General features: G+C 54.1%; 44 protein-coding genes (1 of these 44 cut by a window edge). 15 read left to right on the top strand and 29 right to left on the bottom strand.

All coding sequences use genetic code 11. The features are described 5' to 3' along the window. Window positions 1-203: 203 nt before the first annotated feature. The 5 genes from VGM48_RS05655 to VGM48_RS05635 form a co-directional block, all read right to left on the bottom strand. Entirely contained in the window at window positions 204-833 is a 630-nt protein-coding gene (locus VGM48_RS05655; RefSeq protein WP_331576916.1) for a polysaccharide deacetylase family protein, read from the bottom strand. A gap of 43 nt (window positions 834-876) precedes the next feature. Next, window positions 877-1,821 (bottom strand): ARPP-1 family domain-containing protein, encoded by a 945-nt coding sequence (locus VGM48_RS05650; protein ID WP_331576914.1) that lies wholly within the window; start codon window positions 1,819-1,821, stop codon window positions 877-879. 48 nt (window positions 1,822-1,869) lie between these two features. Beyond that, complete coding sequence (locus tag VGM48_RS05645; RefSeq protein WP_331576912.1) at window positions 1,870-2,784, bottom strand: hypothetical protein; 915 nt, start codon at window positions 2,782-2,784, stop codon at window positions 1,870-1,872. Continuing rightward, the gene (locus VGM48_RS05640) at window positions 2,744-3,496 is read right to left on the bottom strand and encodes a hypothetical protein (protein ID WP_331576910.1); all 753 of its coding nucleotides are present in this window, start codon (window positions 3,494-3,496) and stop codon (window positions 2,744-2,746) included. The genes VGM48_RS05645 and VGM48_RS05640 overlap by 41 nt, the downstream gene beginning before the upstream one ends. A 71-nt stretch (window positions 3,497-3,567) precedes the next feature. Beyond that, complete coding sequence (locus VGM48_RS05635) at window positions 3,568-4,821, bottom strand: hypothetical protein (RefSeq protein ID WP_331576908.1); 1,254 nt, start codon at window positions 4,819-4,821, stop codon at window positions 3,568-3,570. Between the two features lie 116 nt (window positions 4,822-4,937). On the opposite strand from VGM48_RS05635, the gene gltX reads away from it, so the two are divergent. From gltX to VGM48_RS05620, 3 genes are read left to right on the top strand one after another with little or no spacing between them, the layout of a single operon-like run. Then, window positions 4,938-6,476, top strand: a complete 1,539-nt coding sequence (gltX, locus tag VGM48_RS05630; RefSeq protein WP_331576906.1) for a glutamate--tRNA ligase — start codon at window positions 4,938-4,940, stop codon at window positions 6,474-6,476. Window positions 6,477-6,512: 36 nt separating this feature from the next. After that, window positions 6,513-6,932, top strand: coding sequence for a cobalamin B12-binding domain-containing protein (locus VGM48_RS05625; protein WP_331576904.1), 420 nt, complete (start codon window positions 6,513-6,515; stop codon window positions 6,930-6,932). Window positions 6,933-6,951: 19 nt separating this feature from the next. Next, window positions 6,952-7,755 carry an enoyl-CoA hydratase/isomerase family protein gene (locus VGM48_RS05620; protein ID WP_331576902.1) on the top strand — a complete coding sequence of 268 codons (804 nt, stop codon included), beginning with the start codon at window positions 6,952-6,954 and terminating at the stop codon, window positions 7,753-7,755. Window positions 7,756-7,761: 6 nt separating this feature from the next. Here VGM48_RS05620 and VGM48_RS05615 read toward each other — a convergent pair whose 3' ends face one another. From VGM48_RS05615 to VGM48_RS05605, 3 genes are all read right to left on the bottom strand, one after another. After that, window positions 7,762-8,406 carry a hypothetical protein gene (locus tag VGM48_RS05615; RefSeq protein ID WP_331576900.1) on the bottom strand — a complete coding sequence of 215 codons (645 nt, stop codon included), beginning with the start codon at window positions 8,404-8,406 and terminating at the stop codon, window positions 7,762-7,764. A 5-nt stretch (window positions 8,407-8,411) separates the two neighbouring features. Beyond that, complete coding sequence (locus VGM48_RS05610) at window positions 8,412-8,921, bottom strand: sigma-70 family RNA polymerase sigma factor (protein ID WP_331576898.1); 510 nt, start codon at window positions 8,919-8,921, stop codon at window positions 8,412-8,414. A 125-nt stretch (window positions 8,922-9,046) separates the two neighbouring features. Beyond that, window positions 9,047-11,998, bottom strand: coding sequence for a M16 family metallopeptidase (locus VGM48_RS05605; protein ID WP_331576896.1), 2,952 nt, complete (start codon window positions 11,996-11,998; stop codon window positions 9,047-9,049). Between the two features lie 110 nt (window positions 11,999-12,108). Between VGM48_RS05605 and fumC the strand changes: the two genes are divergently transcribed. After that, on the top strand, window positions 12,109-13,509 hold the full coding sequence (gene fumC / locus VGM48_RS05600; protein ID WP_331576894.1) for a class II fumarate hydratase: 1,401 nt from the start codon (window positions 12,109-12,111) through the stop codon (window positions 13,507-13,509). A gap of 126 nt (window positions 13,510-13,635) precedes the next feature. Here the strand turns inward: fumC and VGM48_RS05595 are convergent, their stop codons facing one another. After that, a complete protein-coding gene (locus VGM48_RS05595) occupies window positions 13,636-14,016 on the bottom strand; it encodes a nuclear transport factor 2 family protein (protein WP_331576892.1) in 381 nt (126 codons plus the stop codon). A gap of 107 nt (window positions 14,017-14,123) precedes the next feature. Here VGM48_RS05595 and VGM48_RS05590 point away from each other — a divergent pair, with 107 nt between their 5' ends. The 5 genes from VGM48_RS05590 (at window position 14,124) to VGM48_RS05570 (ending at window position 24,515) form a co-directional block, all read left to right on the top strand. Next, complete coding sequence (locus VGM48_RS05590; RefSeq protein WP_331576890.1) at window positions 14,124-16,535, top strand: ABC transporter permease; 2,412 nt, start codon at window positions 14,124-14,126, stop codon at window positions 16,533-16,535. 31 nt (window positions 16,536-16,566) lie between these two features. Next, the gene (locus VGM48_RS05585; protein WP_331576888.1) at window positions 16,567-18,957 is read left to right on the top strand and encodes an ABC transporter permease; all 2,391 of its coding nucleotides are present in this window, start codon (window positions 16,567-16,569) and stop codon (window positions 18,955-18,957) included. Window positions 18,958-19,001: 44 nt separating this feature from the next. Beyond that, on the top strand, window positions 19,002-19,661 hold the full coding sequence (locus tag VGM48_RS05580) for a DUF1906 domain-containing protein (RefSeq protein ID WP_331576886.1): 660 nt from the start codon (window positions 19,002-19,004) through the stop codon (window positions 19,659-19,661). Window positions 19,662-19,822: 161 nt separating this feature from the next. Further along, window positions 19,823-23,065, top strand: coding sequence for a SusC/RagA family TonB-linked outer membrane protein (locus VGM48_RS05575; RefSeq protein WP_331576884.1), 3,243 nt, complete (start codon window positions 19,823-19,825; stop codon window positions 23,063-23,065). Between the two features lie 10 nt (window positions 23,066-23,075). Then, window positions 23,076-24,515 carry a SusD/RagB family nutrient-binding outer membrane lipoprotein gene (locus tag VGM48_RS05570; RefSeq protein ID WP_331576882.1) on the top strand — a complete coding sequence of 480 codons (1,440 nt, stop codon included), beginning with the start codon at window positions 23,076-23,078 and terminating at the stop codon, window positions 24,513-24,515. A 48-nt stretch (window positions 24,516-24,563) separates the two neighbouring features. Here the strand turns inward: VGM48_RS05570 and VGM48_RS05565 are convergent, their stop codons facing one another. After that, the gene (locus tag VGM48_RS05565) at window positions 24,564-26,096 is read right to left on the bottom strand and encodes a S26 family signal peptidase (RefSeq protein ID WP_331576880.1); all 1,533 of its coding nucleotides are present in this window, start codon (window positions 26,094-26,096) and stop codon (window positions 24,564-24,566) included. Window positions 26,097-26,218: 122 nt separating this feature from the next. Beyond that, window positions 26,219-26,479, bottom strand: coding sequence for a hypothetical protein (locus VGM48_RS05560; RefSeq protein ID WP_331576878.1), 261 nt, complete (start codon window positions 26,477-26,479; stop codon window positions 26,219-26,221). A gap of 438 nt (window positions 26,480-26,917) precedes the next feature. On the opposite strand from VGM48_RS05560, the gene VGM48_RS05555 reads away from it, so the two are divergent. After that, window positions 26,918-29,281 carry a T9SS type A sorting domain-containing protein gene (locus VGM48_RS05555; RefSeq protein ID WP_331576876.1) on the top strand — a complete coding sequence of 788 codons (2,364 nt, stop codon included), beginning with the start codon at window positions 26,918-26,920 and terminating at the stop codon, window positions 29,279-29,281. Between the two features lie 64 nt (window positions 29,282-29,345). Here VGM48_RS05555 and VGM48_RS05550 read toward each other — a convergent pair whose 3' ends face one another. The 6 genes from VGM48_RS05550 to VGM48_RS05525 all read right to left on the bottom strand — a co-directional run bounded on the left by VGM48_RS05550 (window position 29,346) and on the right by VGM48_RS05525 (window position 38,241). Then, entirely contained in the window at window positions 29,346-30,047 is a 702-nt protein-coding gene (locus VGM48_RS05550; protein WP_331576874.1) for a lipoprotein signal peptidase, read from the bottom strand. Window positions 30,048-30,126: 79 nt separating this feature from the next. Next, complete coding sequence (locus VGM48_RS05545) at window positions 30,127-32,610, bottom strand: bifunctional UDP-N-acetylmuramoyl-tripeptide:D-alanyl-D-alanine ligase/alanine racemase (RefSeq protein WP_331576873.1); 2,484 nt, start codon at window positions 32,608-32,610, stop codon at window positions 30,127-30,129. Then, window positions 32,600-33,538 (bottom strand): TerC/Alx family metal homeostasis membrane protein, encoded by a 939-nt coding sequence (locus VGM48_RS05540; RefSeq protein WP_331576872.1) that lies wholly within the window; start codon window positions 33,536-33,538, stop codon window positions 32,600-32,602. The genes VGM48_RS05545 and VGM48_RS05540 overlap by 11 nt, the downstream gene beginning before the upstream one ends. A gap of 60 nt (window positions 33,539-33,598) precedes the next feature. After that, a complete protein-coding gene (locus VGM48_RS05535; RefSeq protein ID WP_331576870.1) occupies window positions 33,599-34,069 on the bottom strand; it encodes a hypothetical protein in 471 nt (156 codons plus the stop codon). A gap of 111 nt (window positions 34,070-34,180) precedes the next feature. Further along, a complete protein-coding gene (gldG, locus tag VGM48_RS05530) occupies window positions 34,181-36,622 on the bottom strand; it encodes a gliding motility-associated ABC transporter substrate-binding protein GldG (protein WP_331576869.1) in 2,442 nt (813 codons plus the stop codon). A gap of 458 nt (window positions 36,623-37,080) precedes the next feature. Then, the gene (locus tag VGM48_RS05525) at window positions 37,081-38,241 is read right to left on the bottom strand and encodes an IscS subfamily cysteine desulfurase (protein WP_331576867.1); all 1,161 of its coding nucleotides are present in this window, start codon (window positions 38,239-38,241) and stop codon (window positions 37,081-37,083) included. 48 nt (window positions 38,242-38,289) lie between these two features. Here VGM48_RS05525 and mce point away from each other — a divergent pair, with 48 nt between their 5' ends. Beyond that, entirely contained in the window at window positions 38,290-38,691 is a 402-nt protein-coding gene (gene mce / locus VGM48_RS05520) for a methylmalonyl-CoA epimerase (RefSeq protein WP_331576865.1), read from the top strand. A 74-nt stretch (window positions 38,692-38,765) separates the two neighbouring features. Here the strand turns inward: mce and VGM48_RS05515 are convergent, their stop codons facing one another. The 5 genes from VGM48_RS05515 to VGM48_RS05495 all read right to left on the bottom strand — a co-directional run bounded on the left by VGM48_RS05515 (window position 38,766) and on the right by VGM48_RS05495 (window position 44,008). Further along, window positions 38,766-39,932: a T9SS type A sorting domain-containing protein gene (locus VGM48_RS05515; RefSeq protein ID WP_331576863.1), complete on the bottom strand. Its 1,167-nt coding sequence runs from the start codon at window positions 39,930-39,932 to the stop codon at window positions 38,766-38,768. A 110-nt stretch (window positions 39,933-40,042) separates the two neighbouring features. Beyond that, window positions 40,043-41,200, bottom strand: a complete 1,158-nt coding sequence (locus VGM48_RS05510) for a T9SS type A sorting domain-containing protein (protein WP_331576861.1) — start codon at window positions 41,198-41,200, stop codon at window positions 40,043-40,045. Window positions 41,201-41,529: 329 nt separating this feature from the next. Beyond that, a complete protein-coding gene (gene rnc / locus VGM48_RS05505; protein ID WP_331576859.1) occupies window positions 41,530-42,270 on the bottom strand; it encodes a ribonuclease III in 741 nt (246 codons plus the stop codon). A gap of 119 nt (window positions 42,271-42,389) precedes the next feature. After that, window positions 42,390-43,643: a beta-ketoacyl-ACP synthase II gene (gene fabF, locus VGM48_RS05500; RefSeq protein ID WP_331576858.1), complete on the bottom strand. Its 1,254-nt coding sequence runs from the start codon at window positions 43,641-43,643 to the stop codon at window positions 42,390-42,392. Between the two features lie 128 nt (window positions 43,644-43,771). Next, window positions 43,772-44,008: an acyl carrier protein gene (locus VGM48_RS05495; RefSeq protein ID WP_331576857.1), complete on the bottom strand. Its 237-nt coding sequence runs from the start codon at window positions 44,006-44,008 to the stop codon at window positions 43,772-43,774. Between the two features lie 265 nt (window positions 44,009-44,273). On the opposite strand from VGM48_RS05495, the gene VGM48_RS05490 reads away from it, so the two are divergent. Next, window positions 44,274-44,702, top strand: a complete 429-nt coding sequence (locus tag VGM48_RS05490) for a GNAT family N-acetyltransferase (protein WP_331576855.1) — start codon at window positions 44,274-44,276, stop codon at window positions 44,700-44,702. A 4-nt stretch (window positions 44,703-44,706) separates the two neighbouring features. Here VGM48_RS05490 and VGM48_RS05485 read toward each other — a convergent pair whose 3' ends face one another. The 3 genes from VGM48_RS05485 to VGM48_RS05475 form a co-directional block, all read right to left on the bottom strand. Beyond that, window positions 44,707-45,060, bottom strand: a complete 354-nt coding sequence (locus VGM48_RS05485) for a DUF4870 domain-containing protein (protein ID WP_331576853.1) — start codon at window positions 45,058-45,060, stop codon at window positions 44,707-44,709. 70 nt (window positions 45,061-45,130) lie between these two features. Continuing rightward, a complete protein-coding gene (mfd, locus tag VGM48_RS05480) occupies window positions 45,131-48,565 on the bottom strand; it encodes a transcription-repair coupling factor (RefSeq protein ID WP_331576850.1) in 3,435 nt (1,144 codons plus the stop codon). 59 nt (window positions 48,566-48,624) lie between these two features. Beyond that, on the bottom strand, window positions 48,625-49,059 hold the full coding sequence (locus tag VGM48_RS05475; RefSeq protein WP_331576848.1) for a hypothetical protein: 435 nt from the start codon (window positions 49,057-49,059) through the stop codon (window positions 48,625-48,627). A 36-nt stretch (window positions 49,060-49,095) separates the two neighbouring features. On the opposite strand from VGM48_RS05475, the gene VGM48_RS05470 reads away from it, so the two are divergent. Both VGM48_RS05470 and VGM48_RS05465 read left to right on the top strand, forming a co-directional pair. Continuing rightward, window positions 49,096-52,959, top strand: a complete 3,864-nt coding sequence (locus VGM48_RS05470) for a S8 family serine peptidase (RefSeq protein ID WP_331576846.1) — start codon at window positions 49,096-49,098, stop codon at window positions 52,957-52,959. A 37-nt stretch (window positions 52,960-52,996) separates the two neighbouring features. Next, window positions 52,997-53,737, top strand: coding sequence for an FAD-dependent oxidoreductase (locus VGM48_RS05465; RefSeq protein ID WP_331576844.1), 741 nt, complete (start codon window positions 52,997-52,999; stop codon window positions 53,735-53,737). A gap of 6 nt (window positions 53,738-53,743) precedes the next feature. On the opposite strand, the gene VGM48_RS05460 is transcribed toward VGM48_RS05465, so the two are convergent. The 3 genes from VGM48_RS05460 to VGM48_RS05450 all read right to left on the bottom strand — a co-directional run bounded on the left by VGM48_RS05460 (window position 53,744) and on the right by VGM48_RS05450 (window position 56,824). Beyond that, a complete protein-coding gene (locus VGM48_RS05460; protein ID WP_331576842.1) occupies window positions 53,744-54,028 on the bottom strand; it encodes a hypothetical protein in 285 nt (94 codons plus the stop codon). A 173-nt stretch (window positions 54,029-54,201) separates the two neighbouring features. After that, window positions 54,202-55,641 (bottom strand): glycine--tRNA ligase, encoded by a 1,440-nt coding sequence (locus VGM48_RS05455; RefSeq protein ID WP_331576840.1) that lies wholly within the window; start codon window positions 55,639-55,641, stop codon window positions 54,202-54,204. 19 nt (window positions 55,642-55,660) lie between these two features. Next, window positions 55,661-56,824 carry a PhzF family phenazine biosynthesis isomerase gene (locus tag VGM48_RS05450; protein WP_331576838.1) on the bottom strand — a complete coding sequence of 388 codons (1,164 nt, stop codon included), beginning with the start codon at window positions 56,822-56,824 and terminating at the stop codon, window positions 55,661-55,663. 92 nt (window positions 56,825-56,916) lie between these two features. Here VGM48_RS05450 and VGM48_RS05445 point away from each other — a divergent pair, with 92 nt between their 5' ends. Next, entirely contained in the window at window positions 56,917-57,594 is a 678-nt protein-coding gene (locus VGM48_RS05445) for a response regulator transcription factor (RefSeq protein ID WP_331576836.1), read from the top strand. A gap of 5 nt (window positions 57,595-57,599) precedes the next feature. Here VGM48_RS05445 and dtd read toward each other — a convergent pair whose 3' ends face one another. After that, window positions 57,600-57,671, bottom strand: the 3' portion of a protein-coding gene (gene dtd / locus VGM48_RS05440) for a D-aminoacyl-tRNA deacylase (RefSeq protein WP_331576834.1). Its footprint extends 381 nt past the window's final position; the window shows 72 of its 453 coding nt (coding positions 382-453); its start codon lies beyond the right edge, outside the window; the stop codon is at window positions 57,600-57,602.

The following is a 57,671-nucleotide window of genomic DNA, read 5'->3' as shown; positions in this document are numbered from 1 at the left end:
TTGCACAGTTCAAAAAAAGGTTTACCTTTAAATCAGTTTTCATAGGGTACGGATTAAAAACGGGCCAGGGTGTCTACCCAGGCCCAATTTTATTTTTAGCAAAAACCGTTCCTTAACCACTTTCCCAGTCCGGGAATCAGGCAAAATTCATCCCTGGTTCGCCTAGCCGCAAAACCCTTCTTCGATCCGGAATTTCCGCAGCCTCACGACAGGGTTATCCTTTCGAAACGATACCCTTTTTTGTGAAAATGGCTGAGCACGCCTGGTAATGCCACCCGCAGGCGGTCCCATGCTTTTTCGCTATCGTGAAAAACGATGATGGATCCGGGCCGCGCATGACGGATCACATTCCGCAAACAGCGTTCACCGGAGCGGGCATAATCAAAATCGGCGCTGAGCACATCCCACATGATGATCGAATAGTTGAACGGGGCGCGCCGGAGTAGAGCGGATTGAAACCGGCTGATCCGCCCATACGGCGGGCGAAACAAATTTGAATCGATGAAGCGCGCGGCCTCCCGGATATCTGCGATATACTTCCCGTCATCCGTCTTCCATCCGTTGAGATGGTTCTGTGTATGGTTGCCCACGCGATGTCCTTCCATCAAAACCCGGCGATAGATCTGCGGATGTTCCTGTACATTCTTTCCAATGCAAAAGAAGGTGGCGGCTGCCCCATATTGTTTTAGCTGATCCAGCACGAATGGCGTCACTACCGGATGCGGTCCATCATCAAAGGTCAGATAGAGGACCTGCTCTTTTACCGGGAGATCCCAAACAAGACGCGAATAGAATTTCTTCAGCCACCAGGGCGTCTTTACGAGGTAGAACATACAGCAGCAATATAATGGATTTTGTCCCGCCGTCCCTGTCAATTTATTGCACCGGCGTCTCTTTTGTAAACGTGTTCACGTGCATGACCCGTCCATCCTGGCGGAAGATCTTCCCCTTGTCTTTTACAAACTCCGTCTGACTTCCCTCATCTTTCAAAAGACGGTCCATATATCGCTTTAACGGCGGATCTTTCAGGGTTACCGGCAGTCCCGAGGCCATGACATCGTCGATATAGCCGTGCAGGAGCGGGTCGAGCTGGGGATAGAAAAGATCGGTCCCGTTGAAGATATCCGTGCCGATGACCTTGTTCCCTGTTATGGCAACAAAACCCACCACATTGCTGTCCGTCTTTGCAAACTTGCTCATAAAAAACCGGAAATATTCATCCTCCGCGGCCAGGTATTTCTTATCCTGATAGCGCGAGAGGTAGGAGAGGGTCTTATTTTTAAAAGCGCCGGCCAGCAGCTGCCGGTCGACCTCGCGCCAGATGGATACCTGGTTGCCGGTCGAGTCCAGCACCTTTCGCAGATGGGGATTCGCGAAGCTGCCATAACCGAATTTTTTCTCTTTGTCGCTCCAGCGTTCTTCTTCGACGCACATCACCGGCACATACTGATCTTTTTCCATCGGCTGGAGGATGGTGTCGCGGACGATCATCCGGTCTTGGCGGCCGCCGGCGACGATCTCGCCGCCTGCGATATAGATGGGCGTTTTGCCATGGGTGTTGAAGCGAAGCCAGTGGACGTTTTCGAAGGAGGTTGTGCCGCGTTCGGTAATGGTGACCAGCCCTTTGCTCAGTGCCTGGTTGAGCGGCACCATATCGGGATGCTGCGCCATTCCCGCGCCGGCTTTGCGGCGGATGGGGATGATCTTTAGATCCCTGAATTGCCAGGCGCTGTCATAATCTACCAATAGCGTCTCATAGGTAAGCTGGGCGGAAGCGGCTAACATGAACAATAGCAGGCAGGCGGTTGAGAGGAATTTCACTTTCAGGCGTTTGATTAAGAATTGCGGCTTCGGCCCCGGGGCCACCCCTCAAAGATAGGAAGGGGAAAGATATTCCGCCAATGCCTTGCTGATCGGCTGACCGGCACCCGATTCAAAGTAGCTATACCCCGGACAGGAGTTTACCTCAAAACAAACGACCCGGCCTTCCCTGGTGATCATCAGGTCGATGCCGGAAAAAGGCAGGTTCAGGGAGCGGGAAAGGGTTATACATTGCGTATAGAGGTCCCTGCTCAACATAAATGGCGTCAGCAGGGCCGTCTTCTCACCGGGATGTGCATAACGGTAATCCGTCGCATCGGACTCTATCCCGGTGGCGATTGCGGTGGTACCGATGACGTGCACGCGGACATTGGTCCCCTGAATACACTCCTGAAACTGTACGGGGCAGAACCTGATCCTGTCAATCGCTTTCAGGGATTCCGCGTCGGTCTTTTTGACGATGCTCCGGGTCCCGCTGATCGACTTATAGATCACGGTGTCGTAGGATGAAATAAAGTCCAGGGCTTCCCGGCTGTCGTTGGTGATCAGGGTGTCGGGAATGTCAAGGCCCGATTGCCGGATGATCTGTGCCTGATAGGGTTTTGAATTGTTGGACATCATCGGGGAGGGCCGGTTGGCAATCCTGGGAGCCGTGGCCATATCCAGCAGACCGATCAGCCGCAGGTATTGCTCGTCGATTTGTTGCTTGTTGACCCTGCACTCATATCCGGGAACAAGCCGATGATCCATGGTTCGCAGATAGATGCCTGAAAAGTCTTTAAGCCTGCAGGTCCAGTCACCATCCGAGATCGTACTGTTGTCGGCGTCCCAACGATCGGGAAGGATGGACCAGCGATCCTGTCTCCGCTGGTCAAGCAGGAGATAGGGGATCTGTTCCGCCTTACAGGTATCGCACAAGCGCTCAACCGGCGATTCGCTGGGGATTCCGATGATCAAGATCATGGCTGGCTGACATTTTGATAATCCTTGTTAAAACGGGGGAAGGGTAAAGGGATAGATCGGGAGCCCGGTGGAAATGCACGATCTGGATACCGTTTTTATTTCGAAAAAGAAAAAGCTCGATCAACGGGTAGCCCTCCCTGAGAGAAAAGGGCAGGTTCGCAGGATGGAAGGCTTCGTCTATTTGCTGCGACAGCGGGATAAAGCATTCGCCGGCGAAAAATAAAAGCCGGTAACACCGGGTAATAATATCGGCGGCCTCGCCTTCGATGTCCCATCGTCCTCTGTTCAGGAAGATGCCTTTGGCGGCGAAGGCGGTGGTCAGGCTAGCCGACAGGTTTGTGGAATAGACGCAACCATGCTCGATAGGATTGATGACGGGACAGGAAAAGGCATAGATAAATGCGGCAAAAAAAGCATTCAGTTCACTCGCGACATATTCCTTTTCTTTTTTCACCGCCTGATCCCAGACTACCGGGTCCGACCAGGAAATTCTGTTGATCAGCAGACTGACGGCCGGCGCGGTTATGGGCTCGCCCTGCTCATACGGCGTGATCCTGAAAATAACCGACGGCAGGTTGATTCGCAAACTGACGCCATAGTCTACTCCCAGCGCCTCGGGGAGGAGTAACAGGGCTTTTCTGCCTTCGCCGGCGATGGCCGTGACCAGCCTTTGGGCTTCCCTGTCATGATGATGCGCGATCAGGAGTATCATTTGATCTTTTCAATAAACCCAGCGCACGCCTTTCGGCGCACACTGGGATAGAGGGTTAAGGTTAGGGGCGGTTATTCGTTGGACAATGCGCCCTTGCTGAGGTCGGGACGCAGGGCTTCGCCTATGAAGCTGGTAAGGGTGGCAAGATTGTATTCCAGTCCGGCGATCCGTTGTTCCAGACTGGAGGATTCGCCGTCTCCGAACCCGCCGCCCCCTCCGGTTATGGGAGACCCCGGTGCGGGATTTTCGAACAGTTTGGGAATGGGATTCTCGAACAGCTTTTCAAAGATCTCGAGCTTCTCGAGCTTTTCATGCTTTACCTCTTTGAATATCGCCTTTGTATCGAACCTGGCTTTTGGCACCACCACCTGGAGGTATTTTGCGACTTTGACGTTGAGTTCGGCCTCCACGAATGCGATGGGATTGGCAATGGTGTTAGTGGTGCTACCGGCGAAAAGCAGGGCGATGACGTTGTTGGCGGAGTCGACGATCGCCGAACCGGAGTCGCCATGATCGCTGAACATGGGGTTCCGGGTCGTGTCGGGCCGGATCGTGATCTGGTCTTGCAGGGTGCGGGTACCGATGGCTCCGCCGTAATTGATATTCACGGTACCGCTCAATCCGTCGATAAATCCGTAGGTCAGCAGTGTTGTCCGGCCTCTTTTGCGAACGGCGGCGCCCAGCACGGCTGTGGCGGTCCCGTTTACGTTGCCGATATCGGCGATGGTTGCTGGAGCCGTGATGCCTGCGTTGATGTTGGCGATGGCTCCGTCCACATGGTTGCTCAGGACGGCCCTTGCGAGGGTTCCGACGCCGTCGGCATGAGTGCCCGTGTCGATGAGGGAGGGCTGGTCCAGCTGATCGCCGACATGCCAGGTATTGTCGATGCACATCACGTGGAAATTGCTGAGCATCATGACCTTACCGGTGGCGTTGTCCTTTACCATACAGCCCAGGGTTCCGGCGAAGATCGACCCGCCGACCGACCGGTCCGGGCCGATGCTGACCCCGCCTTTCAAGGGCCGGTAGCGAAGCGTGTCTGCCTCCGGCTCGGCGTTGATCACCTGTTTTTTCGCAACGACAAACGGCTCATAGGTGCCTTCGATGACGTCTGTTTTGATGCCGTTGATCTCTTCGGGTATCTTTTCTTTTGGGTCTACGGTTTTCTTCTTCTTTTTTACATGGACGCGGATAGCTATCTCATCGGTACGTTTTCCGTCTACATATTTGTAGCCGATATCTACTGCGTTGACGCCGGGAATCTTTAACAACTCCGCCTCAACGTCGGCTTTTGCCTGTTTTGCTGCTTCGATCTTTGCCTCCATAAAAAAATATTTAGATAGCAAATTAGTACAGGCGTCTGGCCCCGGGTAGGGGAAAAACCCGGTATTCTTACCCCGGAAATGCCCCCATCAGGGGTAGAATCGTATTTTTGTCCCCTATGAGCAAAAAAGTCAGAGTGCGATTTGCGCCCAGCCCCACCGGTGGCCTGCACCTGGGCGGCGTCCGGACCGTTCTTTACAACTACCTCTTTGCCCGGCGCCATGGCGGCGACTTCATCCTGCGCATCGAAGACACGGATCAGGGCCGGTATGTCCCCGGGGCGGAAGAATATATCATCGACAGTCTCAAATGGTGTGGTCTCGAACCCGATGAAGGCCCGCATAAAAGCGGTCCTCATGGTCCTTACCGTCAAAGTGAGCGAAAGGCCCTTGGCCTCTATGAAAAGTATGCCCGTCAGCTGATCGAACAGGGGCATGCCTACTATGCCTTTGACACGCCCGAAGAGCTGGAAAGCATGCGTGAAAAGCACAAGACGGCGGAGAACCCTTCACCGCAGTACAACCACACCCTGCGCAGGAAGATGCGCAACTCGCTCTCGCTCGATCCGGCCGAGACTCAGCGACTGCTGGCTGAAGGCACGCCTTATGTCATTCGCATCCGGCTCGATCCCGATCAGGATGTCCATTTCACCGATATGATCCGGGGTGAGGTCCACTTTTCCACCACCGGCGTCGACGACAAGGTCTTGCTGAAGGCTGACGGCATGCCTACCTATCATCTGGCGGTGGTCGTCGATGACCACCTGATGGAGATCACCCATGCGTTCCGGGGTGAGGAATGGCTGCCTAGTGCACCCGTGCATATCCTGTTATGGCGCTATCTTTTTGGCGAGGGTAAGATGCCTCAGTGGGCACATCTCCCACTTATCCTGAAGCCCGATGGCCATGGGAAGCTGAGCAAACGCGATGGCGACCGGCTGGGCTTTCCCGTATTTGCGATGAACTGGACAGACCCCCGCACCGCCGAACCGGCCACCGGCTTCCGGGAAACGGGTTTTCTGCCGCAGGCTTTTGTCAATCTGCTGGCCGTGCTTGGCTGGAATGACGGGACGGGTCAGGAGCTCTTCACCCTGCAGGAACTGGTGGAGAAGTTCTCGATGGACCGGGTTCATAAGGGGGGCGCCAAATTCGATTTCGAGAAGGCTAAATGGTTCAACCACGAATGGATCAAAAAGCTGCCCGCCGCCGACTATGCGGACCGGGTGGCATCGCTCTTTGAAGCCGCGGGAATACCCGTTCCCCCGGCGGGCCGATTTGAGCAGGTGCTTGACCTTGTCAAAGACCGTTGCGCCCTTTTGCCGGAATTCGTTCCGCAGGCCGGCTTCTTCTTCCAGGCACCGGCGACGATCGACCTCGATGCCGTCAGGCCGAAGTGGAATGACGCCAAGGCTCTCTTCTTCGCCGAATACATCCGCCAGCTGGAACTGAACCCCGAACTCGATCCTCCTGCGCTGGAGGCCCAGTTTAAGGAAATGGCGGCCGCCGCAGCCATAAAGCCCGGTGAACTGCTCATGCCGCTGCGGATCATGCTTGTGGGGGGGAAATTCGGGCCGCATGTCTTTGATATCGCCGTGTTGCTGGGCCGGGAGGAAACGATCCGCCGGATCAGGCATACGCTGGCGTTGCTCAAAGGGTAGAGCCAAATCCTTATTTTTACAATCTAAACGATTTGCATGCAGAACGCTAAGGGCCGCCCTATCCGGGTACTTGTTGGAAAGGTTGGACTCGATGGTCATGACCGTGGTGCGCGGATCATCGCCACCGCCCTCCGTGACGCGGGTATGGAGGTTATTTATACCGGCCTCCGCCAAACGCCGGAGATGGTCGTCAACGCCGCCTTGCAGGAAGATGTCGACGCGATCGGTATCAGCATCCTCAGCGGCGCCCATATGACGGTCTTCCCGAAGATCGTCGCGCTGATGAAAGAAAAGAAAATGAACGATGTCCTGCTCACGGGCGGCGGCATTATTCCCGATGAAGATCGCCGCGAGCTCCAGGCCCTGGGAGTCGGCGAGCTGTTTCCGCCCGGAACCCCGACCAATGATATTGCCGACTACATCCGCAGCTGGGTGAGCACCCACCGCGATTTCTAGCAACTACAAACAACATTTTATGTACAAAACCTTGCACACCGACCTCACCGACAATATCCTGACGGTCACGATCAATCGGCCCGACAAGCTGAATGCCATCAACAAGGATGTCATGTCCGAGCTGTCCGAGGCTGTAACCGAGATCTATGACAACAAAGAGATCCGCAGCGCCATCATTACCGGCGCGGGGCCGAAGGCGTTTGTCGCCGGCGCCGATATCGCCGAATTTCTCGGGCTTACCCAAGAACAGGGGCAGGCGTTGTCGGCGAAGGGGCATGATATCTTCTTCCGCATCGCGTCCTGTCCTAAACCCATCGCCGCAGCGATCAATGGGTTTGCGCTGGGCGGCGGACTGGAGCTGGCTATGGCCTGTCATTTCCGGCTTTGCTCCACGAATGCGAAATTCGGTCAACCCGAGGTCAATCTTGGGCTTATTCCAGGCTATGGCGGCACTCAGCGGCTTGTCCAACTTGTAGGCAAGGGTCGCGCCATCGAGATCATGCTTTCGGCCCGGATGGTTTCTGCTACCGAGGCGCATGTTATGGGGCTTGTCAACTATATCGTTGAAGAACAAAACGAGCTTCTCGCCAAGACGCGGGAGTTGCTGTCGATCATCAATGATAAGGCGCCGGTTGCGGTGGCCAGGATCATCGAGTGCGCGAATATAGCTGCGGGAGAGTCGCTGGCCGATGATGGGGGGGCCGTTCGAAATGGGTTTCTGCGGGAGCAGGAGGCTTTTGGGGAGTGTTTTGGGACGGAGGATATGAAGGAGGGGGCGAAGGCTTTCCTGGAGAAGCGCAAGGCGGTGTTTACGGGGAAATAGAGGAACTTATGCTTTCTCCCATTCTTTTGCCTCGCGAATAAATTGTCTTGCCCGCGCAATCGTCTTGCCCCCTTCGTTATCAACCATCTGTTTTACCCAACGCTTTTTATCCGCGTTGCCCACCGTCACCGTACGATATACCCAAATGGTCAGCAGCACCAACCCGCCGGTAACAATCACCTGGGTGATCCAAAAAGCCGCGCCTGCCGTTGCCAGGGTTTGCCGCGTAATATAAAAGGTTGAATACACGGGGGTCTGCAAAAAACCTACCCGCAGGGTCTGGATGATCACGGCCTCCAGCTGTGCCAGTTGTTTCTGCGTAGCCACGATGCTTTTGGACATCCGGATCTGCAGGAACAGCAGGACCTGCAGGATATATCCGCCCACCGCATAAGCCGTACAGCACAACACCACCAGGGCCGAGGCGACGAAGAAGGGTTCCGAGCGGAACCGCCAGGCCAGGGATCCCACTATGACATTCCAGGCGATACCCAGGCCAATCATCATGAACTTAAAAACAATTTGCCAATTGATGCTGCGGTGCACCTTCTGGGTGCCGATCTCCGTCATCAGGCGATGGTTCAGCTCCATCGATCGCTCCAGTTTGGAGTCATACTCCTTCCACAATTGCTGAAATTCATCTGTACTCATGATCTTTACGATTTGGGACCGGATCCTATCCGGTCGGTTTTAAATTCCTGTTTCAACCGGCCCTTTATCCGGCTTAGCTTCGTGGCCACGTTTGTTTCCGAAATACCAAGGATATCGGCTATTTCGAGATAGGGCCGTTCTTCCAGATAGAGGATCATCAGGGCCTTGTCCAGTTCGTTGAGCGACTGGATAAATCGCTGTAAGACCTCCATCCGTTGTTCCAACACTTCATCGCCGTTATTGTCGGCAAAATGGGCTTCGGCGTCGAGGGCCACGGTTACCCCGCTTCGGTTGGCCTTTCGGTAGAATGAAATCGCTACGTTTAATGCAATCCGGTACATCCAGGTAGAGAATTTTTGGTTTTCGTCAAATCGCGGCCCCGACCGCCAAAGCTGATATAACATCTCCTGCATCAGGTCTTCCCGGTCGCCGGCATTGCGGCAGTAGGAAGCGCTGATCTTATACAGGATACCCTTGTTATCCTGGATCCGTTGCAGAAGTTCGTTCGGGTTCATACTCAATTATTCGCCGGATGGCCGGGAAAATCACAGTTTTTAAAAATTTTTCTTCCCGTGGCGGGAAAAGAGCGCGACCTACTTTCCTGAAACAAGAAACCCGGCCTTTCGGCCGGGTTTCTTGTTTAGTAACCGAATATTTCATTTAGACTTAGCACCTTTACCGTTCCGACCTTCTGCAGGTCGTCTATCTTTATCTTTTTATCGTTCGCCACTACGCAATAGGTATAGGCCTTACCGGCCACCTGCTGCGCGTGAAACTGCTTCACGTCGTTCATCGTCATCTTATCGAGGCTTTCATACTCGCTTTTCCGCTGGTCGTAGTCGAGCCCTTTCTGTTTTGCCTCGAGGTAGGCAAAGACGATGCCGTCTTCGGTGAACCGTTGGGTCTCGAGATCTTTCTTCTCGCTGGTGCGAGCCAGTTCAAAGCCCTGATCCGAAGAGGGCAGGTCGTTGAGCAGGGAGTTCATTCCGCTTACGGCCTCGTTCATCTTGTCGGCCTGACAGCCGATATAAGCAAGGATGTAGAAGGGGTCCTCCTTCTTTGCGGGGGTGCCATAGGTGGCAAAGGTGGCGTAGGCAAGCGCCTTTGACTCCCGCAAGGTCTGGAACACCACCGAGCCCATGCCGCCGCCGAAGTAGTTATCAAACACGTCGACGATCGGCTCCTTGTTCACATCATAGGGACCCGAGTTGTGGATCCAGGCGATCTCGCTTTGTACCATATCATAGTTGGTGAACAGAACCTGGTTGGCGGTCTGTTCGGCAAACGGGAATTTAACCTTTTCCGGCATGGGCGTCCATGCAGCCGGCAGCTTGTGAAGGGTCGTGATCTGGCTGATAAACGCATCCTGGGCCTGCGGACCATAATAGATGATCGTGTGCTGATAGTTGAGCAATCCATGCAGGATATTGGTCAGGTCTTCGGCCTTGATCGCGGCTATCTCCTCCGTGCTCAGCACCGTATTGAACGGATTTTTTGATCCATACCGGGCATATTGGACCAGTCCCTGGAGGATGGCGTTCTTGTTCAGCTTGTTGTTGGCCCGGGATTTCAGGAGCCTGTCCTTCAACCCGGCCAGCGCCGCGGTGTCCGGAAGGCAGTTGTGCAGCACATCTTCGAACAGGGTCACGGCTTTTGCAAAATTCTCCTGCAAGCCCGTCACGCTGATGGTAGTGATATCATTGGTGGTATTGACGCTGAAATTACAGGCGATGTCATAAAAGGCCTTGCTGATCTCTGCCGTCGGATGCTCGGTGGTACCCAGGAATTGCAGGTATTGCGCGGCCAGCGGCAGGAGCCGGTTGTTGAAGTTCCCCATTTCGAGACGGTAGTAAAGATGGAACAGTTCGTTATCCTTGTTCTGCACATAAAGCACATCTGCGAGACCGGCCTTGCCACGGCCGATACCGGTTTGGAAGTCCAGCCATTGCGGAGCCACCTGTGTCGTCGGCATTGCCTCGATCTTCTTCAGGAATGCCGATTGCTTGTCTTTATTCGTTTCCACCGGGGTGATCGGCGGCTTGTCCACTTTTACGATGCTCTTATCTTCGCCCTTCCGTTTGTACAGCAGGACGTAGTTATTGCCCATGTATTTGTTGGCGACGCGAATGATCTCCTGTTTGGAGACTTTTCCTTCTTCATCCAGTTCGCCGATCTCCACGTCCCATTTTGTCGCGCGGGTTTGGATAAAGGTCTGCATCAGCGTTTCCACCCTGGCCTGGTTCTTTTGAAACCCTTCCAGCAGGGATAGCTTTCCGTTGGCGACGATGGCCCTGATCAGGCTTTCATCAAAATCGCCCTTCTTTAGTTTGGCGATCTGTTCCATCAGGAGATCCTTCACCTGTTCGAGCGTCTGGCCCTGTTTGGGCGTTCCGTTGAAGATGAGCATCCCATAGTCCTTGTACTGCTGCAGGCCGCAGTTGGACCCCTGTACCTTCTGTTGTTTATTGAGGTTGAGGTCGAGCAGGCCGGCCTTGCCGTTGGAGAAGATGCTCGAGATCAGGTCGAGCACGATGGCATCGTGCGTATCCACGGCGGGAGTGCGGTAGGCGATGCGCATGTTCTCTGCGCTGGGGCCAAAGATATCTTTTACCACCGGGGCGGTGAGATCGCGTTCTGGTGCGGGGTTATACAACTGCACCGGCTTGGACTGCATGTAGGAAAATGCCCCGTCGATCTTTTTTATCAGTTGGTCATACTCAAAATCGCCGGACATGATCACGGCCATATTGTTGGGAACATAGTAGGCATGATAGTAATTGCGAATCGCCCTCAGCGAAGGGTTCTTCAGATGTTCGATCGTCCCGATGGTGGTCTGCTGGCCATAGTTGTGTGTGGGGAAGAGATAGCGTTGTGTCGCCTCCAGCATCTTCGATCCGTCGTTATCGAGGGTCCGGTTCTTTTCCTCATACACGGCTTCCAGTTCGGTATGGAAAAGCCGGAGGATGGGATTCCGGTAGCGCTCCCCCTGAACGGCCAGGAATTTATCCATGGCATTGGAGGGGACATCCTCTTCATAGACCGTTTCCTCCACCCAGGTATGGGCATTGCTTCCCTGTGCGCCGATGTCCGCCATCATCTTATCGTATTCATTGGCGATGGCATAATGCGAGGCCAGGCCCGACAAGCTATCGATCCGATGGTATATCTTCTTTCGGGCTGCGGGGTCCTTCGTGGAGTTGTATTGCTCGTACAGCCCATCTATCTGGTCGAGATAGGGTTTTTCTTTGGCCCAGTCGAGCGAGCCGAACTTATCGGTGCCTTTAAAAAGCATATGTTCCAGGTAGTGGGCGAGGCCGGTATGATCGCGGGGATCGGTATTGCTGCCCGCCCGCACCGCGATGCGAACGGCGACGCGGGGTTCTTTGTGATTGGGGCTTAGTAATACGGTCAACCCGTTGGACAGGGTATACAGCCGGGTCTGTAAGGGATCGTTTGTCACATACTTATAGGTGTAGCCACCGGAAGTACCTTCTTTCCACACATATTTCGGGTTAGTGTCCTGGGCCCGGGCTGCCGTCGAGACGGACAGGGAACCCACAAGAAGTAAAAGGGAAAATTGGGTTAATGTCATAGTTAATGCTTTTTTTGCGCCGCCCCTGTCAGGGGGGTCTAACAAAAGACGTAAATTTTAGCCAATTAACCCAAACCGCTCGTACATTTGGGGCCGCAAAAATCAGCATTATGGAATACAGGATCGAAAAAGATACAATGGGCGAAGTAAAAGTCCCTGTCGACGCTTATTATGGCGCTCAGACCCAACGCAGTGTAATAAACTTCCCCATCGCCCAGGATATCAACAGGATGCCGAAAGAGATCATCCGCGCCTTTGCCTATCTGAAAAAAGCCGCCGCTCTTACCAATCTCGAGGCTGGGGTATTGCCAAAGGAAAAATCCGATCTCATCGGGAAGGTTTGCGATGAAATTCTCAGCGGCAGCCTCGATGCTTATTTCCCACTCGTCGTCTGGCAGACCGGCAGCGGTACCCAGAGTAATATGAACGTCAATGAGGTAGTTGCCTTTCGCGGGCATGTCCTCAACGGCGGAAAGCTCACCGACAAGGAAAAGTTCCTTCATCCCAACGACGATGTCAACAAATCCCAGTCGTCCAACGACACGTTCCCGACGGCCATGCACATCGCCGCCTATAAGATCCTGCTGGAGACGACCCTCCCGGGTATCGAAGCCCTGCGCAACACCCTTGCCGAGAAAAGCAAGAAATACATGAAAGTGGTGAAAATCGGCCGGACCCACTTTATGGACGCTACCCCGCTCACCGTAGGTCAGGAGCTCAGCGGCTATGTCGCCCAGCTGGATCATGGTCTGCGGGCGATCAAGAACACTCTTGCGCATCTTTCCGAGCTGGCGCTTGGCGGTACCGCGGTAGGCACCGGGATCAACACCCCACCCGACTATGCCGTTAACGTAGCAAAGAAGATTGCCGAGCTCACCGGGCTGCCCTTTGTCACCGCCCCGAATAAATTCGAGGCCCTTGCCGCACATGACGGCATCGTCGAAGCACATGGTGCGTTAAAGACCGTCGCCGTCAGTCTGATGAAGATCGCTAATGATATCCGGATGCTCAGCTCCGGTCCCCGCAGCGGTATCGGCGAACTGCATATTCCCGACAACGAACCGGGCTCCTCCATCATGCCCGGCAAGGTCAATCCCACGCAATGCGAGGCACTGACGATGATCGTCGCTCAGGTGCTGGGAAATGATGTCGCTATCAATATCGGGGGCGCCACCGGACATTTCGAGTTAAACGTCTTCAAACCCGTCATGATCTATAACTTCCTACACAGCGCCCGCCTCATCGGCGACGGCTGCCACAGCTTCAACGAACATTGTGCCAAGGGAATCGAACCTATCGAAGCCAATATCAAAAAGCATGTCGATAATTCCCTGATGCTCGTCACTGCGCTGAATACGAAGATCGGGTACTATAAGGCGGCGGAGATAGCGCAGAAAGCGCACAAGGAAGGCACGACGCTCAAGGAGATGGCCGTGAAGCTTGGATATGTGAAGCCGGAGGAATTCGATCAGTGGGTGAAGCCCGAGGAAATGGTTGGGAAATTGGGCTAAAAGACGAACTATCAATAGAGGCTGGGCGTGGCTGAGGGGGTGGCGGTGAGCGACATAAAAAAGGCGATGCAGGTGAGCATCGCCGGTAAGCGCGTGTAGTGGTGCATCATTGAATTTTTCTTCCATTCACATAAAGAATTGTTCCGAGACTATTTTTCCATCCTTTACATGATACACGCAGAGTTCGTTCATCGCCATGCGTTTGTCGTCCTGCATCGTTACATCCAACCACATCGTAACCGCAAATGAGCTGTCGCTGACCAGCGGTTGGGATACGGTCATACCGTGAATTTCTTTTACCATGGCTTTCCATTTCTCGCCTTTTTCCATGATGGCATCCAAGCCTTTTGTTTCCTGATCGAAGGCGGGTGTGTCGTGAGGTTCGATGCTGACGGCATCGTCTGCGAACAATTCCTTTTGAGCGGACTCAAAATCGCCCTTCGTGCTGAGTTCGACCAAACGATTGGCGATCTCTGTCGTTGACATGACTGCAGTGGTTGTTGACATAAAAAGTGTTTTGGTAAAAGTTACGCCTTTTTCAGGAGCTTTATGCAACATTGCTCCGGGAGTTTGCGTCTATCCGAAAGCGCATTGCGCTATGCAAATAATCTGCCATGCTAAAAAATTATATAACGCTTGCCCTCCGCAATCTCCGGCGCAATTCCGTCTTTGCGGCCATTAACATCCTCGGGCTCTCTGTTGGTCTGGCCGCCTGTCTGCTGATCGTCGCCTGGGTCCGGGATGAGCGTTCGTACGACCGTTATGCCAACCGGTCGAAAGATATCTATCGGGTCAATCTAGGGATGAGCGGTGATACCCAGTCAGACTACCCCATGGTTGATGTTGCCGTCGGGCCGGGTATGACCGCCGCCTTTCCCGAGATCGAAACTTTCACCCGCCTCAGCCATCTCGGTGATGCGTATATCCAGGCGGGCACGCGCCAGTTCAAGGAACCGAATCTCGTTTATGTCGACAGCAATTTCTTCGAGGTCTTTACCGTCCCCTTTCTCGAAGGCGATGTCCATACGGCCCTGGTGCGCCCCAACAGTCTGGTCGTCACCAAGGCCTTTGCAACCAAATACTTCGGATCGGCGCCGGCTCTGGGCAAGACCGTCGTCCTTTCCAACTATGGAGCCTGCACCATCACCGGGATCATCGACAAGGTCCCCGATGAAGCGCATTTTCATTACGAGTCGTTTCTCAGCTGGAGTACTATGCACATCACCCAGAACAGCTGGACCAATGTAGGCTTTTACACCTATCTCCGGTTGCGGCCCGATGCCGACCCACACCAACTACAGACGCGGTTCCGCGAGCTGGTAGCCAAATATTGTGTCCCGGAGATCTCCCGCGACATGGGCGTGCCGCTGGCCGAGGCCGGGAAAGCCGTGAACAGCTTTGTCTTTACGCTGACCCCGCTCACCGACATCCATCTGCATTCCAACACCAAGTATGAACTGGAGGCCAACGGCAGCCAGCTTTATGTGCTTATATTCAGCGCCCTGGCGATGTTTATCCTATTGCTGGCCTGTGCTAACTTCACCAACCTCTCCACCGCAGGAGCGGCGGCAAGAAGCAAGGAGGTTGGGATCCGCAAGGTTATGGGCTCGGTGAAAAAACAGCTGATTGCTCAGTTCCTGACCGAGTCGGTGATCCTCACCGCCTTTTCCATGATCCTCGCCTTTGGCATCGCTTTACTGGTCCTTCCCTGGTTCAACCCCTTATCGGGGAAGCAGTTTTCCTATGCCGTCTTTTTCAACCTCCCTTCGCTTGCGGCCATCCTGGGACTGACCCTGGTGGTTGGTGTGGCGGCGGGCATCTATCCGGCTTTTTTCCTTTCTTCTTTCGATGCGATAAAAGTCCTGAAGGGTTCGCTACAAGGCGGCCGCCGGAGTGTGCTGCGCAGCGGGCTCGTTGTCTTTCAGTTCGTCGTCTCCATCGCCCTCATGGTAGCCACCCTTATCGTCTACCGGCAACTGCACTATATGCAGGATATCCGGCTTGGCTATGACAAGGAGCAGGTCGTCTATATCCAGGATGCCTTTCTGCTTGACCAAAACCAGGAGGCCTTCCGGCAGGAGCTGCTACAGGACAAACGGGTTACCCATGTGAGCATCAGCTGGAGTGTCCCGGGATCGGGGGTGATGGGCGGCACCGAGATCTATCCGAAATCGGCAGGGGCCAACGATGGCCATGGGGAGATCCACACCAATATCTACCAGGTGGATTACGACTATGTCCCTACGCTGGGGTTGCCAATCGCAAAGGGGCGAAACTTCTCCCGGGATTTTCCCACCGATACGGCCAATGGGGTACTGATCAATGAGACGGCCGCGGCCGATCTGGGTTGGGGTCATACGGACCCGATCGGCAAGGTTCTTGTGCGTTCGGGCCGCAAGGAATACAGGGTGGTGGGGGTGATCAAAGACTTTCACTATCTCTCCGCCAAACAGAAGATCGCGCCGCTGATGCTCCTGCTCGGCCACAACGAGGGGGGGATGCTGGTGAAGGTGAATACCGCGGATGTAGCACCCTTTCTCGCAAGCGTCCGGCAACGCTGGGCCGCCTTTCATCCAAAGGGCCCCTTCAGCTATTATTTTCTCGATGATCGCTTTGCACATCTTTATACCGCCGAACAACGGACCGGACGTCTCTTCACGGCCTTTACCTTTATTGCCATCCTCATCGCCGGACTTGGGCTTTTCGGGCTTGCGGCTTATATGGCCGAGCAGCGGACGAAAGAGATCGGCATCCGGAAGGTGTTGGGCGCCAGCGTAGGCTCGGTGCTGGTCCTTGTCTCGAAGGAGTTCCTGGTGCTGGTGGGGCTGGCCTTTCTCATCGCCGTGCCGGTCACCTGGTGGGCCATGTCGCAATGGCTGCATGAATTCGCCTATCGAACGGCGGTAAGCTGGTGGATCTTCCCGCTGGCCGGTGCTTCGGCGCTGGCGATCGCCATCCTTACGATCAGCTATCAGGCTGCGAGGGCCGCTACCGCCAACCCGATAAAATCGCTGCACAACGAATAGAAGGTCTGAAAACAAAATAAACCGGCGTCTCATGTTAAAGAATTATCTCCGTGTCGCGCTTCGCAGTCTTGCGCGGAATCGATTGATCACCGCCATCAATATCGGCGGCCTTGCCATCGGGATGGCCGTGGCTATCCTTATCGGACTTTGGATCGCCGACGAACTGAGTTTCGATCATGGCCCTGTCCGCCACGAAAAGATCGCGGCGGTCCTGCAAAATCAGACGATCAGCGGGGGCAGGGAGACCTGGTGGGGCGAGGCTATGCAGCTGGCGCCGGTACTGCGCAAAGAATATGGCCGCTTCTTTAAGTATGTGGTTCTGGATGGAGGCGCCAGTAAACGGCTGATGGCTTTTGGCGAGAAGAAAATGAGTCTCCTGGGCAACTGCTTCGAACCACCGGTTATCGACCTGCTTTCGCTAAAGATGATCAGCGGCAATAACACGGCCCTCGATGATGCCAACTCCGTGATCCTTTCGGTGCCGGCGGCGAAAAGCCTTTTTGGCGATGCGGACCCCATGGGCAAGACGATCCTGGCCGATAACAAATATCCGCTGCGCGTCACCGGGGTCTTTGCCAAAATGCCGGCCAATTCCTCCTGGGCCAATACCGACTATATCTGTCCCTTTGCCCTGAAGGTCCAGCAGGAAAATCTCGATACCCGGGTGAACTGGGGTAACAGCTGGTTCAGAGTCTATGTCCAGCTGAACGATCATGTATCTATGGAGCAGGCCTCCAGGGCCATCAAATATGTAAAGCGTGACAATGCGCCCAACGACCGGCGCTTCAACCCTGAGCTCTTTCTTCATCCCATGGATCGCTGGCATCTCTATTCCGATTTCAAAGACGGGGTCAGCGCCGGCGGCCGGATCACGTATGTCCGGCTCTACTCGATCATCGCCGTCTTCGTGCTGATCCTGGCCTGTATCAACTTTATGAACCTCAGCACGGCCCGGAGCGAGAAGCGCGCGAAGGAGGTGGGTATCCGTAAGGCTATCGGGTCGTTGCGCGGACAACTCATCGGGCAGTTTTACAGCGAGTCGCTCGTGATCGCCTTTTTCGCGTTTGTCTTTGCCATCGGGATCGCGCAGTTGTTATTGCCCTTTTTCAATGAGACGGCCCAAAAGAAGATGCATGTGCCCTATGCCTCTCCGGGCTTCTGGCTGGCGGGCCTTGCCTTTACGGGCTTTACAGCAGTGCTTGCGGGCAGCTACCCTGCCTTGTATCTTTCTTCTTTCCAACCGGTGAAAGTCCTGAAGGGAACTTTCAAGGTGGGCAAGCTCGCCGCCCTGCCGCGGAAGGCGCTGGTCGTCGTACAGTTTACCGTCAGTGTCATCCTGATCGTCGGCACCCTTGTCATCCTGCGGCAAATTCAATTTGTCAAGGACAGGCCCGTCGGTTACGATCGCAGCGGCCTGCTTTTTATCCCGCGGCAGAATCTCGACCTGACAAAATACTCTGCGTCGATTACCGCGTCGCTCATGGAAACGGGTTTTATCGAAAGCGTCGCCGGATCGCAAAGCGAGATCACCAACACCTGGGTTACCAATAGCGGGTTCAGCTGGAAAGGCAAGGACCCTGCGATGATGGAAGAGTTTGTCACCAATGGGGTCACCCCGGAGTTCGGCAAGACGAACCGCTGGCAGATCGTTGGGGGCCGTGACTTCCGGCCCAACTTTGCCACGGACTCCAATAATATCATCCTCAATGAAACGGCCGTCAAATATATGGGCCTTGCCCGTCCGCTTGGCGAGGTGGTGAAATGGGGTAATAACGGCCTGTACACAGTCATCGGCGTTGTGAAGGATATGGTTTCGCAGTCGCCCTACCAGCCTGTCGCGCCCATGATCTTCTATCTTTCTGACTTTCTCTCCTTTTCGCGGATCAACTCCCTTGATATCCGGGTCAGACCCCAGGCTTCTATGTCGCGGGCGCTTGCCGCCATCCAGGCCGTCCTGAAAAAATACGACCCCGAAGACCCCTTCGAATATGTCTTCGCCGACCAGGACTATGCCCGGAAATTTGGGGATGAAGAACGGGTGAGCCAGCTGGCCGGCGCTTTTACCCTGCTGGCTATTTTTATCTCCTGTCTTGGGCTGCTGGGGCTCTCGGCCTTTGTCGCCGAGCAACGCACCCGGGAAGTCGGCATCCGCAAGGTGTTGGGGGCTTCCGTTCTGAATCTCTGGAATCTTCTGTCGCGGGAATTCGTCTGGCTGGTCAGCATCTCGCTGCTGATCGGCGCGCCTATCGCCTATGCTATCATGCATTCCTGGCTGAGTACCTATGCCTATCGGGCCGACCTCTCCTGGTGGATCTTTGCGGTCACGGCCGCGGGGGCGATCGGCCTGACCTTGTTTACCGTCAGTTTCCAGGCCATAAAGGCAGCGCTGAGCAACCCCGTAAAGGCACTGCACAGCGAATAATATTTGTTACCTTCATATAAGGGAAATAAAAGCCTTATCCTACTATGGCCGATCTGACTCTTCCGGGGCGCGTGCAGGCGGCGGCCGCCGGTTTATCGGGATTCGATGTCAACTCGCCGCTGACGGCGGAGCAGGCGCAAAGCTTCAAAAATGCCGGCTATGCCTTTTGCATCCGCTATGTCCCGCGGGTACCCAATCTACAGGCGGGCAATCTGACCAATGCCGAGGCTGTTGGCCTTCTTACGGCGGGGCTTGCCCTGATGCCGGTGCAGCATGTGTCGCTTCCGGGCTGGAACCCTACGACGAACCTGGGTTCGCTTTATGGCAATTACGCGGCCACCTATGCAAAACAGATCGTGGGGTTGCCCGCGGGGATGAATCTCTGGTGTGATCTTGAGGGAGTGGCCCCGGGTACGTCCGCGCAAAATGTGATCGCCTATTGTCAGGCATGGTACTATGCGGTACATACGGCCGGCTATGTTCCGGGAATTTATGTCGGTTATGACGTCATTCTTACCCCGGCGCAGTTATATGATGAACTTTCTTTTCAGCATTATTGGCGTGCCTACAACGGGCCGGAGGTTGATACGAGAGGGTTTCAGCTGATCCAGCAGGTGGAGAAGACGCTGGACGGTATTACCTTAGATCCCGATATCACACAAAACGACAATATGGGCGATTCGGCGCTTTGGGTTACGCTTTAATTCCCTCCCTAAAGGGCTAATGGTTAACCACTACGCAAAAATTTAGACTTGCGAGTTAATATCCGTGCAAAACCGGGTAAAAACCATACATGCTCTTTGTTGAAAATCAATCAAATTTGGCCGACTACCTGTAAACATTTAAACAACCAAAAAAAGCTGCTATGAGAAGCATTCTTCTTATGCTATTCGCGGCATTCGCCCTTGGCATTCCATGCCAGCAGGCAATGGCCCAAACAATTAACCTACCAGGCAAAGTGCTTGAAGAAAATGGCAACCCGATTGCGGGAGCCTCTGTTCGTTTTCGTGGCGCCAAGGGTGGCGTCGTAACGAACGAAGACGGTACTTTCACGATTAAATCATCTCTAAAAGGCACCCTCATTATCTCCGCAGTCGGTTACACCGAAAAGGCGGTTGACGTGACGGGGCAAACCTCCATCACGGTCTCCCTTACAAAATTGAATCAGGAATTGGATCAGGTGGTAGTCACGGCTTATGGCATCAAAAGGGCCAAGAACACCCTGCCTTATGCGGCCCAACAGATCAGCGGCGATGAGGCCAACAGGGTCCGCGTTTCGAACCTTGCCGACGGGCTTTCCGGAAAGGTCTCCGGTTTGGAGATCCGTCAGAACAACAGCCTTGGTGGTTCGGTCAACGTAGTCATCCGCGGGGTAAAATCGCTTGGCTTCAACAACCAGGCGTTGTTTGTGGTCGACGGTGCGCCACTTGACAATTCCATAATGGTGTCAGGCGGGTCCACCAACGGTGGTCTGGGCAGCGGCGGCGGATATGATATGGGCAATGCCGCCTCCGATATCAACCCTGACGATATTTTGAGTATTAACGTGCTGAAGGGTGCGGCCGCCACCGCCCTCTACGGATCCCGCGCTGCGAATGGGGTGATCATGATCACGACCAAGAAGGGCAGGGCCGGCACGAATATCACCGTCAATGCCGGCATCACCGCCGGCCGGATCGACAGGAGCACCTTTGTCACAAGGCAGAAGGAATATGGCGCCGGCCGCTCCGATAATTTAGCTACCGGAGGTTTCATTTCCAAAGACATCACGGGCGACGGGGTGCCGGATCTCATCGTCAACACCAATGCCCCGCGTTCCTGGGGACCTAAGTTTGACAAGAACATCATGGTCTACCAGTGGGATGCCTTCGACCCGTTGAGCCCCACCTTCCACAAGGCTACGCCCTGGGTGGCGGGCAAAAACGGACCGGAGTATTTCTTCAAGACCGCAGTCACCAATAACGAAAGCGTATTCCTGGATGGCGCCACCGAAAAGGGGTCTTATAAGCTCGGCTTTAGCCGGATCGGTGAAGTAGGAGATATGCCCAACCAGAGCGACGGTCGGAATACGATCAACTTCGCGTCTACTTATAAGTTGACAGACAAGATCACCATCGCGGCAACGGCCAATTATGTGCAGGAATCGACAGTCGGCCGGAATCCCACCGGCTATGACGGAAACCGCAGCTCCATGCCCCAGTTCCGTGAATATGGCCAGGTGAACGTGGACTACAAAGAACAGAAAGAGGCCTATGAAAGAGCCCAGAAAAATATTACCTGGAACTGGAGCGATCCCACTACCACTACCGGACTCACTCCTTTCTCGTATAATAACCCCTGGTTCACCGCCTATCAGAACTTTGAGAACGACACCCGTAACCGTACTTATGGCAATGTCAGTCTGAACTATCAGTTATTATCCTGGCTGAACATCATGGGCCGGATATCGTTGGATACCTACAATCAGGCGCAGGAAGAGCGTCTTGCGGTCGGCAGCATCGGGACCCCGATGTACAGCCGGTTCAACTCCTCTTTCCGCGAGTTGAACTATGACCTCATCGCCACGATGAATAAGGATATCAACAAGGATTTCAAGCTCAACGGTCTTTTAGGCGTCAACATGCGCAGGGACGTCATCGCCTCGGTCAATCAAGGCACAACGGGTGGCCTGATCATTCCCGGTCTCTATGCGATCTCCAATTCGGTAGGCGCAATCTCTGCACCCACTGAAACCAGCACTCCTAAGGCCGTCGATGGATATTTCGCCGGTGCAACGCTGACCTATCGCGATTTCCTTAGCCTTGACGGAAGCTTCCGCCGGGACCGGTCTTCCACCCTTCCCGTCGATGCCAACGCTTACAACTACTATGCTATTTCCGGCAGCTGGCAGTTCTACCAGCATTTGAAGGATGTCTCCTGGATCTCTTCGGGTAAACTCCGGGCCAACTACGCTACGGTCGGTAATGATGCAAACTGGGGCAGTATCCAGGACGTGTATAACCAGCCCAATCCGTTTGTCGCCGGCACTACCTCCAGTGTCCTGTTTGCGCTGCCGACTACCAAGAACAACGACGCTCTGAAGCCCGAAAGAACGAACAGCAAGGAAATCGGTCTCGAGATGAGCTTCCTGAAAAGCCGTGTCGGTTTTGATGTAAGCTTCTATCACACCAATACGGTCGACCAGATCCTGCCGATTGCCATAACGACTTCCACCGGATACGCCTCCAAATACGTCAATGCCGGTAATCTGCAGAACCAGGGTTTTGAGGTGACGGTTTACGGTACGCCGGTGAAAACCAGAAACTTCTCCTGGGAAATTACCGCCAACTGGACACGCAACCGGAATAAGTTGCTTTCTCTGAACAGCGGCGCCACCAATCTTCAGCTGGCAACGTTCCAGGCCAGCATTTCTACCAACGCAACGGTCGGCAAGCCCTACGGTCAAATTTTCGGCCAGACCTATCAGTATCTCAAGGGTCAGAAGGTCGTCAGCAATGACGGAAGCGCTTACCTGCTGACCACGACTACCACCAACGTCCTCGGAAACTTCAACCCCGACTGGATCGGTGGCGTCACGAACAATTTCAAGTACAAGAACTTTAATCTATCCTTCCTGGTCGATGCCCGGATGGGTGGTACGGTATGGTCGTTGGATCAATACTATGCTCAGCAGTCAGGTATCTCGCCCACCACGGTTGGCAAGAACGACCTTGGCAACGACAAGCGCCTGCCCCTTGCACAAAACGGGGGTATCATCCTGAAGGGTGTGAAAGCCGATGGCACGCCGAATACGACCCGCACGGCGATCACTTCCGGCAACAGCCTGTTGCTGCCCCCGCCGGATTTTGCGTATGATGCCAGCTATGTCAAGCTGCGTGAGTTGTCCCTGGGCTATCATATTCCCGGCGCCAGATTGGGAAATGCATCAAGAGTGATAAAAGGCATCGACATCCAGCTCATTGGGCGTAATCTCTGGCTCATCCACAAGAATCTCCCAATGGCCGATCCCGAAGACGCCGCTTCCGCCGGCAATGCCAACTCAGGTCTTCAATTCGGCAGCTATCCTACCGTCCGCTCGGTTGGGTTAAACCTAAAAATGCAATTCTAAAATCAGCAACATGAAGAAATCAATATTATATATACTTCCGGGCCTATTGCTCCTTGGAGCTTGTACGAAGGATATCGACTCCTATAATAATCAGACAAAGAAAGCCGCTGTAGTCCCCGCCGCTCCGCTGTTCACCGATGGCACCCTTGCCCTGACGAATCAACTGGCGGCCAATGGAGGTGGCAATATCACCCTGCATATCGTGAATTATATGGCCCAGGCGATCATCGAGGACAACGCACAGTATAATTTCCAAACCGCGGGCATGCCCAATACGCAGTGGAATACCCTATACGAAAGTTGTCTCAACAACCTGAAGAGATCGGACAGCATCCTTAGCACCACAATTCCGGATGCGACCAATTCAGTCGCTACCATCACCAACCGTCGGGCCTGCGTCGATATCACGGCGGTATATGCCTGGTATATCCTGGTGACCTCTTATGGCAATATTCCCTACAGCCAGGCGCTGAACCCGGATAATCTCTTCCCGAAATACGACGACCAGCAGGCGATCTACATGGACCTGCTCAAACGCCTCGACAATGATCTTGCCAATCTGAGTACCGGGGGGAATGGTTTTGCCCTGTCCGAAGACCTGTGGTTTGGCGGAAATATCCCCAACTGGATCACCTTCGCCAATTCGCTGAAAGTGGTGATGGGGATGACGCTGGCGGATGTCGATCCTACCACGTCAAAGAGTGTGGTGGAAGCCGCGAGTCCCAACGCCATGACCTCAACCGCACAGAATTGTATCATGAAATATGGCTCCCAGCCGAGCAACAACCCCATGTACTCAAACTTTGTGGTGGCCAAGCGCAATGACTATGTCGCGCCCAAGACCATGATGGACCAGTTGCTCTCCAATGCGGACCCGCGTCTGACCTCCTTTTACGGCAAGGCCAGTTCCACCGGAAAGTATGTAGGTGCCGTTATGGGTGTCCAAACCACCTATTCGACGGTATCGGGACCTTCAACAAAAGACAGCGCATCCAATCTTTCATATGTCGTGCTGGATTATTCCGAAATGGAATTCCTCCGCGCGGAAGCCGTCGCAAGAGGCTATAATGTAGGCGGCACCGTCGAGAGCCACTACAATGAGGGCATCCGTCAAAGTATCAAGTACTGGGGCGGCGCCGACAGTTCGGTAACGCGTTATCTTGCCGAACCTACGGTTGCTTATGCTACCGCCACGGGCGGCACCGACCTTCAGAAGATCGCCCGGCAGAAATGGATCTCGTTGTATAATCATCCCGATCACGAATGGATCGATCTCAGGAGACTGGATTACCCCGTGTTGCCGGCGCCGGTGGGTGCGGTATCCGGTTTCCCGAACCGGTTGTATTATCCAGTGAGTGAGCAGACCGTGAATGGGACTAATTATACGCAGGCGGCTTCGGCCATCGGCGGAGACAAGGTAGAGACAAAATTATTCTGGGATAAAAACTAAGGGAATAACGACCTCAAATAAAAAAACCCGCCGTCCAGGCGGGTTTTTTTATTTGATGCGGCTGAAGAGGCGGTTCCAGCGGATGCCCTTGCCCCAGCTCATCCAGATAAGGGAGGCTTCGCCGACGATCATCGTCTCGGGGACAACCCCCCAAAAGCGGGAGTCCTGGCTTTCGTGCCGGTTGTCACCCATCATCCAGTAATAGTTATAGCGGAAGGTATAGCTGTGAACCTCCTGGTCGTTGAGAAAATATTTCCCGTCGTGAAACTCGAATTTGTTTCCCTCGTAGACCCGGATGGCGCGTTGATAGAGCGTATAGGTTGTCGGGTTCAGCTGGATCGTGCTGCCGCGTTTCGGGATGAATAGCGGACCATAATTATCCACTTTCCAGGATACCAGCGGTGAATAGGGCCAGACCGGCGTGGTGGAGTCCAGGAGGGGGGTGATACTTACTGCGACGCCGTTTTTCAGCAGCTTATCTCTTGCCGCAGCCGTCAGCAGCACCTGGTATTCGTTGGGATTGTTGGTGGATGAAAGTTCGGATGGATCGGTGATATCGAGGTTATACTCATCCTGCATCACTGTTTCGTCCAGCGGCTGGCCGTGGGTCTTTACGATACATTTGGTCTGCGATTCCGGCGGAAGCGGTTGCGCCTTGCCGTTGATATAGATGACCTGGTCCTTTAGCTGAATGGTGTCGCCGGCGATGGCCGTACAGCGTTTGATATAGTTCTCCTCTTTATCGGGGGGGTGCAGGATCAGCGGGTATTGGTCGGGATCGCCCAGCACGATCTGGCGGCCGGAGTCGGAATTGCCATTACCCAGGCGCCGGATCACGTCGTAATATGGGTCGGCGGACTGATAGGCAGGCAGGTTGATCAGGGTATCGCCTTCGGGGAAGTTGAAGACGACGACGTCCTCCCGTTTCACGGGGCTTTCGAACCAGCGGACATAGGGCAACTCGATCCATTCCACGTAGGACTTGCGATTGACGAGCGGCAGGGTATTGTGAACGAAGGGGATGGACAGCGGGGTCATCGGGATGCGGGGTCCGTATGCAAACTTGCTGACAAACAGGTAGTCGTTCACCAGCAAGGTTTTTTCCATCGATCCGGTGGGGATCACATACGCTTCAAAAACAAAGGTGCGGATCAGCGTCGCAGCCACTACTGCAAAAACGCCGGCGTCGATCCATTCGCGGGTCTTGCTTTTTTTATGTTTGCGCGCAGCCGCGCCGCCGATGTATTTTGTTTTAGCATCCCAACCCAGGTAGGGAAAATAGGCCAATGGAAACAGGGACGCCAGGGCATGCTCATAAAAATGAAACTTCCCATACACTTTTACATACTCCACGTAGATGCCCATTGTCATGAACCAGCCTACCACGGGAATGAGTTGCCAGAAGACCCAATGCCGCGGTCTTTCCGCGAGGGTCATCATTACCCAGGTGTTATAAAGCGGCACAAAGGCTTTCCATCCCGGCACGCCGGCTTTTTCAAAGAGTTTATAAACACCGATGGAAGGACTTAGGAGAAGGAAGAGTTGGACGAGTATGAGAACGAAAACATGGTGAGCCGACATTCTTTTACTTTTTTAGTCGCGTTAGCACCAAAAATATTACAATAGGCCCGTAATATAGCGGGTAAAAACCCCTACCCCGGCGAAAGTGCCGGGTTTTTTAACGGATTATTTGCATCGCCGGCCTATCCTCTGCTGAGAAACACTTCCCGGATCGATCGATCCCAGTGCTCCTTGGCCTTATGTTGGGCCACGGTGCCCCGGTCGAAATCCCAGAAGCGGGCTTCAGCCGAACTGCAATGATAGGTGACTTCACAATTCCCCTTGTCGGTAGCGTAGAGGGCCTGGCCACAGATGGGACAGGAGAGCGAGGATCCGGATGACGGGTTTATGCCCGGGAATTCAGATGACGGCATATTGCCCGTCATATCATGTAGAGATTGCATTGTAAAAACGGTTATTGAGGGTATTAGGATTAAAATCGATTTTGGTACGGCAAGCAAACTCCACAAATCTTAGTGTAAAAACTACACAAATTTACGAAATTCTTTTTAGTGGTGCAAGATGCGCGCTAATCTATTAACACTTTGTTAATCAATTGCGGCATGGGGTTGCACTCATCAGGCGGGGGATGGGTGGGGAGGGTAAGCGTAGGTTGCGCGGAAGGCTTCAGAGATGCGCACAGGCCCAGGTAAGTAAACAGACGATAGAGTGAGGTGTTCATCGCGCAATAACAAAGTAAGACATAATTATCAAATAGTAAAATAGTATATTCCCTTAGGACGGAGGTAATTATACGATTGCTGGCCACCGTTATTCAACCTATCTTTACAACGTATTGTTTTCCGTAAGTAGTCCGATAACCCTTGAAAATGTAAGTATCCATGAAAACAATTCTACCCGCCGGGCCTGTGCTTCGCAGGTTTGCAGGGGCGTTGCTAATCATTCTTTTCTTTCGCAATTATACACATGCGCAGGCTACTGCTATGCTCAAGTGGGGTAACAGCTATATCAATCTCAGCAAAAAGACTGTTGGGGGGCCCGTTGAGCCCGGCGACTCGCTGGAGATCCGGGTCAACTTCTATGTCAATCAAAGCTACCGGAACAGCGGCAAGATGTACAAGGTCCGGTACTATGACAGTGTCCCGAGCAATACGATCATGAAGGGAACCGACAGTCTGATGCTTATCAGCAATGAAGGCCTGATCATGCGTCACTATTCGCAGACTTCCGACTCCGATCCCGGCACATATAATCCCAGTCCTGCCTATGCGGGCGGCTATCAGATAAGGATCAACCTCGGTACGGGTTCTTCGGCGCCGGCCGGCATCATGCCCATGGCGACGTCCAACTCCAATGGTGCGGGTACGATCACGGGTAATACCACGCTGCCGAGATTTTCGCAGGGTACGCTTACCACGACGGCTTTTCGGGTGTTGGTCACCGGTGCCTATGGCGACACCATTACGCTCGGCGGCGGGGTCATCGCCTATCGCACCAGCAGCACTACCTTTGTCGACAGTTTTCTTTATGCCACTCCTTATAAGATATTGATCCAAAAACCCAGTACCCTCTGCGCCAACGGCTCCAGTACGAACTTCGCCGCCGAATCCGGTGGTACGTTTGGGATTGGAGTAGGGCGCAACCGTAGTGCTCCGCCGAGCTACCTCATCCCGGGCTATACCTATCTGCCCACGAGCAATACTTCGACGACTATCAATGACGGTTTTTATGCCATCGTCAATAACGTAAGCCCGACCAGTTCCACTGTCCCGGGCGCCAATCGTAAACCCAGTTGCGGATCGCCGCCTGCCGGCAGCCCGCTGGCCTGCGCCAACCGGGAATTTGGCGGGTTCTGGTATATCGCGGGTGACCATACCGGTACGACAACCGCGGCGGGTAATGCACCGCCCGACGACAATACGAACGCCGGCTATATGCTGCTCGTCAATGCCGACCTTGCGACCAGTGAAGCCTATCACCAGGTGATCGCCGGCCTTTGTCCGAATACCTATTACCAATTCTCGGCGTGGTTCAAGAACGTCTGTCCCAACTGCGGCATCGACACGGCGGGTGTTGCCGAATACACGCCGGGGGTATTGCCCAACCTTACGCTTGTGGTAGACGGACTCGACCGGATGAGTACGGGTCAGCTTGATACGGTGGGCTGGCAGCAACGAGGCTTTGTCCTGCTGACCGGGCCGAATCAGAACTCCATCACTATCTCGATCCGCAACAATGCCTCGGGTGGCGGCGGTAACGACTGGGCGCTTGATGATATCACCCTGGCGACCTGCCCGCCCGATCTGCTGTTGACTCCCGACCGGCCGGATACGCTTTGTCAGGGTGCGGACGACTCCATTAAGTTTCGGATCTCGTCTTACGTCGGTAACTATACGCAATGGAAGATGGAGCAGAGTAATGACAACGGCGCTACCTGGGTCACGCCTCCGCTGGACACCCTGGGCCGTGCCGCCCATGGAACGGTGATCCCCGTGTATAATATGATGACCGGCCAGTATGTCGATACCGTTACCCGGTTTTACCGGATATCGGCCACCAATTCTGTAACGATCTACCGGCTGATCGTGGCCAGTACGGATTCGAACCTCAATACGACCGGTTGTTTTTTTACGACCAACCAACCCAAATTTGTATTTGGTGTCAACTGTATGACCGTCCTGCCCACCACGATCCTCTCCTTTAACGGCAAGGTGAAAGACGGGCTTGGCAATCTGCAATGGACGACCAGTAATGAAGTGAGCAACCTGGCCTATGCCGTGATGCGGAGTGACGACGGGGTGCATTTTACGACACTGGTCACCCTGCCGGCCGCCGGCGGCGATGGCGGTGGGGCTGCCTATACTTTTTCTGATCCAAAACCCGTTGGTCCCCAGACCTATTACCGGATAGATATGATCGTCCTTTCGGCCCGTAGAAACAGTGGTCTTGTACTCCTTAGCAACAGTAACCTGTCTTTCGAAGTTCGCAGCGTGCAGAATCCCTTTACCGATCACCTCAACATGGAGTTGACCGCCCCGGCCAATGGGGTGGCCACTATCAGTCTTGTTGATATGTATGGCCGGTATCTGCGCCGTGTGCGTCAGTCGCTGACCCAAGGATTGAACAGCTTCACCGTCTACGATCTTGGCTCTCTGCCGCCGGGCGCGTATGCCCTGCAGATCCAGTTCAATGATCAGCTGGTAAGCCAAAAATTAGTAAAGGTGAAGAACCTCGTTAACCAGTAAACCGCGCAGGTACTATCCTCTGGAAGGGGCCGCTTCGTGCGGCCCTGTTTTTTTGGCGGGGCCGTCAGGCCTGCACCGCATCCACTTTGCCTTGTTCGTCAAGTGCGGGGGTGGCGTGGCCGGGCCGTTTGTGGAAAAAACGTTTCTGGAAGAGAAGGATGGCAATCACGCCAACCGATATGGAGGCGTCCGCCAGGTTGAAGACGGGGCTAAAAAATTCAAACTCTTCTCCGCCTACAAATGGAAACCAGCCCGGATAATGCGTTTTTATGATCGGGAAATAGAGCATATCCACTACCCGGCCATGCAGGAAGGAGGTGTACCCATGTTTGGGAAAGATCTTTGCCACATGGTCATAGGTACTGTGCTCGAAGATGAGCCCATAGAACATACTATCGAGAAGATTGCCGAGCGCCCCGGCGAAGATGAGTCCCGCGCAGATGATAAAGCCGCGGTGATATTTTTTTTTGATGATGGTCTGGATATAGTAGACGCCGAAGATGACGGCCACGAGGCGAAACAGGGTCAGCGCCATTTTGCCCCAGCTGCCGCCGAATTTCCAGCCCCAGGCCATTCCTTCGTTCTCGACAAAGTATATCTGCGCTTTGTCGCCCACCAGTTTTATTCCGTTGTCGTAGGGCGACACCGGATCGCGATAGAAATCCGCCGGATGGCTCAAGGGCATATGTGTTTTCACCCAAATTTTCAGGGACTGATCGGCGACAATGATCAACAATACGATTAAAAAAATGCTTCTGGCCTTCACTTACAACAGATTAAGATTATTCACCAATAGAAGTTCAAATATAGGAAATCCTGCTCATTGAATACCGACGCACCAAAGGCTAGTCTTCAAAATACACGCGCTTTACGCGCTGCGACACGCTTGTTAAAATTTCGTAGGGTATCGTCTGGGACCAAGCCGCTAACAGACTGACAGATAGTTGTTTGCCGAAAACGACCACTTCATCGCCCTCTTTTACATCGGGGATGCCGGTAATATCGATGATCGTCATGTCCATGCTTATGACACCGATCGTCGGCGCGAGCCGGCCATTGACCCACATCTTCCCCACCCCATTGCCAAGGCTCCGCGAATAGCCATCGGCATACCCGATGCGGACCGTGGCCGTAACCGTCCCCGCCGTCGCGATGCCTTTGCGACTGTAGCCGATCGTGTCTCCGGGGTATAGATGTTTTATCTGGGCGATCGTGGTCTTCAGGGTCGACACTTCCTGCAATCCAAGCTCCGTGGAACCTGTGGGGTCGATGCCATACAGCCCGATGCCCAGTCGCACCATATCCATCTGGCACTGCGGATAACGGATGATCCCCGCTGAATTGGCGAGATGCCGGAGAAAGGAATAACCCAGCGCCCTTTCGATCCTGTCCGCCATGGAGGTGTAGGTCTCCGCCTGTCGCCGGGAGAAGGCGTCCTGGCCGGCTTCTTCGCTTGCGGCAAAATGGCTGAAGACGCTTAGCACGGTAAAAGCCGTGGAGGGCAAGGTTCGCAACAGCTGGTCGATCTCCTCCGAGGGAAATCCCAGTCTGTTCATCCCCGTCTCCACCTCCAGATGAACGGGGAATGAGACGATCCCTTCGCGCTTCAACCAGTGATCGAAGGTGCGCAACAGCGAAAAGGAATAGATCACGGGTTGGAGATTATATTCCACCAGCAGGTCGAAGCTGCTGTTCTCGGTGTTCATCACCATGATGGGTACGCGAATCCCACCCTTCCGAAGGGTGACCCCTTCATCGGCATAGGCGACGCCCAGCCAATCGATGCCATGGAACTGCAGAAGATTGGCAATCTCGAAACTGCCGCTGCCATAGCCAAAGGCCTTTACCATCGCCATCACGCGGGTAGCGGGTTGCAACAATTGGCGAAACTGGCGCAAATTCTGCGCCATCGCGTTCAGATCCACTTCCATTACGGTTTGATGGATCTGCTCCGTCAGCAGGCGGTCGATCGCTTCGAACTCAAAAACACGGGCTCCTTTTATCAGGATCGTTTCGTCGCGGAAATGAAGGCGGCCCAGGTCGGTACGAAATGCCTCCACGGTGGGATAGAAAACCGCTTCTCCCGGGAACCATCGGCCGAAAGCAACTGCATTGGCGCCGATGCGCGGACCGATCCCGATGAGCCGGTCCACCTGTTTTGTCCCCAGCACCTGTGCGATGATGGCATATAGCTCGCTTTCGTTCCGGCCGCTCCCGAGCAGATCGGAAAGGATGACGGTGCGTTTGTTGTGTTGTTGTTGCTGCGCGAGAAAGTCCAGTGCGATGGACAGCGAATTGAGATCGGCGCTATAACTGTCATTGATGACCGAACAATGGTTGATGCCGCTTTTCAGCTCCAGCCGCATGGCGATCGGCGCGAGCCGGGCCAGCCTTGTCTTTATGACCTCTGCGGAGCGCCCCAGCACGAGGAGTACGGCTACACAATGCAGGGCATTTTCTATCGATGCCCCGTCCGTAAACGGGATGTTCAGCGAAAGGTCTTTATCTCCGCACACCAGGCGTACCCTGGTCCAGCCTTCCCGCTTTTCCATGGCGAGAATGCTCATCGCCGTGTCTGTGCCCAGGCCCCAGGAAAAAAGTTTTGGACTGCCTTTGTTTCCGCGGGCCCGGACAGCCGATGCTACGGCTTGTGCTACCTCCGGCTGACCGCTGCAATACACCAGCGTCTCCACGTGTTCAAACAGCTTCATCTTCTCTGCCGCCTTTTCATCCAGGCTGCCGAACCCTTCGCTATGCGCTTCGCCGATATTTGTGAACACGCCGATGGTGGGGTGGATGATGGGTTCCAGCCGTTGCATCTCACCGGACCGGGAGATACCGGCCTCGAAGATAGCCAGTTGATGCTGAGGGCCTATCTGCCAAACGCTAAGCGGTACGCCGGTTTGGGAATTATAGCTTTTGGGGCTGCGGACGATGAAGTAGTCTTCCTCCAGCAGTTGATTCAGCCATTCCTTTATAATGGTCTTGCCGTTGCTGCCGGTGATGCCGATGACGGGGAGGGAGAACTGCCGGCGGTGTGCCGCGGCCAGTTGCTGCAGGGCAAGGAGGGTGTCTTTTACCAGGATCAGGTTGGCGCCCGGCAGGTCAACCTCGCGCTGCACCACAAAATTCCTTACGCCGCTTTTGTAGAGTTCTTTTATGAAGAGGTGACCGTCCCGTCGTGGCCCGTGGAGCGCAAAGAACAGCGAGGCAGCCGGGAAGACCAGCCGGCGGCTGTCGGGCAGCAAGTATTCGATAGTGGCGTCGCCATGCCCTTTTATCAGGGCGCCGCCCACTGCATTTGCTATATATTCGATACTATACCCCATCTTTTGCTTTGTTTCGGCTGTTGACCCAAAGGGAATACAGGATCCCGCCCGAGATACAGACCAGGATCACCAGCAGCGACACATAGACCGGGATCACCACATCGAAATATTCCACGAGCATCTTGAGTCCGACGAAGACGAGAACGACGGCGATCCCCTGTTGCAGATGGCTGAACTTATCCACGGCACCCCGGAGCAAAAAGAACAGGGACCGGAGTCCCAGTACGGCAAAGATATTCGATGTATAGATGACGAGCTTATCCTGGGTGATGCCGAATACGGCGGGAATGCTGTCCACGGCAAAGACGATGTCGGTGCTGGCCAGCAATACCACCACTACGAAGAGTGTGGTGTACCGTCGCTTGCCGTCGATCAATACCCGCATTTTTCCCCCGCCATCGCTGCTGGTCAGCGGCAACAGCCGTTTCATGAACTTGTAGACGGTGTTATCTTCCACATCCAGCTCTTCGTCGTGTTTGGTGAAAAACATTGTCAGACCCGTGTAGATCAGGACGGCGCCAAAGACATACAGCAGCCAGTGAAACCGGGTCACCAGTGCGATCCCCACCGTGATAAAGACGATCCGCAGGACGATGGCCATCATGATACCGATCAGCAATACCCGGGCATAATATACCGGCTTTACGCGGAAGAAGGAGAAGATGAGGATAAAAACGAAGATGTTGTCGATGCTGAGACTCCACTCCATCAGATAGGCGCTGAAATATTCCAGGGCCGTCTTATGGCCGTCCTCAAACCAGATAAAGACGAAAAACGCCATCGCCAGCCCGACCCAGAAGATGGTTTGGACCAGCGCTTTTTTTATTGAAATGGTAGCCTCCCGCTTACTCAGCAGCCCAAGATCAAAGATAATAGCCAATAAGAGAACAACGCCAAAGGTCAGATACGTAATGGTGAGTGGGCTCATGCCTGCGATTGTAGCATAAAGATACCCACATTTCTGCTAATACGGAGGGGGTCTTGTTCGTTAGTTCCCGCGGGTCATGTGGAAGCGATAGCGAAGGAACCCGGGTGTGACGCCGTTGTAATGGGTACTCCGCTCATGATGGAAGACAAACATGCTGGAAGTAAGTGTGTCGACGATACAGGTTTCCGGGCCGGGTGCGGCCGGATTTACAAGGATAAAGCTGCTGTCCCCGGCGATGGAATAAGTTCCCTCCATTCCGTTGATCGAGAGCGTGTCGGCGAGCACTTCCATCCAGGTGCTGTTGCTGTTGAACTGAAAATAATAACCGGGAGGAGTCACGTAAAGGTTTTTCCCAACACCGAAGGGTTCGCCGGTGGAATCGAAATACAAGGTCGTCACGTTGTTGATGGTCCATTTGCCGGTCATCATTGCCTGGAGGCCAGTCGGCGGCGGCGGCATGGAGTTCTCATGATCCCTGCTGCAGGCTGATACGAACAGCAGCAGAAGCAGAGTAGTTTGGTGGACTTTCATGGCGTAGTAATAGGTTTGGGAATGCAAACGCATTCCGGGGAGGATGGGTTGCGCCGGGCGGCGCGGAATAAATGTTAATTTTACCTTAAATAGGCCCGCGGCCCGCGCGGGCTAGGCTTTCGCGAATTTTCTGCGGCGGATCAGTTGGTATACGTAACCGCCCAATACAACCAGCACGATGGGCAGACCGATGTTGATAAACTGCCAGAAGGCGCGATCGCTTTCCACCTTTGCCGGATCCAGCAGCCGTAGGGTAAAGTCCTTGGAACGTGTCTCCAGAATATGAGAAGGATTTACCATGTATTCGAGGCAGTTCTCGATAAAATCTTTGTTGGCGAAAGTATAATTGTTGTCGGCGCTAAAGCCCAGGGGCAGTGGACCGCGTTCGGTCACTTCGTTGATAAAAATGTCGCCGTCCGAGCAAACGATCACCCGCGAAGGCGTTTTCGCCTCCGGCAAAAACGGCGTGTGGTAGACATTCGCCAGGCTATCCGCCAGTTCGGAAGAAAGCCGGTTGGCAAACAGCGAGCGGAACTTTCCTTCGAGCAACATCGCTACCGGAATATTCGACTCGGGGAACATTTTCATATCGTCCTTATACTTCAGCACATCGAGGGTGATCAGCGCCGGTGTGCTCACCCGCCGGGAATTGGCGGAGGTTTGGAGCAATACGGTCTTTTTGATCCCGGGCGCCGATACCGTATCGATGGAATTGGCAAATTCCGACAACACGGGGTCGAGGTTCTTGGAGATGGGATGGGTAAGGCTGCCGTTCAGCAATGGGTAGTAGGGCCATTTCAGTGCTTCGATCTGGGGTTTGTTGCCCTGCATGCCTACGACGAGCGAGAGATTGGCGCTTTGTCCGCCATCCTCGACGAGGTCTTTGTTGAGCCGTACTCCATAGCGGAAGAAGATGTCTTCCAGATCGAGTCCACGGTCATAGGCGATGGTTCCCTGTTCCTGCCGGAGGCTGTCTTTCTCTGCGTGGAGGGCATCTACGGCCCAGATGATCTGGCCGCCGTGGAGAACGTACTGGTCGAGGGTGAGCTTTTCGCGTTCGGTAAATTTTATGGTGGGCTTTACGATCACGATGGCTTTGTAATCGGTGGGGATCACCGCGGCGCTATCCAGCGGGATGAGGCCGAACCGATAATTATGCCGGATATCTTCGATGAGATCGTACACCCGATAGTCGAGTGGCTCGCCGTTGCCCAGCACATAGCCCACCCGTGGGACGTCCTTTGCCGTGACTTTGTCTATCGCGCTGCCGAACTTGTATTCGAGGAGGGTCTCTGCATTGGAGTAGAGTTGCTGTTCGGCCTGGTCGCCGCCGCCCAGCTTCACCCCTGTCAGCAGGTTTACGGGGAAGATCCGGCCCTTATAGCGGACGATCGCCGCCGGGATCACGATCCTTTGGCTCTCTTCTTCGCCTTTTTTTACCTGGGCTACCTGGGTCATGGGCTGGATCCCCATCCGCTGCAGGGAATCGAGGAAAGCGGCCTTTGCCGTGTCATTCAGCGTCGCGAGGGGATCGAAGGCATGGACCCGGATCTTGCCGTCGCAGTATTCGTTCATCTCCTGCAGGAGATCGTCGGCGCCTTTGGCCAGGTTGCGGATGCCGGCTTTGAGATTACCTGCGAGGAAGAAGTCTACCTGGATATTGTCGTCGACCCGGCCGAGGAGTTCCTTTGTCGGGGCGCTGAGGGTATAGCGCCGGTCCTGGGTGAGATCGAGCCGGTAATGAAGATGGGTGGAGGCCAGATTGATAACGGTCAGCACCGCGATCAGGGCTACGGGGCGTATCCAGGCCTGTCTGCGTGGACCCGCCAGTTGTCTGCCTTGCAGATGCCGGCCGGTGAGATAGAGAAACAGAAAGATAACGCTTAGGAAAAAGAGTACGTCGCGGCCGTCCACCACTCCGCGGCTTACGCTGCGGTAGTGGAAATCGATGCCGAGCATACCGATATAATAGTCGAGTCCCGCGCTGAAAACGGGCAGGGCGCTGATCGCCCCAAAACCGCTATAGAGGATAAAGCAGGCAAACGCCGCTACGATAAAGGCTACGACGGCGTTGGCTGTAAAACTGCTGCACCAGATGCCCACTGCGGTAAATACGCCGGCCAGGAACATGAGTCCGAGGTAGCTGCCTATTGTCGCTCCGGTGTCGATGCCGCCCTGGCCGGAGAGCCGCTGGATGCAAAGAAAATAGACGAGGGTGGGCAGCAGGGCGATGAGTACGACGATCAGACTTGCCCAATACTTTCCCAGGACCAGCCGGGTGCGGGTAAGCGGAACGGTCTGCAGGGTCTCGAAGGTCCCCATGCGAAATTCATCTGAAAAGCTCCGCATCGTGATTGCCGGTATCAGCAGCAACAGGATCCAGGGCGCCAGCTCGAAAAATTTATCCAGCGTGGCATAGCCAAAGGCCAGAATATCGGTGTCGGGGAAAACGAAGAGGAGGAGCCCGTTGAGGAGCAAAAAAACGATGATGGCGATATAACCGGTAAGACTACTAAAGAATTGGCGGAGTTCTTTTTTGCATACAGCCCACATAAACGCGAAAGTATAGACAATAATCGTTCAATCCTTCAATATTATTGCATAAACATGCCGTTAACGCGATGTGCATGTACATTAAATTAAATAAAATGTGAAAAAATACTTGAAATTTGATAGGTGGAAAAGTGGGTAGAACAAAAGGAATCCCTATATTCGCATACTCTTGTCGTCAAGCCGATCCTTCGAAATAAGATATTAATGGGGAAGTCCATAAAGACATTCAACCGAAACCAACTGCATGAAAAAATCCGCCCTTAATCAGGCGGGTTTTTTGTTTCAGCCCATTTGACCCCACTTTTTTCACCTTCTTTTTGGCCGATCTTGGTGCCCGTTTGCGGGGACGAACGGATGAATTTCCGGGATCAAATTTGTTTGGTTTAAAACGGCTACGAGCGCGGCAAATTTACATTAAAAATAATTTTAATTAGTACATACGGTTTTGTTTGTATGTATTAATTGGGGGATTCTTCCTGCAAATTCCGAACCGTGTCGGCGATCCTGCCGATTGCATAATCGACTTCTTCATCCGTGGTAAACCGGCCCAGCCCAAGGCGTAACGAGCTGTGCGCCAGGTCGTCGGCGACTCCCAGGGCCTTCAACACATAACTTGGCTCCATCGACGCCGAGGTGCAGGCCGAGCCTGAGGACAATGCCACATCTTTTCCAAGGCCGGCCAGTAGCGCCTGGCCGTCCACGCGGGGAAAAGAGATATTTGTCGTGTGCGGCAGGCGAAATTGCCGGCTTCCGTTGGCTTTGGCCCCTTTTATTTTTAGCAGTCCCGCTTCCAGTCTATCGCGGAGTTGGGCGATGCGTGTCGCCTCGGCGGTCATTTCCCGGCCGGCAATCTCGCAGGCTTTGCCGAGACCTACGATGGCGGGAACATTCAGGGTTCCGCTGCGCATTCCCCGCTCGTGTCCGCCGCCATCCATCTGGGAGCCCAGTCGCACGCGGGGATTGCGCCGCCGGACATAGATCGCGCCGATCCCCTTGGGGCCATAGATCTTGTGGGCGCTGAGGGTGAGGATATCGATGCCGTCGGTGTTGACATCGATGGGGACCTTTCCGACGGCCTGGGTTGCATCGGTAAAGAAAAGGACCCCGTGTCGCCGGGCGATCTCGCTGATGGCCTTTATGGGTTGGATGACCCCGATCTCGTTATTTGCGTACATCACGGCGATGAGGACCGTTGTTGGCCGGATGGCTGTTTCCAGTTGGGCGAGGTCGATCAGTCCTTCCCTGTCGACCGGCAGCCAGGTGATCTCGCCGCCCAGCCGTTCGATGTGATGACAGCTGTCGAGCACGGCTTTGTGTTCGGTGACGACGGTGATGAGGTGATTTCCTTTTGACCCATAGGTCTCGAAAACACCTTTCAGTGCAAGGTTATCGCCTTCCGTGGCACCCGAGGTGAAGACCACTTCCTTCGGCTCCGCGCCGATCAACCGGGCGACCTGTTCGCGGGCGATCTCCACGGCCTCTTCCCCTTCCCAGCCGAAGGCATGGCTGCGGCTTGCCGCGTTGCCAAATTTTTCTGTGAAATAGGGCAGCATGGCCTCCAGCACCCGCGGATCGACGGGTGTCGTGGAGTTATAATCGAGATAGATGGGCAGCTTCATGATCCCTCAAAGGTACGCGCTGGCCGGAATTTTATCCTATGTTTGCCTATGCTCAAAGTGGAACATATCGGCATCGCCGTCAAAGACCTGGCCGTCAGTATTCCCTTGTTTGAGGCCCTGTTGCAGACTCCGTGTTATAAGACCGAGGAGGTCGCCGGGGAGAAAGTGAACACGGCTTTTTTCCGGCAGGGAGAAACCAAGATCGAACTGGTCCAGGGGTTGGAGTCCGGGAGTGTGATCAGCAAGTATATCGACAAACGCGGCGAGGGTATGCACCATATTGCCTTCGAGGTGGCCGATATCCATGCCGAGATGCAGCGGCTGGCGGCGGCGGGTTTTACCCTGCTTAATGCCGAGCCGAAGGAGGGTGCGGACAACAAGCTCGTTTGCTTCCTGCATCCAAAGGATACCCATGGAGTGTTGATCGAGCTATGCATGGAGAAGCGATGAGTTGGCCCCTGTTATATTGCGGATGCCGTATTTTATTCTTCGGAGACGCGAGGGAGATTAAATTTTGATGAAGATCAATCGAGCGTTGTGACGATGAAGGAGGACACCTGTACTTTCTGACCGCGCAGGTCTGTAATGCGCGCGAAATAAGTGCCCGCGGACAAATGCGTGTTGAACACGATGTGGAGAAAATTGGATTGCGGGAAGTTGCTGCGTTGGACGAGACCACCGGTTGCGGAGAGGATGTCGACCTGCCAATCGCTGTTGGCCGTACCTGTTGCAATATCGATATGATCCGTTGCGGGATTGGGGAAGATGCGCAGGGCTTTTCCGGCCGCTTCGACGGAGATCTGTTTTACCGGAGACCAGGAGAACCGCGTGTTATCACGTATCTGCAGGCGGTAGTACCGGCTGCCGGTGGTGGTGGGAGGAAGGTCGTCGGTGTAGGTATAGTCAGCGGTGGCGTCGCTGCTGCCGGCGGCGAGCATGCCGATCGTGATAAAGCTATGGCCATCCTCGCTTCGTTGGATCTCGTATTGCCGGCCTGCCTTTTCATCTGCGACGGACCAGTCCAGTTTCACGGTGCGGGGTGCAGTCAGCACGGCGCTCCAGCGGATGAGATCGGTTTCCAGTACTACGCCCGCTTTGCAATACAGGTATTGCATCGACAGTTGGGTGCTGCTGTTGAGATCGTTGCCGAACTGATAGTTGGCGTGATTATAAGCCCAGAGGTTGGTGTAGGCAAAGGACATATAACTGACGTTGATCTTTCCGTTGCCCAGGAAGGGAGCGACGTTGCCGGTGATGCTGTCCGTGGAGACGTGGTTGTTCATGAACGGGAAGGGCGCCGAGACCTGCGATTGTCCCGGGGCCAGGGTATAGGTTCCGACATACATCGGGGTTATATTCAGATAGGGGGCGAGGTTCGGCACGTTGATCTGGTCTTCCTGGCCGATGTTCAGATCATAGGTGGCCGGGCTGGCGTCGATATTTTTAAGATTGAATCCGTAGGTAGAGTTGACGGTGGCGGTAAACCGGACGGAAACGAGCTGACCCGAGTCGGGGTTGAATTGGGGTAAGTTGAGGCTGTAGATGGCGAAACCGGTGTTTGTCAGGACAGTATCATAGGTTTTCGTGCCCAGGTTGTTGACGCATTGAGCGGAGGCGGGATGGTGGAGAATGACCCCGATGCCTATGGCAAGGCATAGCTTTTTCAGGTAGGATGGATCACGGCGGCTCATAGCGACGGATATGGATTTGATCTAATAACTCAGAAAGGATAGTTTTTATTGTACGCAAAAGCCGCCTCCGATGGAGGCGGCTTTTGCGTCTATTGTTATAAGAGTGTAGACTATTTGGTAATCAACACAGTCGATACCTGTCTGGCACCGTCGGCGCCATTTACGACGATGGTATAGGAGCCTGCTGCATATCCGCTGACGCCCAGGGCGACGGTAGTCCCGCCGGCATTGGCGACATTCTTCATCTGCACCAGCTGACCGGTTTGGTTGTAGAGGCGGACCAGTACACTTTCGGTGGATTTGCCGCCGACGGTGACGTTGACCACGTCATGTGCGGGGTTGGGGAATACGCTGACCGTACCGATCAGGCCGTTGCGGATCACCTTTACCTGGGAATAGGTATACTTGCCATCCTTGTCGACCAGCTGGAGACGGTACTCGCTGGTTCCGGCTGCGGGCTTTGTGTCGGCATAGGTATAGTTCGTGGGAAGGCCTGTGGTGTTCTTTGCGGCTTCGGTCGCGATGGTGGTCCAATGAGCACCGGCGTCGACGCTACGCTGAATGGCGATGTGGTCGGCGTTGATCTCGAGGGTGGTGGTCCAGGCCAGGTCTACGACGTCCTGATCCAGGGAAGCTGTGAAGGAAGACAGCAGGATCGGCAGCGTACCGAGGTTGTCCAGGGTGTTGGGGCCGCTGAAGGTGAGGCCGAGGACGGAGGCGCTGCTATTGACAACCAGGTCGTTGTGAAATTGCAGGGGATCCCGGCCGATCTCTTTCAGGAATACATAATCGACATTCGTGGTGATCGTGGTAACGGTGAAGACCCCGTCAAATTTTCCGACGTTGGAGCCGCCCGTGCCGAGTGCCGTAGCATCGATGGTGGATGTGGCATCCGACCAGGTGATGGTGTTATGACCGATGTCGTTGAGTCCGATGGAATAAGGCGGGTTATTCTGGTCGGAGAAAGAGGTGGCGGTCGAAGGGTTGAACTTGAGGGTTACGCCGGGTCCGATGACCAGGGACGAGCCGCTGTTGAGCACCAACTGGCCGTTCATGTTGATGACGCCGCCGCCGGGAACCGCCAGGTTGACCAGACAGTTGTTACAAACGGTGGGGGGGGGACCCGAAAGCCAGATGGTGGGATCGGTAGCACCGCCGGTTGCAACCCAATTGCCGGGCCGAACTGCGGTATAGGTAGCCGAAAACTGGGCTGAAGCGGTGAGAGAAAGAAGAAATGCGGCACAGATAAATGAGTAAAACTTTTTCATGTTCACGAGTGGTTAATTAATTGATGTGGTTGCGTTCTACGGCTCAGGAGGTACAGGTATCCTGTTCCGCTCAGGGGTAAACCATAGTGAATAGTGGATTTCTCTCACATAGTAAATAGTGGATTATCTGCTGCCGCCGGGGGGCGAGAGTAATGGTCTTTGACTTATAGAAGGATGATTGGGGTACTGCGCGCCCAGGAATGGCGTCGTTGTAGTTTGAGGTAAGTAGGTGATAAAAGTAGTACAAATACCATGATTGTGCAAGCAAACATGCAAAAAATTTTCACGGCAGACTACCCAATTGCCGCATACCCGGGTATGAGAGGAGATCAGGAGGCTTCTTCGCCACCATCTAACTTGCTGAGACCCAGCTTATCAAGAGCGAGTTGGGCAGCGATCTGGCTGGCGTCTTTCTTATTATAGGCCTTGCCCTGGGATAGTAATTCTCCGTCGACGACGGCTCCCACGGTGAAGAGTCTGCGCCCGCCTTCGATGCGTTCGTCGAGGGTCTCGAATTCGAGATTCTTGCCATTTTTATTGGCCCAGCCGTAGAGTTTGTTCTTGTGATTGATCTCGAGATTTTCGAGATCGTCGAGGAAGAGATAGGGTTGTATAACGCGTTCGATCACCCACTGACGGGTCTTTTCGAATCCTTTGTCGAGATAGATGGCGCCTACGATGGCTTCGAGGGTGTTGCCGAAGATCTGGCTCATCTTGAGGCTGCTGTCGAACTTATTGAAATTGCTGATCTTCTTGAGGCCCATTTTTATGGCAATCTCATTCAGCTGGTTGCGGTTGACCATCTTGCTCCGCATTTCGGTGAGGAAGCCTTCTTCTTTGTAGGGGTATTTTTTGAAGAGGAAATCGGCGATGATGGCGCTGAGGATGGCGTCGCCGAGGTATTCCAGCCGTTCGTTATTCTCGTCGGCCCCGTCCTTTACGGAGCGGTGGGTAAGAGCCGTCATATAAAGGACAGCCTTGCCCGGGGTAAACCCGAGCACATTGCGAAGTTGCTTTTTGAACGAAGTGACGGCGGCGTCGCCCTTTATAATACGTTCGAGAATTCCCACTATAACAATCTACGGTTTTTTCACCCAATAAAAAATTATTTGTCCTTTGACCAATGCTAAATGGAGGCCGTTAGACAAATTGGCCAGTTATTGGCCTTCATCCGGGTATTTATTCAAGGTTAGGCCTGATATTTCTTTACTATAACGCAAGCATTGTGACCGCCAAATCCGAAGGTGTTGCTCAGAGCGGCTCTAACGGTCTTTTGTTGTGGTTTCAGGAAGGTAAAATCAAGCCGGGTATCCAGTTCGGGATCGTCGGTGAAATGATTAATTGTCGGTGGTATCTTGTCGTTGACGACGCTGAGCAGGCAGGCGATGGCCTCGATGACCCCGGCAGCGCCGAGGCAGTGTCCGGTCATCGATTTGGTGCTGCTGATATTGATATTAAAGGCGCGTTCGCCGAATACGTTGACGATCGCCTTTATCTCCGCTACGTCGCCAAGCGGGGTGGAGGTCCCGTGGGTATTGATGTAGTCGAGGTCTTCCGGCTTCATCCGGGCATCCTGCAGGGCGGCGAGCATTACGTTCTTTGCGCCGAGTCCTTCGGGATGCGGGGCGGTGAGGTGATAGGCGTCCGCGGTGGCGCCGCAACCGGCAATTTCACAATAGATCCGGGCGCCACGGGCTTTGGCATGTTCGAGTTCCTCCAGAACCAGCACTCCGGCGGCTTCGCCCATTACGAAGCCGTCCCGGTCCTTGTCATAGGGGCGACTGGCGGTTGCCGGGTCGTCATTGCGTTCGCTCAACGCTTTCATGGCGTTGAACCCGCCGACGCCGGCCTCGCTGACTACCGCTTCGGAGCCGCCGCTGATCAGGATGTCGGCCATACCGAGCCGGATCAGGTTGAAGGCCTCCATGATGGCGTTGGTGGAAGAAGCACAGGCGCTGGTCACGGCGAAGTTGGGGCCGCGGAAGTTATGCCGCATGGATATCTGGCCTGCCGCGATGTCCAGGATCATTTTGGGAATGAAGAAGGGGTTGAACCGGGGTGTTCCGTCGCCCTTGGCGAAATTGATCACCTCGTCCTGAAAGGAAATGAGTCCCCCGATACCGCTGGCAAACACTACACCGATGCGGTCGGGGTTCATGGTTTCCTTGTCGATGTTCGCGTCTTTTACCGCCTCGTCGCTGGCCGCCAGGGCTATCTGCGTATAGCGGTCTACCTTGCGGGCCTCTTTTTTGTCGAGGTATTGGAGGGGGTCGAATCCTTTTAGTTCACAGGCAAACCTGGTTTTGAATTTCGAAGCATCAAAAAGGGTAATGGGGGCGGCACCGGAAACGCCATCAAGCAATCCTTTCCAATAGTCTTGTGTATTGTTACCTAGCGGTGTGAGGGCGCCGATGCCCGTGACGACGACTCTTTTCAATTGCATAGTGGACTTTCCCAGGAAATTAGTATTTGAATAAGGATAAAATCCGCCTTCTAAGCCCAAATGCTTGAAAAGGCGGATCAAACGAGTTTATTGCGGTGAAACCCAGAACAACGTTATGCAGCCAATGCTTATTTTGCGTGCTCTTCCAGGTAAGCGATAGACTGACCTACGGTAGTGATGGTCTCAGCCTGTTCGTCCGGAATAGAGATGTTGAACTCTTTCTCGAATTCCATTATCAGCTCGACCGTATCCAGGGAGTCTGCCCCCAGATCATTTGTGAAGGAAGCCTCATTAGTAACCTCTGCTTCTTCAACCCCCAGTTTGTCGACGATAATCTTCTTAACCCTTGTAGCGATGTCTGACATTTTGATTAAATTTTAGTTATACGGATGCAAAAGTATTATTTTCCGATTAACAGAACAAAAACCCATTTTTTAATTTTAAAGTTTTAATCGGCGGGCCTATTTGATGACCAGTGGCCCGGGGGTGGTCTATTTAGTGATTTTTGAGCCATTTCCCGCATTTCGACGAGATTTACTGCCCGGAATTAGTAAATTTAAATAACTTCGGCCTCCCCGGACCGGGGCCAGGCCATTAACCGGCCGAAGGTACCGAAAATACAACAACAGCATGGCGCTTAGGATGATAGATCATGGGACAAAGGAGTATCAACAGATGGTGAATCTGCGCAATGAAATATTGCGTAAGCCTCTGGGGTTATACTTTACCGAGGAAGAGCTCGAGCGGGAGAAGGATGATATCCTTATGGGAGCATTCGAAGATGAGAAGCTGCTTGGCTGTTGTCTGCTGTCCCCGATGGATACCCAAACGGTCCGTCTCCGCCAGATGGCTGTCCCCAATAATATGCAGGGTAAGGGTGTCGGGCGCGCCCTGATGATCTTTGCCGAGAATATCGCCCGGGACCTCGGCTACAGGAAACTCTGTATGCATGCCCGGAAAACGGCGGTCGGGTTCTACCAAAAGCTCGGTTATGGCATCTCCGGGAATGAATTCGAAGAGGTGACGATCCCCCATTATATTATGGAGAAATCCCTTTAACCCCCTATTTTATCAGTCTGAGGTTGAAAGGATAGCGATAGATCTTGTTCTCGCTTGTCTTTATCGTGGCGATGATCACCAGGACAAAGTTAGCGATGGCTACCGCGGCCAGGATAAATAACCCGATGAGTACAACCGCGGTCAGCCAGCCGATGATCCAGCCGACGATGATCGTGATCTGGAAGTTGAGCGATTCTTTGGCGGATTCATTCACAAAGGGAGATTCGTCTTTTTTTATCAGCCAGATGATGAGGGGGCCCAAAATGCCTATTCCCGGGACGATGGCCAGCACGTGAGAAAGGATGGCCAGCATTCTTTCGTCACTCGTGGGGGTGGAGAGGGGATATTCTTCCGGCATGTTCAGTGGTTTTGTTCCCTTAAATATACCATCCTTTTTATGGATTTTCCGAACTTCTAAGGTCAAACATTTACCCCTGAAGGGCTTTTGGGGCGAGGACAAATTTGCTCATCCGCCGGAGAAAGGCGAGGAGATCGGCCATGGACCGGATGTCGTCGGCCACCAGCAGGAAATGTCTTCCGGCCTGTTTGAGTCTGGCCTTATTGGTATGTTTTTGCAGGTATTCCAGGATGAGCCGGAAGGTCTCGGATTCGAAATAGGGGGAGTCGGGCCGTTCGATAAAATAGCAGCGCATCCTGTCTTCTTTCAGGATCAGCTTTTCAAAGCCGAGGCTGACGGCGAGTTTCCGGATGCGAACGGTATCGAAAAGGTCTTCCACCTGCGGGGGGATGGGGCCGAAGCGATCGATCATTTCCTCGTGGAATTTTTCCAGTTCGCCCTCGTCGTCACAATTGTCGAGCCGGGTATACAACGACAGTCTTTCGGTGATGCTTTCCACGTAGCCGTCGGGGATCAGGATCTCCAGATCGGTGTCGATGGTGCAGTCCTGGACATAATCTTCCTGTTTGGAGATCTCTTCTTTGAAGAGATCGCGGAATTCGGTGCGTTTCAGCTCTTTGATGGCTTCATTGAGGATCTTCTGATAGGTTTCGAATCCGATGTCGACCATGAAACCGCTTTGTTCGCCGCCAAGCATGTTCCCCGCGCCGCGGATATCGAGGTCGCGCATGGCGATCTGGAATCCGCTGCCGAGATCGCTGTGTTGTTCGAGGGTCTGAAGCCGCTTGCGCGAGTCGGTCGGCAGGGTGGCAAGAGAAGGCGCCAGCAGGTAACAGAACGCTTTCTTATTGCTCCGCCCTACCCTTCCCCGCAGCTGGTGGAGATCGCTAAGCCCGAAATGATGGGCGTTGTTGACGATGATGGTATTGACGTTGGGGATGTCCACGCCGCTTTCGACGATGTTCGTACACACGAGGACATCGTATTTTTTGTCGATGAAGTTGAGGATACGGTCTTCCAGCTCGTGGCCTTCCATTTGTCCGTGGGCATAGCCGATGCTGAGGTCGGGGCATAGCGCCTGGATGATCCCCGACATTTCGGCCAGGCCCTGAACGCGGTTATAGATAAAAAACACCTGGCCGCCGCGTTCCGTTTCATAATAGATCGCATCCCGGATGAAATCTTCGTCGTAGCCATGCAGCTCGGTTTGGATCGGCTGGCGGTTGGGCGGCGGGGTGTTGATGATGCTGAGATCGCGGGCGCCCATGAGGCTGAACTGGAGCGTCCGGGGGATGGGTGTAGCCGTCAGCGTGAGACAGTCCACATGTGTGCGGAGGGTCTTTATCTTCTCTTTGTGCGCGACGCCGAATTTCTGTTCTTCGTCGATGACGAGAAGGCCGAGGTCTTTGAATTTCACCTCTTTTCCAAGCAGGGCATGGGTGCCGATGATGATATCGATCTTGCCGGCTTCAAGGTCTTTCAGGGTTTCCTTCTTTTCTCTCGAGGATTTGAACCGGTTGATGAAGTCGACTTTGACGGGGAAGTCCCGGAGGCGATCGCTAAACGTCTTAAAGTGCTGGAAGGCGAGGATGGTGGTGGGTACGAGAATGGCGGCCTGCTTTCCGTCGCAGCAGCTTTTGAAGGCTGCTCTTATCGCCACTTCGGTTTTTCCAAAGCCCACGTCTCCGCAGACGAGCCGGTCCATGGGTGAGGGTTGTTCCATGTCCTTTTTTACGTCTGCCGTGGCCTTGCTCTGGTCGGGGGTATCCTCGTAGATGAAGGAGGCTTCCAGCTCCGTCTGCATATAATTGTCGGGGGCGTGTTGAAAGCCTATTTCCGCTTTGCGCTGGGCGTAGAGTTTTATGAGATCGAAGGCGATCTCTTTCACCTTTGTCTTTGTCTTCTCTTTCAGCTTTTGCCAGGCGTCGCTGCCCAGTTTGTTGACCTTTGGCACCGTGCCTTCCTTCCCGGTGTATTTCGAGATCTTGTGCAGGGAGTTGATATTGACATAGAGGATATCGCTATCCTTATAGATGATGCGTACGGCTTCCTGTACGCGGCCGTTGGCCTCTATCTTTTGCAAGCCGCTATAGACGCCAAGGCCGTGATCGATATGGGTAACATAGTCGCCGGGCTGCAATTCGCGGAGGGTGCGAAGGGTGATGGCCTTGTTCTTATTATAGGCCTGTTTGACCTTATATTTATGATAGCGCTGGAATATCTGGTGGTCGGTGAAGCAGGCTATCTTCAGATCTTCATCAATAAACCCTTCATGGATGGAATGGGCGATCGGGGTGAAGGGGATCTCCGCCTTCAGGTCTTCGAAGATGGTGTGGAGGCGTTCGAGCTGCCGGGGGTTCTCGGCAAAGAGGTAGAGGGCGAATTTCTTTGCTTCGAGGGTTTTCAGGTCGCGGATGAGGAGATCGAACTGGCGGTTGAATGAAGGCTGTGGGCGCGTGTGGAATTCGATGATATAGGGACTCTCAAAAGGCGAGCCGGCGGAGGGGCCATACTCGACGAGATGAAAGCGGCGAAGCTGGTTCTCCACTTCGGTTGCCGTAACGAAATCGGCGGCGGTGACGACTGTTTTTTCCATCTTATCCTCGTCCTCGACGCCTTTTGCGGGGGGGGCGGGGCGGGGTAATTCGAGGAAGAGGCCGAGGTCTTCTTCCTGGATGGTGAGCCGGTCGTGGGTAAAGGCCCAATCCTGCATCCAGATGACGGTATTTTCGGGAAGAAATTCGAGCAGGGAGATCTTCTCGCCGGTGTCCGATCTGTTTTCGACGTTGGGAATGATATTGACCTGGAGCAGTTTGCGTTCGGAAAGTTGGGTCTCGGGGTCGAAGATGCGGATGGAGTCAACATCGTTGCCAAAGAGTTCGACGCGATAAGGCTTCTCATTACCAAAGGAATAGATATCCAGGATGCCGCCGCGGAGGGCAAATTGACCCGGTTCGTAGACGAAGTCGGTGCGTTCGAATCCCTTGTCGACCAGCTTTCCCAGCAGGCCGTTGAGGTCGAGGGTATCGCCGGATTTGAGGGAGATGATGTTTTGCGAGAGGGCCTGGGGCAGGGCTACTTTCTCGAACAGGGCCTCGGGGTAGGTGACGATCAGCTTTTTTGCCGCGTCCCGGGAGGAGTTGGAAATGGCTGCCGAAAGGCGGGTCAGGGCTTCGGTGCGAAGCATGACATGGCTGCTGTTCAGCAGGCGGTAGTTCTTTTTGTTCTTAAAGGAGGAGGGGAAGTAGAACAGGTCGAGGGCGCCGGTAAGGTTTTCCAGGGTATTGTGCAAATAGGCGGCTGCTTCGGCGTCTTCGCAGACGATCAGGTGATTTAGCTGGCTGGTATTTTCGTGCTGGAAAACGGCGGTGATGAGGAAGGCGGGGGAGCTGCCCTGGAGGTTCTTGCAGGCCACTCGTTGCGGGGTGGACAGCAGGAGTTTGTCCGCCAATTGGAACAGGCGGGGTGAATGTAAAAATGATCCAAGAAGCACCTCATTGTTCATTCGGCCGCAAAGTTAAGGAATTTCCCCGGGCAACCGAACGTTAAAAATTAGCGTAAATCTTAATAAACAGCGGCATGATCGGACTCTACACTGCATTCCACCCGGATCATCTTCCCGGGTAGCACTTCTACAGGCGCGATATTGTTCTTCTCGTCCCTGCGGGTGGCGTAGAATAATTTGCCTTTCTTAGTGAACACAGAGTAGTTTCCCGGCGGCAATTCGATGTGAAAGCGACCTGAGTCGTCGGTATCGACCTGCCGGATCAACCGGGTTTCCACCGCTGAATAAAGACCGGGACGACCGGCCTTTTTTGTCTGGCTGTCGCTTGTGAGGGAAAAGACGCAGATGGTGGCTTTTACGCCGGACGGGGGACGGGGGCGATAATGCGGTGAGGGCATATGATTACCGGAGGGGCGACGGGCAACCCCTTCGATGCCCTGGTGCTGAAGGAAAAGGGCCAGGGATAGGGTCACAATAACAGCTTGAAAGTCCATAAAAACTGTAATTTTAGAAAGATTTAAAAAAATATTATGAATAAAAGCGGGATCCCGTCCTTCTATCTATCCGTCCTCCTACTCCTATTCGTACTATCGGGACTAACTGCCAATGCCCAGGTTGTAACCAACCAGGTTGCGCTGCAAAAAGCCAGCCAACAGCTTACTGCCGAACATCTTGCCAAGCAAAGGATCCTGACACAAACGGCCCTGGAAAAGGGCTGGCCACTGACGTTGCGCAGCAAAAAGGGGCGGCTTGCCTATCTCCGGGGAATCGACAGCCGGGGTCTGCCTTATTACGTCAGCACTGCCGAAAATATTATTTCCGCCGCGACGATCCGGACCAACACGCTTTGGGCGGGTGGGAGCACCGGGCTCGGGCTCAGCGGGAGCAGCGCCAATATGAAGGGGAAGATCGCTGTTTGGGATGAGGGTCTGGTGCGGCCGACGCATGTGGAATTGGTGGGAAGGGTGGCGCAAGTAGATGGTTCTTCGACGCTTAGCGATCACTCCACCCATGTCTCCGGCACCATGATCGCCGCCGGGGTGAACCCACTTGCCAAGGGCATGTCCTATGGGGCGCAACTGCTTAACTGTTATGACTTTGATAATGATGAGGCGGAGATGTCTACGGCGGCCGGAAAGGGGTTGCTTGTCTCCAATCACAGCTATGCCGATATTGCGGGTTGGTTTTTTGATGATTCGCAAAACCGCTGGGAGTTTTGGGGCGCCCCGGGCGATACTGTGGATGTGAAATTCGGTTATTATGACCAGGATGCGCAGATCTGGGATTCCATTGCTTACAATGCCCCGTTCTACCTGATTGCCAAGGCGGGGGGGAACAATCGCGGAGAGACGGGTCCCGATGTGGGTCAGCCGTACTGGCGGATGAATGCTTCCGGCACCTTTATCAATGGGGGCAACCGGCCGGCCGGGATCAGCGATAATGCCGGTTACAACACGATCGCCACCTATGGCTGTTCCAAAAACCTGCTTACGCTGGGCGCGGTGAGTCCGATCCCCGGCGGCTATACCCAGCCATCGGATGTCGTGCTTGCCGATTTCAGCAGTCTGGGGCCAACCGGAGACGGCAGGATAAAGCCCGACGTCGTGGCCGATGGGGTAAATGTTCTTTCCTCCGTCAGCACTTCCGACAATGCCTATGATATTTTTAGCGGCACCTCCATGGCAACGCCTGCCACTGCCGGCTCGGCGTTTCTTTTACAGGAATATTATCAGAAGTTGCATGGCGGCACTTTTATGCGCAGCGCCACGCTGAAAGGGCTGCTGATCCATACGGCCGACGAGGCCGGCAATGCCCCCGGGCCGGATTATTCTTTTGGCTGGGGTCTTATCAATATGCAGAAGGCGGCGGCGGTCATCACTGCCGACAATACCGATCAGAGTCAGCGGGTGATCGAGAGTGTGTTGAACGGGACTACGGTGTCGGAGACGTTTACGGTCACGGCTTCGGGTAAGACTCCGGTAACGGCCACGATCTGTTGGACGGACCCTCCCGGGGTTCCGGTTTCGATTCCCGGCAGCTCGCACAATTTTGTCGACGCGGGGATAAAGCTGATCAATGACCTTGATCTGCGGATCACGGATAATACGACGGGCAAGATCTATCTGCCCTGGATCCTGAATCCGGCCAAGCCCGGCAATGCGGCGACCAAGGGAGACAATATCCGGGATAATGTCGAAAAGGTGGAGTTGAGCGATAGCCTGATACCGGGCCGGGTCTACACTATCAAGGTGACCCATAAAGGAAATTTGCAACGGGGTTTGCAGGCCTATTCGCTGCTGATCAGCGGCGGTGGTGGTGCGGCGCCCTGTCCGTCGGCTTCTTCCGGCACGGGCGCCTCGCTCGACAAGATCACGATCAATAATGTTAGTATCGCCAATCCGCTGAACACCTGCCGCAGTTATACCGATAACAGCGCCGACACGGCCTTTCCGTTGCCGGTGGGGGAAAGCCTGACGGCCAGCCTTGTCAACAGCAGCTGTAATTCGACGAACAATACGCGGGTGATCGGGATGTATATCGACTTTAACAACAACGGCAACTTTACCGATGCTGGCGAGCAGATAGCCTTGAGCGGACCCCTGAATAACGGCACCTATACGCCGACGTTTACGGTGCCCACGGCCGCTGTGGTCGGCACCTATGCCCGGATGCGGGTGGTGGTGCAAGAGACCACCAATCCTGCCGCCCTCAATCCCTGCGGCGGAACTTATGGTCCGGGGGAGACGCAGGATTTCCGGGTTCGTTTTACCAGTCCCGCGAATGATGTCGGGGTGACGTCGCTGGAATATCCGACGCTGACCAGCTGTGCCAACGATTCCCAGCTGGTATCCATTCGGATCCGCAATTACGGTTCGGTTTTTCAAAGTACGGGGATCCCGGTGTCGACGGTGGTGACGCGGGGTGGTACCCCCGTGACCACGCTGACCGCGGTCTGTAAGGACAGTATCCCAGCCGGCGCGGAAGTGGTCTTTACTTATAATACGCCGATTGCCACGTCGGCAGGCGGCAGTTACAGTTTCTTCAGCAAGACTGGTCTGGCGACGGACCCGAATACGATCAATGATACGAGTTCGGCTACGATCACGATCAATCCGGCGGCGGGCGCTGCGACGGGTGCGGCCACGCTGTGCGGGGACAATGCCACGTCGGTGGTGCTTCATGCGACGACTACGGGCGCCGACGTCGCGGTCTGGTATGACAGTCCGACCTCGCCCACCCCGATAGCGGCCGGGAATAATACCAGTTCCACGGACATCACCAGCAACCGGACCTATTATGTGGCGCTTAACGATCTGAAAGCCAAAGCAGGCGTGACTAACAAGCTGCAATTTGCGAGCACGAGCACCACGCAGGCGGGGGCCTATTTCCGGTTCGGCGGGAACTTTATCATGTTCACGACGGGCGTGCCGCTTACGATCGAGAGTGCGAAGATGTATATCGGGCATTCGGGTCAGATGAGCTTTACGCTTGCGACGCTGGCCAGCTTCAATAACAATACGGGTGAATATTCCTACTTCCCGCTTTACAGCACGACGATCGACGTGTATGCGACGGCGGTGAAGCCGGATACTTCGGCGCAGGTGAATGTGGCGCCGGGTGATAACAGCGACACGGGGGCTACGTACCTACTGAATATTCCCGTGCCGACGCCGGGGAATTATGTCATCATCTTCGACTGTCTCAATTATGCATCGGCCTTTCTGAATGCGAATATCAAGAACGATCCCTACCCGGTCAACTTGCCGGGCATCTTCTCCATCACGGGTAACGACTTCCGGGATATCGGCAAGGCAGACAGTATCAGCTTTTCGCATAAGTTCTATTATCCTTTCTACAATATCGGTATCCGGCTGCCCGGGTGTCCCGGTCCGCGGTCCGCGGTGACGGCGGGTACGGAGCCGTCGCCGAAGATCACGTTGCAGGGTAACCTGGTGGTGAGCAGCGCCGCCGTGAACAATCAATGGTATCTGAATGATACGTTGCTGGTGGATTCGACGGCTCAGCAAATCCAGCCCAAGTATCCCGGGGTATATTATACCATTGTACAGGATGAGGCGACGGGTTGTGTGTTGAAGTCCAACAGCGTCGTATTCACGCCGACCACCGGGGATGCGAATACGCGTATCGGGCTGCGGGTGAACAACTATAACAATGGTCAGTTTACGCTGGCGTTCTATATGCCGGATGCCGCCAATACGGCCATCGAGATCACGGATATGGCAGGCCGGAGAGTCTATCAAAAGCAGCTGCCGAGTTTTTCGGGTCAATTCTTCGGGGAGATAAGCGCGGGTAATCTTGCATCCGGGATCTATCTGTTAAGAATCTTCCACGGTAACGATGTGTATAAAGAGAAATTGGTGATTCATCATTAAAAAAAGGAATATATTAGCGGTAAGGAGGTAATAAATCATGCCGCAGCCCTGGCAAACAGGTATCGTCATCCGCATCGAGCAGGAGGCGTCACAGACAAGAAGGTTTTATATACAGATCCCCGGAGTCGATTCGTTTGACTTCGAGCCGGGACAGTTCGTGACGCTGGATCTGCCGATCCACGAAAAGATCAACAAGCGTATCCGCAGCTATTCCATCGCCTCATGGCCAAACGGCACCAATGTGATCGAGCTGGTGATCGTGTTGCTGGAAGGAGGCGCCGGCACCAATTATCTGTTCAACGAAGTAACCGTCGGCAGTGAATTGACGCTAAGGGGTCCGCAGGGTATCTTCACGTTGCCTGACCCGATCGAGAAGGATCTTTTCTTTATCTGCACCGGTACGGGCATCGCGCCTTTCCGGAGTATGAGCCATCATATCCTCAATTATAATGTTGCGCACCGGGAGATCTTTTTGATCTTCGGGTGCCGGCAATTCGAGGATTGCCTCTACCGGCAAGAGCTATCCGAGCTGGCGGAGAAGATCCCGTGTTTCCATTACATTCCGACTTTTTCGAGGGAAAAGGCCGATCCTGCCAATCCGCTGTTGCGAACCGGCTATGTGCATGCCATTTACGAGGAGTTGTGCCGGGCAGACGGAGCTCTAAGGCCCGCTAGTTTCTTTCTTTGTGGATGGAAGAATATGATCGATGAAGCCAAGCAGCGGATACAGGCACTCGGTTACGAGCGCAAATCGATACATCAGGAACTTTACGGGTAGAAATCGTTACTTGGAAGCTTTCTCTTTGGAGTTGTTCTCCTTGGCGCCGGTGATCTTCATCGGGATAACGGGGATGGCCTGTTCCTGAACCCGTGCTTCCAATGCAACAAAGGCTTTTTGGGCCTCGAGTGTTTCCTGGTTACTGGATAACAGATCGCTCTCCAATCGATGAATGGTTGATTGTGCCTTCATATATCTTCCCCAGCCGAGCACAAAACCTGCAAGTGCACCACCAAGAACCGCCAATGATACGACGATTGGGTTGATGATCAGATCAAATGTAAATGACATTGTTCTTACAAAGTTTAAGTTTCTGAACACGAAAGACAGGGCGCTTCAAAAAGGGATGAGCGACACGCTCTTCGGGGGATTGCGGTGAGGAGCTTAGCCCCTTATCCATAGACAAATATAGCAACAAAAAAATGGAATTTTTCAACAAAAAAGGTGCAATATTTTTTTATTTTTCATACCAGGTGACGGTTGATAAAGTCGGCAACCCCGGCAATAGGAATACGATCCTGCTGCATGCTATCCCGATGCCGTATCGTTACGGTTTGATCTTCCTTTGACTGATGGTCGACTGTTATACAAAACGGCGTGCCGATGGCATCCATGCGCCGGTAGCGCTTGCCGATAGCATCTTTTTCTTCGTAAAAACACCTGAACTGCGGCTTGCAGACATTCATTATTTCACGCGCTATTTCGGGCAGGCCGTCTTTCTTTGTCAGGGGCAGTACGGCCAGCTTGATGGGTGCGAGCTTGGGAGGAAATCGTAGAACTACACGGCTGTCGGCTTTCTCCGGCGTGCTGAGATCTTCTTCGGCATAGGCTTCACTCAGCACCATCAGAATGGTCCGATCCAGGCCGATGGAAGTCTCGATCACATAGGGGATATAGTTTTGATTGATCTCGGGGTCGAAATACTGCATCTTCTTTTTGCTGTATTCCTGGTGGTTCTTCAGGTCGAAGTCGGTGCGGGAGTGGATGCCTTCCACTTCTTTAAAGCCGAAGGGGAATTCATACTCGATGTCACAGGCGGCGTCTGCGTAGTGCGCCAGTTTGACATGATCATGAAAGCGATATTTCGCTGCGGGGATCCCCAGGCCGAGGTGCCATTTCATGCGCGCTTCTTTCCAGTGCTCGTACCATTCTTTCTGGCTACCGGGGCGGATAAAGAACTGCATTTCCATCTGTTCGAATTCGCGCATGCGAAAGATAAACTGGCGGGCGACGATCTCGTTGCGGAAGGCTTTGCCGATCTGGGCGATACCGAAGGGGATCTTCATCCGGCCGGTCTTCTGGACGTTGAGGAAATTGACAAAAATACCCTGAGCGGTCTCGGGGCGGAGATAGATCTCGTTGGCGTCTTCGGATACGCTACCCAGCTGGGTAGAGAACATGAGGTTGAATTGGCGAACGTCGGTCCAGTTGGCGGTTTTGCTGACGCCGCATTTTATTTTTTGGGCTTCGATCAGGCTTTTGAGGCCGGGGAAATCGCTGGCGGCCAGGAGCCGGTCCATATCCGCCTGGAGTGTTTCGGCTTCGGTTTTCTTTCCTTCCTGTTCGAGTTCGTCGATGCGGGCTTCGATGAGGTGATCGACGCGGTAGCGTTTTTTGCTATCCTTATTATCGATCATCGGGTCGCTGAAATTATCCACGTGACCGCTGGCTTTCCAGGTGGTGGGGTGCATAAAGATGGCGGCGTCGATGCCGACGATGTTCTCGTTGAGCTGGGTCATGCTTTTCCACCAATGATCCCGGATGTTCTTTTTGAGTTCGCTACCCCACTGGCCATAGTCGTATACGGCGCTGAGCCCGTCATATATTTCACTGGAAGGGAAGATAAAGCCGTACTCCTTACAATGCGAGATAATCGCCTGAAACCTGTTCGTATCATTTGCCATGGCGGCAAATATAAATTATTTACAGCTTTTCGTTTGCCTTATGCCGGAGAGCGTCGCGAATGTTCTTTTTAGCGAGGTTATTTTGCAGTGCATCGGTGAGGTCGATCCCGGTTTGGTTGGCGATGCAGCAAAGGACCCAGAGGACATCGGCCAGCTCGTCGGCTAAATTTTTCTCCTTATCCGATGGCTTGAAGGATTGGTCGCCATAGAGGCGGCTCATCAGGCGGGCGACTTCGCCTACTTCTTCGGTGAGGATGGCCATGTTGGTGAGTTCGCTAAAATAGCGGATGCCGGTTGTGGTGATCCATTTATCGATGACTCGCTGGGCATCGCGGATGGTGATCGTGGGGGCCTGGGGGGAGTCGGGAAGGGTAATGGTTCCCTGGAGGAAGGTATGGGCAGTTCCGCTCATGTATACCCGCCCCTGCCGGAGTTCGCAATCGAGATATCCCCGGCGTTTGGAGAGCTGGGTGGCGGAGAGTCTGTTCTTGCCGAGGCGGCTTGCCCAGTAGGGTACCAGCATCGTATGGGCCGAGCCGGTTACCGGGTCTTCGTCGATCCCGGACTGCGGGTAGAAGCAGCGGGAGACGAAATCGCAGTCTTTGCCGGGCGCTGTTACCACGATTCCCCTGCCGGGTGCGGTGGCCAGTTGTTTGAAATCGGGGTTCAGGGCTTCGAGGGCCTGTTGGTTATCGAGGACGATAAAGTAATCGTAGGGACCTTTTGCGATGGGGCCCGGGGGGAGGTGGAGGCCTTCGAAGATGAGGGCCAGCGGGGTTGGGTCGACGGCCTCGGGGTGGTTATCGGGAAAGTTCAGGGTCAGGCGTCCGGGGACATGATCGGGGGCATCACGACCGGGGGTATCGGCTCTTAGCACTTCCAGGTCGCCTGCGTTGCGGGTATGAAAGACGATGCGGTCGCCGGGATGGCCGAGGTGATTGAAAAGAACGTGGCCGGCGGCCAGGGTAGCATGTCCGCAAAGGTCCACCTCCACGGCCGGGGTGAACCAGCGGATGGCATAACCGTTGGCTTCCGGGATGAAATAAGCCGTCTCGGAGAGATTGTTCTCCATAGCGATGCGTTGGAGGGCAGCGTCGGGGAGCCACCCGGTCAGGGGGATAACCGCGGCGGGGTTACCCTGAAATAGTTCGTTTGCAAAGGCGTCGACCTGGAAGATTTGCATAGGCTTGAAACTTCTGGGACCAAATATACGATTCCGGCTTCCCGAATTTACGATTCCAGTATCCCTACAGAATCTTGTCTTTATTTTTGCAAATGAAAATCCTGATCGTCGAAGATGAGATCGATCTCGCTCAGAGTATGGCTACTTATCTGAAGGGGGAGAATTATCTTTGCGAGCTGGCGCCGAACTGTCATACTGCGTTGGAAAAGATTGAGTTATTCGATTATGATTGTATCCTCCTGGATATTTCCCTGTCTGACGGGAACGGGTTGAGCGTGCTGAAGGAGTTAAAAGCCAATAACAAGACGGATGGCGTGATCATTCTTTCCGCCCGGAATTCCATCGATGATAAGATTGACGGTCTGAATCTTGGGGCCGATGATTACCTGAGTAAGCCTTTTCATCTGCCGGAGCTGAATGCCCGGATTGCGGCGGTGATCCGGCGGAGGCGGTTTGACGGCAATAAGACATTGGTTTTAAATGAATTAACTATCGATCTGGTGGGCAAAACCGTAGTCGTCGGTGCCGAGCCGGTGGACCTAACCCGGAAGGAATACGATCTGCTGCTGTATCTCGCCTCCAACAAGAACCGGGTGATCTCGAAGAATGCGATTGCCGAGCATTTGTCGGGAGAGCAGGCGATGTCTTATGATAATCTGGATTTTATTTATTCCCACATGAAGAACCTGAAGCGGAAGCTGCACCAGGCGGGGTGCGGGGATTATATCCGGTCCCTATACGGGATGGGGTATAAGTTTGAGGTGAGATAGGGGGGTTACTCTTTGTTCCTGGTATCAAAGAGGATGGTCACGGGGCCGTCATTCAACAATTCCACTTTCATATCTGC

Origin of the sequence: Puia sp. (assembly GCF_036500295.1) — a bacterium.
Taxonomy (GTDB): Bacteria; Bacteroidota; Bacteroidia; order Chitinophagales; family Chitinophagaceae; genus Puia.
The sequence above is the reverse complement of the archived record's forward strand: the minus strand, read 5'-3'. Positions and strand labels throughout refer to the sequence as shown.

Excerpts from the sequence above, each read along its gene's own strand:
- VGM48_RS05640 (WP_331576910.1), bottom strand. The coding sequence starts at position 3,496 with ATGATACTCCTGATCGCGCATCATCATGACAGGGAAGCCCAAAGGCTG.
- VGM48_RS05545 (WP_331576873.1), bottom strand. The coding sequence starts at position 32,610 with ATGGGGTATAGTATCGAATATATAGCAAATGCAGTGGGCGGCGCCCTG.
- VGM48_RS05495 (WP_331576857.1), bottom strand. The coding sequence starts at position 44,008 with ATGTCAGACATCGCTACAAGGGTTAAGAAGATTATCGTCGACAAACTG.
- gldG (WP_331576869.1), bottom strand. The coding sequence starts at position 36,622 with ATGTGGGCTGTATGCAAAAAAGAACTCCGCCAATTCTTTAGTAGTCTT.
- VGM48_RS05615 (WP_331576900.1), bottom strand. The coding sequence starts at position 8,406 with ATGAGTACAGATGAATTTCAGCAATTGTGGAAGGAGTATGACTCCAAA.
- VGM48_RS05535 (WP_331576870.1), bottom strand. The coding sequence starts at position 34,069 with ATGAAAGTCCACCAAACTACTCTGCTTCTGCTGCTGTTCGTATCAGCC.
- VGM48_RS05560 (WP_331576878.1), bottom strand. The coding sequence starts at position 26,479 with ATGCAATCTCTACATGATATGACGGGCAATATGCCGTCATCTGAATTC.
- VGM48_RS05460 (WP_331576842.1), bottom strand. The coding sequence starts at position 54,028 with ATGTCATTTACATTTGATCTGATCATCAACCCAATCGTCGTATCATTG.
- VGM48_RS05570 (WP_331576882.1), top strand. The coding sequence starts at position 23,076 with ATGAAGAAATCAATATTATATATACTTCCGGGCCTATTGCTCCTTGGA.
- VGM48_RS05525 (WP_331576867.1), bottom strand. The coding sequence starts at position 38,241 with ATGAAGCTGCCCATCTATCTCGATTATAACTCCACGACACCCGTCGAT.
- VGM48_RS05565 (WP_331576880.1), bottom strand. The coding sequence starts at position 26,096 with ATGTCGGCTCACCATGTTTTCGTTCTCATACTCGTCCAACTCTTCCTT.
- VGM48_RS05595 (WP_331576892.1), bottom strand. The coding sequence starts at position 14,016 with ATGTCAACAACCACTGCAGTCATGTCAACGACAGAGATCGCCAATCGT.
- fabF (WP_331576858.1), bottom strand. The coding sequence starts at position 43,643 with ATGCAATTGAAAAGAGTCGTCGTCACGGGCATCGGCGCCCTCACACCG.
- VGM48_RS05450 (WP_331576838.1), bottom strand. The coding sequence starts at position 56,824 with ATGCAAATCTTCCAGGTCGACGCCTTTGCAAACGAACTATTTCAGGGT.
- VGM48_RS05590 (WP_331576890.1), top strand. The coding sequence starts at position 14,124 with ATGCTAAAAAATTATATAACGCTTGCCCTCCGCAATCTCCGGCGCAAT.
- VGM48_RS05540 (WP_331576872.1), bottom strand. The coding sequence starts at position 33,538 with ATGAGCCCACTCACCATTACGTATCTGACCTTTGGCGTTGTTCTCTTA.
- VGM48_RS05645 (WP_331576912.1), bottom strand. The coding sequence starts at position 2,784 with ATGATCTTGATCATCGGAATCCCCAGCGAATCGCCGGTTGAGCGCTTG.
- VGM48_RS05490 (WP_331576855.1), top strand. The coding sequence starts at position 44,274 with ATGGCGCTTAGGATGATAGATCATGGGACAAAGGAGTATCAACAGATG.
- VGM48_RS05515 (WP_331576863.1), bottom strand. The coding sequence starts at position 39,932 with ATGAGCCGCCGTGATCCATCCTACCTGAAAAAGCTATGCCTTGCCATA.
- VGM48_RS05510 (WP_331576861.1), bottom strand. The coding sequence starts at position 41,200 with ATGAAAAAGTTTTACTCATTTATCTGTGCCGCATTTCTTCTTTCTCTC.
- VGM48_RS05445 (WP_331576836.1), top strand. The coding sequence starts at position 56,917 with ATGAAAATCCTGATCGTCGAAGATGAGATCGATCTCGCTCAGAGTATG.
- VGM48_RS05655 (WP_331576916.1), bottom strand. The coding sequence starts at position 833 with ATGTTCTACCTCGTAAAGACGCCCTGGTGGCTGAAGAAATTCTATTCG.
- VGM48_RS05625 (WP_331576904.1), top strand. The coding sequence starts at position 6,513 with ATGCAGAACGCTAAGGGCCGCCCTATCCGGGTACTTGTTGGAAAGGTT.
- VGM48_RS05455 (WP_331576840.1), bottom strand. The coding sequence starts at position 55,641 with ATGGCAAATGATACGAACAGGTTTCAGGCGATTATCTCGCATTGTAAG.
- mce (WP_331576865.1), top strand. The coding sequence starts at position 38,290 with ATGCTCAAAGTGGAACATATCGGCATCGCCGTCAAAGACCTGGCCGTC.
- fumC (WP_331576894.1), top strand. The coding sequence starts at position 12,109 with ATGGAATACAGGATCGAAAAAGATACAATGGGCGAAGTAAAAGTCCCT.
- VGM48_RS05620 (WP_331576902.1), top strand. The coding sequence starts at position 6,952 with ATGTACAAAACCTTGCACACCGACCTCACCGACAATATCCTGACGGTC.
- VGM48_RS05635 (WP_331576908.1), bottom strand. The coding sequence starts at position 4,821 with ATGGAGGCAAAGATCGAAGCAGCAAAACAGGCAAAAGCCGACGTTGAG.
- VGM48_RS05580 (WP_331576886.1), top strand. The coding sequence starts at position 19,002 with ATGGCCGATCTGACTCTTCCGGGGCGCGTGCAGGCGGCGGCCGCCGGT.
- VGM48_RS05555 (WP_331576876.1), top strand. The coding sequence starts at position 26,918 with ATGAAAACAATTCTACCCGCCGGGCCTGTGCTTCGCAGGTTTGCAGGG.
- VGM48_RS05475 (WP_331576848.1), bottom strand. The coding sequence starts at position 49,059 with ATGGACTTTCAAGCTGTTATTGTGACCCTATCCCTGGCCCTTTTCCTT.
- VGM48_RS05470 (WP_331576846.1), top strand. The coding sequence starts at position 49,096 with ATGAATAAAAGCGGGATCCCGTCCTTCTATCTATCCGTCCTCCTACTC.
- mfd (WP_331576850.1), bottom strand. The coding sequence starts at position 48,565 with ATGAACAATGAGGTGCTTCTTGGATCATTTTTACATTCACCCCGCCTG.
- gltX (WP_331576906.1), top strand. The coding sequence starts at position 4,938 with ATGAGCAAAAAAGTCAGAGTGCGATTTGCGCCCAGCCCCACCGGTGGC.
- VGM48_RS05485 (WP_331576853.1), bottom strand. The coding sequence starts at position 45,060 with ATGCCGGAAGAATATCCCCTCTCCACCCCCACGAGTGACGAAAGAATG.
- VGM48_RS05465 (WP_331576844.1), top strand. The coding sequence starts at position 52,997 with ATGCCGCAGCCCTGGCAAACAGGTATCGTCATCCGCATCGAGCAGGAG.
- VGM48_RS05585 (WP_331576888.1), top strand. The coding sequence starts at position 16,567 with ATGTTAAAGAATTATCTCCGTGTCGCGCTTCGCAGTCTTGCGCGGAAT.
- VGM48_RS05575 (WP_331576884.1), top strand. The coding sequence starts at position 19,823 with ATGAGAAGCATTCTTCTTATGCTATTCGCGGCATTCGCCCTTGGCATT.
- VGM48_RS05610 (WP_331576898.1), bottom strand. The coding sequence starts at position 8,921 with ATGAACCCGAACGAACTTCTGCAACGGATCCAGGATAACAAGGGTATC.
- VGM48_RS05605 (WP_331576896.1), bottom strand. The coding sequence starts at position 11,998 with ATGACATTAACCCAATTTTCCCTTTTACTTCTTGTGGGTTCCCTGTCC.